Source organism: Mycobacterium novum, from assembly GCF_010726505.1.
Classification (GTDB): Bacteria; Actinomycetota; Actinomycetes; order Mycobacteriales; family Mycobacteriaceae; genus Mycobacterium; species Mycobacterium algericum.
The window spans coordinates 3,615,195-3,671,426 of sequence record NZ_AP022562.1; the positions used below are offsets into that span (position 1 = coordinate 3,615,195).

Sequence of the window (56,232 nt, forward strand, 5' to 3'; positions counted from 1 at the left end):
CGAGGTGAACTCGCTGAGCACCCGCATCACCGCGCTCACCGAGTCGCTGCACCGCGACGAGGTCGCCAAGGCGCAAGCCGCACTGCGCATCGAGCAACTCGAGCAGACGGTGCTCGAACAGTTCGGGATGAGCTCGCAGGATCTGATCGCCGAATACGGTCCCGATGTTCCGTTGCCGCCGACCGAACTCGAGATGGCCGAGTTCGAGCAGGCCCGCGAACGCGGCGAGCAGGTCACGGCCCCGGCCCCCATGCCCTTCGACCGGCCCACCCAGGAGCGCCGGGCCAAGCGTGCGGAGCGTGAACTGGCGGAACTGGGCCGGGTCAACCCGCTTGCGCTGGAGGAGTTCGCGGCACTCGAAGAGCGCTACAACTTCCTGTCCACCCAACTCGAAGACGTCAAGGCGGCTCGCAAAGACCTGCTCGACGTGGTCTCCGACGTGGACGCCCGCATCCTGCAGGTGTTCACCGACGCCTACGCCGACGTCGAGCGCGAATTCCGCGAGGTGTTCGCGGCGCTGTTCCCGGGCGGCGAGGGCCGGCTGTTGCTGACCGACCCGACCGACATGCTGACCACCGGCGTCGACGTCGAGGCTCGCCCGCCCGGCAAGAAGGTCAAGCGGCTGTCACTGCTGTCCGGCGGGGAGAAGTCGCTGACCGCGATCGCCATGTTGGTCGCGATCTTCCGGGCCCGCCCGTCGCCGTTCTACATCATGGACGAGGTCGAGGCCGCCCTGGATGACACCAACCTGCGTCGGCTGCTGGCGCTGTTCGAGATGCTGCGGGCCCGTTCGCAGCTGATCGTGATCACCCACCAGAAGCCGACCATGGAGGTCGCCGACGCGCTGTACGGCGTGACCATGCAGGGCGACGGGATCACCGCGGTGATCTCCCAGCGCATCCGCGGCGAAGAGCTTGTCTCCAGCCCGAGTTAGCCGGTCAGGTCGCCCAGGGTGAATTCCATGTCGACGGGCTCGCGCAGGTGAACTTGGTTCCCGTCGAGCGCCGAGACCTGCCGGTACACGTCGCCGTCGAGGCGGTAGGCCAGGAACCGTTCGTCGGACGGCGCGTCGGCGTCGACGATCCAATAGTGCTCGATGCCGGCCTTGGCGTACTCGTGCAACTTCATCACGTGGTCCATGCCGCGCGAACCGGGAGAAACGATCTCGACGACGAGCACCACGTCGGCTGCAAGCACCCGAGTGGCGTTCCGCTCGAACGCACCGTCATGAATCACCACGATGTCGGGGTCGCGCACGCTCGGCGGGTACGAGGAACTCGTTGTCACTTCGATCTCGGGAAGCACCCGCATCCCAGCGGGTAGGTGATCATCGAGGAGACGGGTCAGTCGTTTCGAAATCTCTTGATGTATCAGCTGTGGGCGCGGCGACATGATGAGCGTTCCCTCACTGAGCTCCCACCGTCGCGCGTGAGCGATCTCCAGCGCATCCCACTGCTCCAGGGTGATCAAGCCGTACGGCAGATCGGCCAGCTCAGTCACGATGCACCTCCTCTCGATGGCAGCTCAAGTAGTTGCAGATTACGCGTGTTGGCGTCTTGCTCGCAGTCTGCCGGGCAGCACCGACAAGCCCCGCCCGCCAGGGTCCTGAAACAATGGCGGGGTGTCTGAAGGTCTCTGGATCGCCATAGCGGTCGCCGCCGCACTCGTCGTCATCGCCGCACTGATCTTCGGCCTGGTGCGCCACCGCCGTCGGCGCATCAGCCTGTCCGCGCCGCAACGCGAGAGCCTGGACCGCTCGGGCGGCTACGCTGCTTCGTCGGGCATCACTTTCAGCCGGACCGAGGAGGCACCAGCCCCCGTCATCGGCGACGACGCGACCGTGCCGCGGGACGCCCCCCGGCGCACCATCACCGATGTCGACCTGCCCGAAGCGCCCCCCGAACCCCAAGCACCGCCCGCCGAAGCCGTCCAGCCGGCCGTCGAGCCGGTCGTCGAACCGGACATCGAGCCGGTTGAAGGCAGGATGCAGCGGCTGCGCGGCCGGTTGGCCAAGTCGCAGAATGCGCTGGGGCGCAGCATGCTCGGGCTGCTCGGCGGGGGCGACCTCGATGAGGACTCCTGGCAGGACGTCGAGGACACCCTGCTGGTGGCCGACCTGGGGCCGGTGGTCACTGAAGCGGTGGTCACCCAGCTGCGTGAAAAGCTGGCCGGCGGTCAGGTGCGCACCGAAGGCCAGGCTCGCACGGTGCTGCGGGAGGTGCTGATCGGCGAGCTGCAGCCCGCGCTGGACCGCTCCGTGAAGGCCTTGCCGCACGACGAGCACCCGTCGGTGCTGCTGGTGGTCGGCGTCAACGGAACCGGCAAGACCACCACCGTCGGCAAGCTGGCCCGGGTGCTGGTGGCCGACGGCCGGCGGGTGGTGCTGGGCGCGGCCGACACCTTCCGTGCCGCCGCCGCCGACCAACTGCAGACGTGGGCGGCGCGAGTGGGTGCCGAGGTGGTGCGCGGCGCCGAGGGTGCGGACCCGGCCTCGGTCGCGTTCGACGCCGTCGACAAGGGCGTTTCGTCCGGTGCCGACGTCGTGGTCGTCGACACCGCCGGCCGGCTGCACACCAAGACCGGATTGATGGACGAACTCGGCAAGGTCAAACGGGTGGTGGAACGCCGTGCGTCCGTTGACGAGGTGCTGCTGGTGCTCGACGCCACCATCGGGCAGAACGGCCTGGCGCAGGCCCGGGTGTTCGCCGACGTCGTCGACATCACCGGAGTGGTGCTGACCAAGCTGGACGGCACGGCCAAAGGCGGCATCGTGTTCCGGGTGCAGCAGGAGCTGGGTGTGCCGGTCAAGCTGGTGGGCCTGGGCGAGGGGCCGGATGACCTGGCGCCGTTCGAGCCCGTTGCCTTCGTCGACGCGCTGCTGGGCTGAGCCTCCCGCGCCGCGATCGTGACCGTCTTGTGACCTCGGGTCGGCCATAAGGTAATTTTTGGCTGTGCTCCCCTCAGCATTTGGCGCGGTCGCGCGCTGCCTCACACCCCTCCTTGCCGTTGCGGCCCTGGCCGGCGCGGGCGTTGCCCAGGCCGACGGGGACAACCCGCTGGGCGGCATGCCCTTCTATGTCGATCCCATCTCGAAGGCGATGCATGCCTCCAACGCGCAGCCGGACAGCGCCGAACTGGCCCGGGTCGCCAACACGCCGCAGGCGTACTGGCTCGACCAGGCGTTCGGCGTGGGATCTGTCGGCTCGACGGTGGCCCGGCACACCGGGGCGGCGGCTGCGGCCGGTGCCATGCCGGTGCTGGTGCTCTACGCCATCCCGCACCGCGACTGCGGCAGCTACGCCGCCGGCGGCTTCTCATCCGGTGCGTCCTACCGCGCCTGGATCGACGGCATCGCCGACGGCATCGGTGGTTCGCCGGCCGCGATCGTCCTGGAACCGGACGCGCTGGCCATGGCCGACTGCCTCTCCGGAGACCAGCGCCAGGAGCGCTTCGACCTGATCAGCTACGCCGTCGACACGCTGGGACGCAACCCGGCCACCGCCGTCTACGTCGACGCCGGGCACTCGCGCTGGGTCAACGCCGGTGAAATGGCCAACCGCCTCAACCAGGCCGGCGTGGCACGTGCGCGGGGCTTCGCGCTCAACTCCACGAACTACTTCACCACCGAAGAGCAGATCGGCTACGGCGAAGAGATCTCCGGCATGACGGGCGGCAAGCACTACGTGATCGACACCTCCCGCAACGGGGCCGGTCCCGCCGAAGGCGATCCGTACGGCTGGTGCAACCCGAGTGGACGCGCCCTCGGTACGCCGCCGACCACCGACACCGCCGGCGCGCACGCCGATGCCTACCTGTGGGTCAAGCGGGTCGGGGAGTCCGACGGCAGTTGCGGCGCCGGCGAACCCGCCGCCGGGCACTTCGTCAGCGAGTACGCCATCAACCTGGCGCGTAACGCCGGCTGACCGATCACGCCGTGAGCATCGGCTACGACGACGCGCTGCAGGACCTGATCCGGGCACGCCTGGTGGCGCACGACCGCCGGGTCGTGACGGACCCGTCGAAGCGGCATGCGGCCGTCGCGGTGGTGCTCGTGGACTCCGAGATCGGCGAAGACCGGGTCGACCCCGCGCCCGTGGACGACTGGATCGGTGGGCGGCCCATGCCGGAGGCGGGCCTCGACGGCCGCATGGTCGACGTGTCCGGGGGTGCTGCTTTCCTGTTGTGCCGCAGGACGTCTCGCCTCACTTCGCACGCCGCGCAGTGGGCGCTGCCGGGCGGCCGACTGGATCCCGGCGAGACCGCGGTCGACGCTGCGCTGCGGGAGTTGGACGAGGAGGTCGGCATCCGGCTGCCCGACTCGGCGGTGCTGGGGCTCCTCGACGATTACCCCACCCGCTCGGGGTACGTCATCAGCCCGGTCGTGGTCTGGGGTGGGGGTCGGCTCGATCCGCGGCCTGCGCCCGACGAGGTGGTGGCGGTCTACCGGGTCGGGCTGCACCAATTGCAGCGTGACGATTCCCCACGCTTCATCTCCATCCCGGAGAGTCCGCGTCCGGTGGTGCAGATCCCGTTGGGCAACGACCTCATCCATGCACCGACGGGTGCGGTGCTGCTGCAACTGCGGTGGTTGTGCCTGGAGGGCCGAGGAGACCCGGTCGATGAGCTGGAGCAACCCGTCTTCGCCTGGAAATAGCTGCGGGCGCCCGTAGCCCGCCCTAGGCTGCGGTCCATGGTGATGGACCGCGCCGCGCTGGTCGCCGGCAGCATTCGGCTGGCTTCGGGAGTCGCATTCCTGGTCGATCCCCTTCGGGCGAACCGGATCTGGGGGGAGCCGGACGACCCGGGGCCTTCGGCCCGACTGCTGCTGCGGTCGATGGGTTACCGCGACGCCCTGATCGGAGGCCTTTTGCTGTACGCCGGGGTGCGTGGCCGAGACACCCGCGGCTGGTTTCTGGCCTCGGGTGGTGCTGATGCGGCCGACCTGCTGGGCGGGATGAGCGTGCACGCCGACCTCAAACGCGGCCAGCAGCTCATCGGCCTCGGCGGTGCGATAGTCGGCATCGGCGTCGGCCTCTGGGGTGCCGCGCGACGGCCGGGGCGAGCGGGTCCGATACCGGCGGAGATCAGCTCGGCCGGTTGACGGTAGGGGAGTCCACCACCGTCAGCTCTTGGTCGCGATGTAGTAGTAGTTCGACGGGTCCTCGGCGATCTCGGTGAATTCGACGTCGGCGAAGCCGGCATCGACCAGCATCGACACGGCCAGCTGACGGCCCCACATGGTGCCCAGACCCGCGCCGTCCAACCCCAACGACACCGGCATGCAGTGCATCAAGGACACCGTGTACCGGTAGGTGTTCGTGACGACACCGACGTTGTCCTCCAAGTGACTCGACGCCTTGGCGTCGGCCATCAGCAGGATGCCGCCGGGACGCAGCGACCGATGGATGTTCTCCAGCACCCGCGCCGGCTGCGCCTGATCGTGGATGGCGTCGAACGCGGTGACGAGATCGTAGGCGCCGGACCGGTCGAACGTGCTCAGGTCATGGCTCTCGAACGTCGCATTCGTCAGGCCCCGTTGCTCGGCTTCCCGGCTCGCTCGCGCGATGCCCTCGGCCGAGAAGTCGATGCCGGTGAAGCGGCTGTTGCCGAATGCCTGCGCCATGACGTTGACGGCGTGGCCGCTGCCGCAGCCGAAATCTGCGACGTCCGCGCCGGCTCGCAGGCGTTGGGGCAATCCGTCGACGAGCGGCAACACCACCTCGACAAGTGCGGCGTCGAACACTTCGCCGCTCCGTTCGGCCATCACGGTGTGAAAGCGGGGATATTCGCTGTACGCCAGCCCGCCACCGTCACGGAAACAGGTCAACACCCGCTGCTCGACCTCGCCCAGCAGTGCGATGTATTGCGCGACGCGCGCCAGGTTGGCGGGCCCGGCGGCACGGGTCACCACCGCTGCGCGGTGCTCGGGCAATCGATAAGTTGCCGTCTCGGGGTGGTAGTCGATGACGCCGGCAACGGTCACGCCGCCCAGCCATTCCCGGACGTAGCGTTCGTTGAGGCCGGCGGCATCGGCGATCTGCGCACTGGTCGCCGGTGCTGACAGCCCGGCCATGGCATCGAACAGGCCGCTTTGATGCCCGAGGCTCAGCAGCAACGTGAGGCTGGCGGCATCGAGCGCATCGGTGATCCGATCGGCGAAGGCGCCGGCGTCCTCGGTGGATTCCGCCGGTTGGTGCCCGGCCGCTGGTGTCGTCACCGTGCTCCTCGAATTCACTGCGGCCGCAGACCGCACGTGGTCCCTGTCGAGTCCCACGGTAACGAACGGGGCCGCGGGCTGAGCTGACCGATGACCGACGGCGAAGGCCCCCGACGCAACGGGGGCCTTCTCGTTCAGCGGTGCGATTACTTCGGTGGCATCCGGATGCCACCGTCCACCCGGACGACCTCGGCGTTCATGTAGGAGTTGGTGAGCAGCTCGATCACCATCGACGCCAGCTCCTCGGGTTTGCCGAGCCGGTGCGGGAACAACACCGATTCGCCGAGCTTGGCCTTAAAGGCCTCCGAGGCTTCGCCCTCCCCGTAGATCGGGGTGTCGATCAGGCCGGGCGCGACGGTGTTGACGCGGATCCCGACGGCCGACAGGTCGCGAGCGACCGGGAGGGTCATCCCCACCACGCCGCCCTTGGACGACGAGTAGGCGGCCTGCCCGATCTGACCGTCGAATGCCGCGACACTGGTCATGTTGACGATCGCGCCCCGCTCGCCGGTGGTGGTGAGCTCGTTGCGGCTCATCGCGGTGGCCGCGATCCGAATGCAGTCGAAGGTGCCGATCAAGTTGATCGCCAGCACCTTCCGGTAGGCGTCCAGGTTGTGCGCCGACTCGAACTCGCCGTCCTTGCCGATGGTCCGCTGGGCCCAGCCGATGCCGGCGGAGTTCACCAGCGCCCGCAGCGGGCCGAGGTCGGCGGCGGTGTTGACCGCATCGATGATCTGCTCGGTATTGGTGACGTCGACGGACACGAACACGCCGCCGATCTCGTGGGCGAGCGCCTCCCCCTTGTCGGCCTGTAGGTCGGCGACGACGACCCGGGCACCCTTGTCGGCCAACTGGCGGGCAGTAGCCGCGCCGATTCCTGATGCGCCACCGGTGACGATCGCGCTTGCTCCAGTTATATCCACGCTGGACACTTTACGCGGACGATAGTCCTCCGAAGTTTCGGGCACGGCGAAATAGCGAAAATTATCATCACGTCCCAATAACGCAAGTTATGTCAGTTTGGCTGGCTTTCTGCGGTTCCCCTGACTAAAGCTGTTGTGCGTGATGTAATTTCGGTTGCAGTTCCGCATCGTGTTGGTGACATGTTCGAGGGCTTTCAGGGAGTTTCCATGGCTGATATCACAGCGATGTCGGGCTTGCGGGGCACAGGGTCGTCTCGCCACCTGCGTGCGGTCCTCGCTGCCATAAGCATTTTCGTGGTGCTCGGCGTTGTGGTCGGTGTCAGCGGCGCGACCTCGCCGTCGGCGGCGGCGTCATCGGCCGTTGCCGTGCCACCTCAGGTCCAGCTGACTGCCTCCGACGATGTCGCCGCGGCAGCCGGCGGAGGAACTGCATTCGTCATGGGCGGCAGCGGTATTCCGTTGCCGTCGGAGGGATACGTCAACGCCGCCGACATCATGTACCTGCGGCCGAACGGCTTCACCGGGACCGCAGAGTCGCTGTTCACCCCCCAGCTCTACTTCCCGGGCAACGTCTCGGAAGTCCAAGGGGCGCAGATCCTTGCCGCGGCGATCAACGAGCAAATCGCCAGCGGCCAAGCCGGCCCCGACAACCCGGTGTACGTGTTCGGCTACTCGCAGAGCGCGGCGATGTCGTCGATGACGATGGAGCAGCTCTACCACCAGGGTGTGCCGGCCGAGGACGTCCACTTCGTGCTGGTCGGAAACGCCGCCAACCCCAACGGCGGTATTGTCGAAATGCTCAACTTCTGGGGCGGGAACCTCAGCTTTTGGAACGGAATGACCCTTGGTCATCCGACTCCGGACTACTTCACCACCGACGTCTACACGATGGAATACGACGGCTACGCCGACTTTCCCCGGTACCCGCTGAACCTGCTGTCAACGCTCAATGCCATCGCCGGCATGTTCTTGACCCATATCGGATATTTCGGGCTGAGCGAGGATGACATCGCAAACGCGATCGCGTTGGAAACCACCGACCCCGACAGCCTGACCAACTACTACATGATCCCCGCCGAGACGCTGCCGCTATTGGATCTGTTGCGGCTGAACCCGGTCTGGGGCAGCCCGCTGGCCGCCCTGTTGGAACCCAGCATGCGCGTCCTGGTGAACCTGGGCTACGGCAGTCTCACCGAAGGCTGGAATCAGGGGCCGGCCAACGTACCGACCACCATCAGCTGGGACCTGCTGCCGAGCAACATCAGCTGGGCGGACATCAACGCCGCACTGGCCAACGCCTGGACTGAAGGAGTTCAGGACGCGATCAAGGAACTGCAGGATCCGACTACCTACTTCCCGGGCGGATTCATGGCGGAGGAGCCCTTCTCGACGGTGTGGAACGCCGCGCAACGCGTCTACTTCGACATCCAGGACCCCACTTCGCTGTTCGGCGGTTCGGCGATGGCCACCGATCCGGCGGGCACGTCGGACTTCACCGACTTCCTCGGTTCGCTGGTGGACGGCAATCCCGACCTGTCCTGGATCACCGACATCTTCGGCCTGGACATGATCAGCCCCGCCTGAGGTCGATTCGGCCCGTCACCACGCATTTGTCCGCACGGATTTGTCCCAGAAAGGTCTTCGGAAAATGAACCGTCGTCATGGCCGCGGAATCGGCAAGCGTGGGGTCACCGCAACCGGACGGTTGTGTCGGACGGTGGGTGGCGCCGCAGCGGCCCTGGCCCTTGCGCTGACACCGGTGGCGACCGCGCCCTCGGCGCAGGCGGATTTCGACTTCCTGGACCCCGGTAGCTGGTTCGATCCGTCGGTGTTCGATCCGGTCGACGTCGGCATGGCCAGCGCCGATCCGATCGACATCGGGCCGGCCGACTTCGACATGTTCTCGCCGGGTGACTGGACCGAGCTCTACCACGAGAGCTTCTATTTGCCGCTGCACAGTGCGATTCAGGTCTGGATGCACGACGCGGGCAACCAACTCACGATCGATCTGATCAACACCCCGTGGGTCCTGATGTTCGGCCGGAACCTGATCGGTGACGGCATAGATGGGTTCACCGGCATCAACACCTCGCTGTTCGGCTGGCTCGGGCTGGGCGACCTCGGCGACGGCGGATTCCTGTTCGGTGACGGCGGCACCGGTGTGGCGGGGGTGGCCGGGATCAACGACGGTATGGGCGGTGTGGGTGGCGACGCCGGAATGTTCGGTAACGGCGGCGCGGGCGGTCAGGGTGCGGCCGCCTTCCTCGGCGCCAACGGCACTGTCATCGAGGCCGGCGACGGTGGTCAAGGTGGCTCTGGTGGCTGGTGGCTCGGCGACGGCGGTGTCGGCGGCCGGGGCGGCACCGGCTTCTACGACACCTTCGACGGCAACGGGTTGGTGACGCACGACGGTGGCAACGGCGGCGAGGGCGGTGACGCGCTGGCCGCCTGGGGCTTCGGCGGGGCCGGTGGCGTCGGTGGGTCCGGTTGGGCCGGGGTCAACAACACCGTGATAACGGCGTTGAACGGCGGCAACGGCGGTAACGGCGGAGTCGGTGGGAGCGCCGGGTGGTTCCTGGGCAATAGCGGCGACGGCGGTGCCGGCGGTTCGGGCGGCACCGGTGCGGCAGGTGCCACCGGGACCGCGTCCCAGCCCAACGGCGGCCACGGCGGCGACGGCGGTGACGGCGGGCAGGCCGGGCGGGCGGGCGCCAGCAACGCCTGGATCGGCGTGGCCGGTCAGTCCGGGGATGACGGCGACGGTGGCGCAGGCGGCGCGGGCGGTGCCGGTCTGAACAATCCGATGGGCACCGGGGGCCTCGGCGGCAACGGTGGCTCGGGCGGGGCCGGCGGCATCGGCTCGACTGGTGGGAACGGTGGTGCCGGCGGAGTCGGCGGGGCCGGCGGCAGCGGGCGGTTCGGCGCCGACGGCGGAAACGGTGGAAGCGGCGGGGCAGCGGCCGACCAGGTGGACAGCTCCGGTGGGCGAGGCGGTGCCGGCGGGGCCGGCGGAAACGGTTCGGTCGGCACCGGCGGTGACGGCGGTGACGGCGGCAGCGGCGGCTCCACCGGCGGTGCGCCCGGCGCCCCGGGCCTCCCCGGTGAGCCCAACGACGGCGGGACCGGTGGCGCCGGCGGCGCGGGCGGCGCGGGCGGCACGCTGAACTAGTCGGGTCGCCGCGGCGGGTCTCGGTGCCCGGCCAACATGGTGCGCACGTTGTCGGCGAACGCGGCGGTGCTGAAACAGACCGGTTCGGCGAACTCCTCGAGCGCCATCGCCTCGTGCCAGCTGGCATCGGCCGCCGCGCGCAGCAGCGGTTTGGCCATCGCTGTGGCGTGGGCGGGCATTGCCGCCACCCGTGAGCACCAGTCGTCGGCCGCGGTCAGCAACTGATCGTGAGCGACGACCTCGTGCACCAAACCCAGCCGTTGCGCAGTGTGAGCGTCAATGGGCTCGCCACGCAGGTAGTAGGCCAACGCGCCCTGGTAGCCGAGCCGGCGGGTCAGCGCCCAACTGGTCCCCACCTCCGGCAGCAACCCGAGCCGACCGAACGCGGGCACGATCACCGCCCGGTCGCCGGCGATGGCCAGATCGCAGGTCAGCGCCCACGCCAGGCCGACACCCGCGGCGGCGCCATTGAGCGCGGCGATGAAGATCGTGTCCGAGGTGGCGATGAGCCGGGCGACACCACCGAATTCACGGCGAATCCAGCGCCATACGTCGGCGACTCCCTCCGGGGCCGGATCAGCTCGCCGTTCGGTGATGGCGGACATCATCTTCAGGTCGCCCCCGGCGCTGAAGCCGGGATCCGCGCCTGTCACCACCACGGCGCGTACCTGCGGGTCGTCGTCGAGTGTGGTCAGCGCGCGCCGCAACTGTCGCACCAGCGGCGCGGACAGCACGTTGAGCCGGTCGGGCTCGTGCAGCGTCACCACCGCCCGGTCGCCGCGGTGTTCGACGCGGACCCGCTCGGGCGCCTCCGGATCATCTCCTTCAGCGACCAAACGTTGGTACAGCGATTCGGTCATCCTTCCTCCTCACACTCAGTGCCCTTGGCGCGTAACGCTGCCCACGCCGCATCGGCGAAGGTTTTGATGGCACCGCGCGGCATCTTCGCGGCTCCGCCGGCGAGCCAGTAACGGCTGAACTCCTGGGCCGGCCCGAACCACAATGCGGCCGTGATCGGCGTCTGGATGGGCCGTAGTGCGCCGTAGCCCTGATGTGGGCGCCACCAATCGTGAACAGCGGTGAAGAACAGCGCATTGGACTGCCGCAGCGACGGGCTGTCGAGTCGATCGCCCAACAACAGCGCCGCTTCGCCGCGATGCGCCGCCACCCATCGCAGGTGGTGGTCGACGCCCCCGCGAATGCCGCCCTCGGCGGTCGCGTGCCCGCGCAGCATGGTGACGAAACCGTCCTGGTACTCCGTCATCACCTGGGCGTACACCGCAGCCGCCAGCGCGGCCTTATCGGCGAAGTGGTGATACATCGCGCCGACGCTGACACCGGCCTCCCGCCGGACTTCCTCCAGCGTGGCGGCCAGTGTCCCGGTTGCGGCGAACCGCCGCCGCGCCGCCGCCAGCAGCTTGCCCCGCGCATCCGACGCCGTCACGAGAAATATTCTAGTTAAACCGAGGAATCCTCGGAAGTCCTCGACGGCCGTCGTTCCTGTTCTCCGGCGCACGCCGCTGGGTACGCTCCGGAGACCATGTCCGCACCCTGGTTGGCCACCGTGATGAAGTCGGCGGCCTCGGCGTGAGCACGGCAGTAGTGGTGGGCGGCGGACCCAACGGACTGGCCGCCGCCGTCACCCTGGCGCAGCACGGCGTAGCGGTCACCGTCGTGGAAGCCGCCGACGAGATCGGCGGGGGCACCCGCAGCGGCGAGGCGATTATGCCGGGCCTGCTGCACGACCATTGTTCGGCGATCCACCCGATGGCGGTCGGATCCCCGTTTCTGTCCGGGTTGGACGCGGCCCGATACGGCTTGGAGTGGCGCTGGCCGCAGATCGACTGCGCGCATCCGCTCGACGACGGCAGCGCCGGAGTGCTGTACCGCTCGGTCGAGCAGACCGCGGCCGGCCTGGGCCGAGACGGCGGCCGCTGGCGACGTCTGTTCGACGGTCCGGTCGCCCGGTTCGATGCGCTCAACGAGGACATCATGGGCCCGCTGCTGCGGCTGCCGCACCACCCGCTGACCCTGGCCCGCTTCGGTGCCCCCACGGCACTGCCCGCCTCGGCGCTGGCCCGCTGGTTTCGTACCCCGCAGGCGCGGGCGTTGTTCATCGGTGTTGCCGCGCACGCGTTTCGGCCGCTGCACTACCCGATGACCTCGGCGATCGGGCTGGGCATCCTCACCGCGGGCCACCGGCACGGCTGGGCCGTGGCCGCGGGGGGATCGCAGGCGATCGCCGATGCGATGGCCGCCGCGCTGACCGACCTGGGCGGCATCATCGAAACCGGGGTTCCGGTCGAGTCGGCATCGCAACTGCCGCCCGCCGACGTGACGCTGTTCGATCTGGCCCCCGAGGCGGTGGCCCACATCCTCGGCGATCGGTTGCCAGGGCGGGTGGCTCGCGCCTACCGGCGGTTCCGGCGGGGTCCCGGTGCCTTCAAAGTCGATTTCGCCGTCGAGGGCGGGGTGCCCTGGACCAACGCCGATGCCCGGCTGGCCGGCACCGTGCACCTGGTCGGCACGCACCGCGAGCTGGCCGCCACCGAACGCGACGTCCACGCCGGACGCATGCCCGAGCGGCCGTTCGTGCTGGTCGGTCAGCAGTACCTGGCCGACCCGCAACGATCTGTCGGCAATGTGCACCCGGTGTGGACCTACGCCCACGTGCCCAACGGCTACAGCGGGGACGCCACCGCGGCGATCATCGCCCAGATCGAGCGGTTCGCCCCGGGTTTCCGTGACCGCGTCGTCGGTCAGGCCGTGCGCAGCACCAGCGAGATGGCGGTCTACAACCCGAATTTCGCCGGCGGCGACATCATGACCGGCGCAAAAGACGTTCGCCAGTTGGCCTTTGGCCCGCGCGTCACACTCTCGCCGTACAGCACCGGAATACCCGGCACCTATATCTGCTCGGCGGCGACTCCACCGGGGCCAGGCGCGCACGGCATGTGCGGCGCCAACGCGGCGCGCCTGGCCCTGCGCCACCTGCAGCAGGAGTGACAGAAGGACTCAAGCCCGGCCAGCTAGGCTGGCTGCGTGTTCGAATCACTGTCCGACCGGTTGACCGGTGCTCTTCAGGGGCTGCGCAGCAAGGGTCGTCTCACCGACGCCGACATCGACGCCACCGCCCGGGAGATCCGGCTGGCACTGCTGGAAGCCGACGTATCGCTGCCGGTGGTGCGGGAGTTCATCGGCCGGATCAAGGACCGGGCCAAGGGCGCGGAGGTCTCCGGTGCCCTCAACCCGGCCCAGCAGGTCGTCAAGATCGTCAACGAGGAGCTCATCGGCATCCTCGGCGGGCAGACCCGCACGCTCACCTTCGCCAAGACCCCGCCGACGGTCATCATGCTGGCCGGTCTGCAGGGTGCGGGTAAGACCACCCTGGCCGGCAAGCTGGCGACCTGGTTGCGGGGCCAGGGCCACACCCCGCTGCTGGTGGCCTGCGATCTGCAGCGTCCGGGGGCGGTCAACCAGCTGCAGGTAGTCGGCGAACGCGCCGGGGTCGCCGTGTTCGCGCCGCATCCCGGTACCTCCGCCCATGCGCACGAGGCACAGATCGGCCCGGGTGACCCGGTCTCCGTCGCCGCCGCGGGCCTGGCCGAAGCCAAGGCCAAGCACTTCGACGTCGTCGTCGTCGACACCGCCGGTCGCCTCGGCATCGACGAGGAGATGATGGCCCAGGCCGCCGCCATCCGCGATGCCGTGCAGCCCGACGAAGTGCTGTTCGTGCTGGACGCGATGATCGGCCAGGACGCCGTCACCACCGCCGACGCCTTCCGCGAGGGTGTCGGTTTCACCGGTGTGGTGCTGACCAAGCTCGACGGTGACGCCCGGGGTGGTGCGGCGCTGTCGGTGCGTGAAGTCACCGGCGCGCCGATCCTGTTCGCTTCCACCGGGGAGAAGCTGGAGGACTTCGACGTCTTCCACCCTGACCGGATGGCCAGCCGCATTCTGGGCATGGGCGACGTGCTGAGCCTGATCGAGCAGGCCGAGCAGGTCTTCGACGCCCAGAAGGCCGAGGAGGCCGCCGCCAAGATCGGGACCGGCGAGCTCACCTTGGAGGACTTCCTCGAGCAGATGCTGGCGATCCGCAAGATGGGCCCGATCGGCAACCTGCTGGGCATGCTGCCGGGCGCGGGCCAGATGAAGGACGCGCTGGCCGCCGTCGACGACAGCCAACTGGACCGGCTGCAGGCGATCATCCGCGGCATGACCCCCGCCGAGCGCGCCGACCCGAAGATCATCAACGCCTCCCGGCGACTGCGCATCGCCAACGGCTCCGGCGTGAGCGTCTCGGAGGTCAACCAGCTCGTCGACCGGTTCTTCGAGGCCCGCAAGATGATGTCATCGATGATGGGCGGCATGGGCCTGCCCGGGCTGGGGCGCAAGAGCGCCACCCGTAAAGCGAAGGGCAGCAAGAACAAAGCCGGCAAGAAGGGCAAGAGGCGGGGCCCGACCCCACCGAAGGCGCCGGGTCTTTTCGGTCCCGGCGGGCCCGGTGGCATGCCGGCCGGGTTCCCCGACCTGTCGCAACTGCCCGAGGGGCTCAACGAGTTGCCGCCCGGACTGGCCGATTTCGACCTTTCCAAGCTCAACTTCCCGGGGCAGAAGTAATTGGTCCACCACGTTCGCGGCCGCGGGCTGCCCGATGAACAACCGGTCGAGTACTGGATCGTCGATGGCCGCGTCAGCCTCGAGCCGATCGACGGGGCCGAAACCGTGTTCTCCGACGGTTGGATCATTCCCGGCCTGGTCGATGCGCACTGTCACCTGGGTATCGGAACCGGTGGACCGGTCGGGCTCGACGAGGCGATCGACTACGCCGAGACCGAGCGCCGCGCCGGGGTGCTGCTGCTGCGTGATCCCGGGGTTCCGATCGACACCCGCAGCCTCGACGACCGCGACGACCTGCCGCGCATCATCCGTGCCGGGCGGCACCTGGCGAAATCCAAGCGCTACATCCCCGGCCTGGCAATCGATGTGGACGATGAGGCCGGGCTGCCTGAGGCGGTGGCCGAGCAGGCCCGCGCCGGCGATGGCTGGGTGAAACTGATCGGGGACTGGATCGACCGGTCGGTGGGGGATCTGGCGCCGCTGTGGTCCGACGACGTGCTCGCCGAGGCGATCGCGGCCGCGCACACCCACGGCGCCCGGGTCACCGCCCACGTGTTCGGTGAGGACGCGCTGCCCGGCCTGATCAACGCCGGCATCGACTGCATCGAGCACGGCACCGGCATCACCGACGACATCATCACGTTGATGCTGGCCCACGGCACCGCCCTGGTGCCCACCCTGATCAACATCGACAATTTCCCCGGCATCGCCGATTCAGCGGCCAAGTACCCGACCTACGCGGCGCACATGCGCGCGCTGCACGCCTCCTCCCGCAAGCGGCTCAGCGCCGCCCGGGAAGCCGGAATCCCGATTTACGCCGGCAGCGATGCGGGCGGCATGATCGCCCACGGCCGCATCAGCGACGAGGTGAACGCCCTGACCGGGATCGGGTTGAGCCCCACCGAGGCGCTGGGGTCGGCCTGCTGGGACGCCCGGCGCTGGCTGGGTGCGCCGCTACTGGAGCATGGCGCCCCAGCCGACCTGCTGTGCTTCGCCCGGGACCCGCGCACCGGTCCGGAGGTGCTGGGCAGCCCGGACTTGGTGATGCTCGGCGGCCGGGTGTATTAAGCGTGGCACTACGGTGCGCGACCGGGGGTTGAAAGCCGGGAGACCCGCCATGCGGATCTGCCGCAATACTCCGACGGGTTCAGAGGCTGCCGACGCCCGACATCGGGCCCTGCGCGAAGCCCCAATCCAGCAGCGCGCCGGCTTGATCCCAGTAGGTCGGGCCGCCTTCGCGGATCAGCCCGTACATCATCGCCACCACCAGCCGTCGGCCGTCGCGGGCGGCCGCGCCGACGTAGGTCTTGCGGGCGGCGTCGGTGAATCCGGTCTTGCCTCCGAACGCCCCGGGATAGCGGGTCAGCAATTCGTTCATGTTGACGATCGGGCGCTCGCCGGACTCGGTGGGGAACATCGCCGCGTGCTGCGCGGTGATCTCGGCGAACACCGGGTTGGCCATCGCCGCCCGGAAGATGACCGCCAGGTCGTGCGGAGTGGTCGCGCCGGAACCGCCGGGGCCGTCCAGCCCGGACGGCGTGGTGGCGTGGGTGGCGGCGGCTCCGACCGCGGCGGCCTTGGCGTTCATCTTCGCCACCGCCGCCTCCGGCCCGCCGAGCATGTCCGCGAGTGCGTTGGCGGCGTCGTTGCCCGATACCAGCAGCAGGCCTTCGAGGAGCTGACGCGCGGTGTAGCTGCGCCCGGGTTTGATGCCCAGGCAGTTGCACTCGACTGCGGTGTCGGCCGGGGTGGCGACCACGGTGTCGTCGAGGTTCAGCTCGTCGAGGGCCACCAGCGCGAGCAGCACCTTGATCGTGCTGGCCGGCGGGGTGGCGGCGTAGCCGTTCTGCTCGGCGAGCACCTCCCCGGAGTCCAGGTCGGCGATCAGCCAGTTCGGCGCCGGGCCGGCCGGAATCGGTGCGGAGCCCAGCGGCTGGGCGACATCGGCGGAGGCGGGCGCCGCGGTGGTCGCGAGCAGGGCCAGCACGGTCGCGGCCATGGCCCAGCAGGCCAGAATTTTCCGCATGGCCGGTTACCTTACCGCCCGCCATCGCAGCAGTGTTGAATCGAGGAATGCTGAGCCAGGCCGAAATATCGGACCGGTGGCAGATCCAGCAGCTGCTGGTCGACTACTCCACCGCCATCGACACCCGCAACTTCGATGACCTCGACGCGGTATTCACCGACGACGCCTACATCGACTACCGCGCGATGGGCGGGATCGACGGGAACTACCCGCAGGTGAAGGCCTGGCTGGCGGAGGTGTTGCCGAATTTCGCCGGCTACGCACACATGTTGGGGCTGCCGTCGATCCGGGTCGACGGTGACACGGCCACCGCGCGCACCTTCTGCTTCAACCCGATGGTCTTCGGCGGCGAAACACCGGCCACCATGCTGCTGGGGTTGTGGTACCACGACGAGTTCATCCGCAGCCCCGACGGTTGGCGGATGACCCGCCGGGTCGAGACCAAGTGCTTCGAGAAGCTGCCCTGAGGCGATTTCTGCTGACCGGGCCGGTTCTGGCACAATGGGCGGCTGTCCGGCGCGCGACTGTGCCCCGAGAGGGGCGTGCGGTCACGCGGCGCACACGCGAGGCAAAACCGGATGGGGGCAAGTCCGCCCCCGTCGCTGAATTGCAGCGTGCTACCAAGGAGTTATCTCATGGCTGTCAAGATCAAGCTCACCCGGCTCGGCAAGATCCGCAATCCGCAGTACCGCATCTCGGTCGCCGACGCGCGGACTCGCCGGGACGGCCGTTCCATCGAGGTCATCGGCCGCTACCACCCCAAGGAAGAGCCGAGCCTGATCGAGATCGACTCGGAGCGTGCCCAGTACTGGCTGTCGGTCGGCGCTCAGCCCACCGAGCCGGTGCTCAAGCTGCTGAAGATCACCGGTGACTGGCAGAAGTTCAAGGGGCTGCCCGGCGCCGAGGGCAAGCTGAAGGTCAAGCCGGCTAAGCCGTCCAAGCTGGAGCTGTTCAACGCCGCGCTGGCCGAGGCCGAGGGCGGCCCGACCACCGAGGCGACCACCGCCAAGAAGAAGAAGGCTCCCAAAGCGGCAGAGGGCAAGAAGGCCAAGGACGACGCCGGCGAGGCCAAGGACGACGCCAAGGCCGAGACCCCGGCGGAGGACACCACTGCCGAGGCCGCCGCTGCTGAGGCCGCCGAGCCGGCCACCGAGAGCTGAGCGCGACGATGAGTGCAGTGGTGGCTGATGCCGTCGAGCACTTGGTGCGTGGCATCGTCGACAACCCCGACGACGTTCGGGTGGACATGGTGACCAACCGGCGCGGCCGAACCGTCGAGGTTCACGTTCACCCCGACGACCTGGGCAAGGTGATCGGTCGCGGCGGTCGCACCGCCACTGCGTTGCGCACCCTCGTCGCCGGTATCGGCGGACGCGGCATCCGCGTGGACGTGGTCGACACCGACCGATAGCCGACCGGCTCATGGAGCTGACGGTCGGCCGCGTCGTCAAGGCCCACGGCATCACCGGCGAGGTCGTGGTCGATGTCCGTACCGACGACCCGGACGAGCGATTCACTCCCGGCGCCGTGCTGTGCGCCAGGAAGCGTGGTGAGCAGCCGCGCGATGTGGTGGTCGACGCGGTGCGCCCGCACGGCTCGCGGCTGCTGGTGCGGCTGGCCGGGGTGTCGGACCGCGATGCGGCCGACGCGCTGCGGGGCAGCCTGCTGGTGATCGACTCGGCGGATCTGCCGCCGATCGATGAGGACGACACCTACTACGACCATCAGCTCGAAGGTCTGCGGGTGCGTACCGAGGCGGGAGAAGATATCGGCACGGTGACCGAGGTGCTGCACACCGGGGCCGGAGAGCTGCTGGCGGTCCGCCGCACCGACGGCGCAGAGCTGTTGGTGCCGTTCGTCTCGGCGATCGTCACCTCGGTGTCGCTGGCCGAGCAGCTGGTGTGGATCGATCCGCCCGACGGGCTGCTGGAGCTGTCGTCGTGAGGGTCGACGTCGTCACGATCTTCCCGGCCTACCTGGACCCGATCCGGCAATCGTTGCCGGGCAAGGCGATCGAGTCCGGAATGGTCGAGTTGGCCGTTCACGATCTGCGGCGCTGGACCCACGATGTGCACCGTTCGGTCGACGACACCCCGTATGGCGGGGGGCCGGGGATGGTGATGAAGGCCCCGGTCTGGGGAGATGCGCTCGACGAGATCTGTTCGGAGCAAACGGTTCTCGTCATACCGACGCCGGCCGGGACACTGTTCGACCAGGCCACCGCGCAGCGGTGGAGCCGGGAACAGCATCTGGTGTTCGCCTGCGGGCGCTACGAGGGCATCGACCAGCGGGTCGTCGACGACGCCGCTCGGCGGATGCGGGTCGAAGAGGTCTCGATCGGCGACTATGTGCTGGCCGGCGGCGAGTCGGCGGTGCTGGTGATGCTCGAGGCGGTGCTGCGGCTGATGCCCGGCGTGTTGGGGAATCCCGCTTCGCAGCATGATGATTCGCATTCGCCGGATCGCGATGGACTCTTGGAGGGGCCCAGCTACACCCGGCCGCCGGACTGGCGTGGCCTGCAGGTGCCCGAGGTGCTGCTCTCGGGCGATCACGCGCGCATCGAGGCCTGGCGGCATGAGGCCGCGCTGCAGCGCACCAGGGAACGCCGGCCCGACCTGCTCGACTAGATCCGGCCGCCGGGGAAGATGGTCTTGACGGCCTGGGTGATGGTGTCCCGCGCCGTGGCGTCGTCGCTGGGCTGCAGCGACTCGATCACCACCACGTAGCGCCGGTCCGCGCCGACCACGCCGGTTGACAGGTGCATCCAGTTATTGCCGATGCAGCACATCCAGCCCTGCTTGACCGCCACCGGTTCGTTGTACAGGCCCTCGGGGATCCCGAACCGTTGCGGATAGCCGTCGATGCCGGTCGGGGTGGACTGTGCCAGCTCGCTGATGATCATGTTGGCCCGGTCGGCGGGCAGGCCGCCAGATCCGTTGAGCAGCATGTCGTAGTAGCGGGCCAGGTCCGGTGCGGTGCTGATGGTGTTCCACCAGGCGCCGTTGGACGGCGGTCCGGTACCGGCCAGGCCGTAGCGGCCGGCCACCCGGGTGACGATCGCGTTGCCGCCGCGCCGGTTCCAGAACGTCTCGGCGGCGCCGTCGTCGGAGGACCGCAGCATGACGTCGAGGGCGGCCTGATCGTCCGCCGACAACGCGCCGTCCGCGTCGTGGAGCAGATCGTCGGCGATGAACAGCTTGGCCACCGACGCGGTGGCGATGGAGTGGGTGTTGCCGTTGGTGACCAGTTGATGTGAGATCCGGTCCAGCACGGCCACCGAGATGTTGGCACCGGCCTTGGCCGCTTCCTCCGTCGCATCCTGCATGCGGGCCGCCAGGCCGTCGACCACGGCGACCGGCGGGATCGCGGGGGCTCGGGGTGCTTCGATCGCGGTGGCCACCGGTGCCACTTCAGGCGCTCGGTACTGCGGGGGACGTGTCGCGGCGGCGCCGTAGACCTTCTCGTCGCAGCCGAATACCACCGTCGAGATCACCATGACGACAGTCAGCAGAAGCATCGATGGCCGCACGGCGGGTTGGCCTCCTCAACAGGTATCAGTCGGGTAACCGACATCTACGGGCTCGCCACACTGCTGCCATCGGCCCGCCGGATAGATTACCGCGTGCGCAACGAGATCGTGCAGTCCACCTCTCACCAGACTTATCACGCGTCCGGTGGCCCCCGCGGTAACTACCAGCGGCGATTTGCGCGATTTCGCTGGTTGCGCCGCGTCTGGCACAATTGAGCAGTTGTCGCCCGGCAGTTGATTCTGCAGTGGGGCCCGGCGTCCCGGTCACCCACGATGCGACAACAGGCCCGAACCCATCGGCTCGGTTACCGTCTGCACGCGCACCGTGCGCGCAGACCGGTCGGCAGCCGCGACCCGCGAGGAAGTGTTTCCGCAATGAACACGCTGGACATCGTCGACAAGGCGTCGCTGCGCGACGACATCCCGGCCTTCGGCCCCGGCGACACGGTCAACGTGCACGTGAAGGTGATCGAGGGCACCAAGGAGCGCATCCAGGTGTTCAAGGGCGTGGTGCTGCGGCGGCAGGGTGGCGGCATCCGCGAGACGTTCACCGTCCGCAAGGAGAGCTACGGCGTCGGCGTCGAGCGCACCTTCCCGGTGCACTCGCCCAACGTCGACCACATCGACGTCGTGGTCCGCGGTGACGTCCGGCGGGCCAAGCTGTACTACCTGCGTGAACTGCGCGGCAAGAAGGCCAAGATCAAGGAGAAGCGCTGACCCGCGCGTCCGTGCCGGTGCCTCCGGTCGGGCTACCGCCTGCGGTCGGTCTCCGGCACTGCTGACGCGGTCACTACCCTGATCTCGTGACCGAAACCGCGGGCTCGTCACCCGAGAACACTCCCGAGGCCGACCAGCCCGAGGCCGACCACGTCGAGGCCGACGCGGCAGAGGCAGCGGCACCCGACGACCGCAAGCGCACCACGCTGCGCGAATCGGCCGTCCTGGTGGCGACCGCGCTGGTGCTGTACTACCTCGTATTGACGTTCGTGGCGCGTCCCTACCTCATCCCGTCGGAGTCGATGGAGCCGACGCTGCACGGCTGCCACGGCTGCGTCGGCGATCGGATCATGGTCGACAAGGTCACCTACCGGTTCAGCGCCCCGCGCCCGGGCGACGTCGTCGTCTTCAAGGGGCCGCCGTCGTGGAATGTGGGATACAAGTCGATCCGGTCGGACAACACCGCGATCCGCTGGGTGCAGAACGCGCTGTCGTTCATCGGATTCGTCCCGCCGGACGAGAATGATCTGGTCAAGCGGGTCATTGCGGTGGGTGGTCAGACGGTGCAGTGCCGCAACGACACCGGCCTGACCGTCGACGGCAAGGCGCTCGACGAGCCCTACCTGAATCCGGCCACCCTCATGGTCGACCCGATGGTCTACCCCTGCCTGGGCAATGAGTTCGGTCCGGTGACCGTGCCGGACGGCCGACTGTGGGTGATGGGCGACAACCGCACCCACTCGTCGGACTCGCGGTCGCACTGCGACACCGTGGCGGTCCAGCCCGATCTGCGGCACCGGGTTCTGTGCACCGGCGAGGACCTCGACGCGGGCACCGTGCCGGTGAGCAACGTGATCGGCAAGACCCGGTTCATCGCCTGGCCGCCGTCGCGGTGGGGGCCGGTGAAAGCGATCAACCCGCAGCAGGGCCCGTAGCGATGGCCCCGGCCTGGCCGCCGCGCACCGTGATCCGCCGCTCACCGGGATTGCGCACCCTGGAGTCGGCGCTGTACCGCAGTGGGCTGGGGCCGGTGGCCGGCGTCGACGAAGTGGGCCGCGGTGCCTGTGCCGGACCACTGGTGGTGGCCGCATGTGTGCTCGGGCCGGGCAGACCCGCCGCGCTGGCGGCGCTCGACGATTCCAAGAGGCTCACCGCCAACGCCCGCGAGCAGTTGTTCCCGCTGATCCGCCGGCACGCACTGGCCTACCACGTGGTGTTCATCCCGCCGGCCGACGTGGACGCGCGCGGTGTGCACGTGGCCAATATCGAGGGCATGCGGCGCGCGGTGGCCGGGCTGGCCCTGCGGCCCGGTTACGTGCTCTCCGACGGGTTCCGGGTGCCGGGGCTGCCGATGCCGTCGCTGCCGGTGATCGGCGGTGACGGGGCGGCCGCCTGCATCGCCGCGGCGAGCGTGCTGGCCAAGGTCAGCCGCGACCGCTACATGGCGACGCTGGACGATCCCGGCTACGGCTTCGCCGACCACAAGGGGTACTCCACCGCTGCGCACACTGCGGCACTGGCGGCCCTGGGGCCCTGTGGCCAGCACCGCTACTCGTTCATCAACGTGCGCAACGTGGCGGCGCTCGCCGCCGCGACAGGGACAATGGGGACGAACCGAGCAGAAGGACGACTGAGCAGATGAGTGCCCGATGAGTGCGGAAGATCTCGAGAAGTACGAAACCGAGATGGAACTCTCGCTGTACCGCGAATACAAGGACATCGTGGGCCAGTTCAGTTACGTCGTGGAGACCGAGCGGCGGTTCTACCTGGCCAACAGCGTCGAGATGGTGCCGCGCAACGCCGACGGCGAGGTGTATTTCGAGCTGCGGCTGGCCGACGCCTGGGTGTGGGACATGTACCGGCCGGCGCGGTTCGTCAAGCAGGTACGCGTGGTCACCTTCAAAGACGTCAACATCGAAGAGGTTGAGAAACCCGAGCTGCGGCTGCCCGAATAGCATCGCCGGGGTCATGCGGCGGCCCCGGCTTCGGTCTAGGCTGACACCATGACCGCTGTCGATCGTGCCGTCTCCCGCCGGGAGATCACCGATGCCCTGCTCAAAGCCATGGAACGGCGCCATGAGGTGCTCGACGTGATCGTCGACTCGGACGACCGCGCGTCTGCGGTGCAGGCGATCGCGAACCTGCTCGGCACCTCACCGGCGGGCTGCGAAGCGGTGATCGGGATGTCGTTGGATCAGCTGACCAAGGACTCCCGGAACCGGATCGCCGCCGAACTCGACGATCTCAACAACGAGCTGACCTTCACCCTCGGCGACCGCCCGGCCAGCTCCGGGGAGACACTGCTGCTCCGCCCGTTCGCCGGCGAACCGGATCGTGACATTTTCGAGCTGCGGACCACCGACGTCGGCGCCAGCGGCGACGGGTCCGGCGCGCCGGCCGGCGGGCTCGACGACGAGATCCGCTCCGCGCTGTCCCGGGTGGATGATGAGGATGCCGCGTTGTTCGTCGCCATCGACGGTGCGCAGAAGGTCGGCATGGTCTTCGGCGACCTCAACCGCGGCGAGGTGAACGTGCGGATCTGGATCCAGCCCGAACATCGCAAGAAGGGCTACGGCACCGCCGCGCTGCGCCGTGCGCGTACCGAGATGGCCGCGTACTTCCCCGGCGTACCGCTGGTGGTGCGGGCGCCGGGCGCACAATCCGGCTAATCCGCTCTCCGGTGGCTGTGGATGAAGACGCCGCTGGGGATAACTGACCGGGCCGCAGCCGTTTTCGACGCGGCGCGGCTCGACGCTGTCGGTGCGATGACCGAATCTGACCGGCATGACAACCATGACGCGCGCCGAGCTCGGGGCGCTTGGGGAACAGCTGGCCGTTGACCACCTGCTCGGGCAGGGGTGGACGATCCTGGCCCGCAACTGGCGGTGCCGGTACGGCGAACTGGACGTAATAGCTGACGATCCGGCCGCAGGCGCCGTGGTGTTCGTCGAGGTGAAAACCCGCACCGGTGACGGGTTCGGCGGGCTGGCGTATGCGGTACCCCCGGAGAAAGTCCGCCGGGTGCGCCGGCTGGCCGGATTGTGGCTCGCCGGCCAGCAATCGCACTGGGTTGAAGTCCGGGTGGATGTGATCGGGGTCCGGATCGGGCGGTGCCGCACACCGGAGATCACCCACTTGCGGGGAGTGGTCTGATGACGCTGGGGCGGGCGTTCTCGGTCGCGGTCCGCGGCCTCGACGGCCTGATCGTGGAGATCGAGGCCGACATCACCTCGGGGCTGCCCGGCGTGCATCTGGTGGGCCTGCCCGACGCAGCCTTACAGGAGTCGCGGGATCGGGTGCGGGCGGCGATCACCAACAGCGAACAGAACTGGCCGAAATCCCGTCTGACGCTGGCACTGTCGCCGGCGACGCTGCCGAAGATGGGGTCGGTCTACGACCTGGCGCTGGCCGCCGCGGTGCTTTCGGCAGATCGTGGCACGCCCTGGCCCCGGCTGGAGAAGACGGTGCTGCTGGGCGAGCTGGCGCTGGACGGGCGGGTGCGACCGGTGCACGGGGTGCTGCCGGCGGTGCTGGCCGCCAAGAACGAGGGCTGGGCGCGCGCGGTGGTCCCGGTGGACAATCTCGCCGAAGCCAGCCTGGTGGACGGCATCGAGGTCCTCGGGGTGGCGACGCTGCGCCGACTGCACGGCTGGCTGGAGGGCTCGGCACGGCTGCAGGAACGGATCACCACCGTAGCTCCGGTAGCCGAGCCGGCCGCGGACCTGGCCGAGGTGGTCGGCCAGGCCCAAGCCCGGTTCGCTGTCGAGGTGGCTGCGGCTGGATCTCACCATCTGATCCTGACCGGTCCGCCCGGCGTTGGCAAAACCATGTTGGCGCAACGTCTTCCGGGCCTGTTGCCGCCGCTGACCGAAAGTGAATCGCTGGAGGTCACCGCGATCCACTCGGTCGCGGGACTGTTATCCGGTTGCGCGCCGTTGATCACCCGGCCACCGTTCATCGCACCGCACCACAGCTCCAGCGTGGCGGCACTGGTCGGCGGCGGCTCCGGAATGGCCCGGCCGGGCGCGGTGAGCCGCGCGCACCGCGGAGTGCTGTTCCTCGACGAGTGCGCCGAGATCCGGGTCAGCGCCCTGGAAGCGTTACGCACACCGTTGGAGGACGGCGAGATCCGGCTGGCCCGCCGTGACGGGGTGGCCTGCTACCCGGCCCGCTTCCAGCTGGTCATGGCGGCCAACCCCTGCCCGTGTGCACCGGCCGACCCGCGCGACTGCACTTGCAAGTCGATGGAGAAGCGGCGCTACCTCGGCCGGCTGTCCGGGCCGCTGTTGGACCGGGTGGACCTACGGGTGGAGATGCATCCGGTGCGCGCCGGCGCGTTCTCCGCCGCCGACGGCGAATCGACGGCCGCGGTGCGTGCACGGGTGGCAGGCGCGCGTGCCGCGGCGGCGACACGCTGGGGGCCGCACGGCTTTCACACCAACGCCGAGGTCAGCGGCGCGTTGCTACGCCGCAAGTTTCGGCTCTCCGGCGCGGCGATGGCCCCGCTGCGCACCGCGCTGGACCGCGGCCTGCTCTCGATCCGCGGCGCCAACCGCACGTTGCGGGTGGCCTGGACGTTGAGTGACCTGGCGGGCCGGAACTCGCCCGGCCTCGACGAGGTCGCCGCGGCCCTGAGCTTTCGTCAGCCGGGGGCGGCCCGGTGAGCGCCGATGAGGCCACCCTGCGGGCCTGGGCGTATCTGTCCCGAGTCGCCGAACCGCCGCGCCCGGAGCTGGCCGCATTGGTCGCGCGGGCCGGCCCGGTCGAGGCGGCGAAACGCATCCGGTGCGGCGACGTCGAACCGGAACTGGCCAAGTATACCGAGGCTAGGCGCGAGATCGACTCTGCCGCTGAGGATCTGGAGTTAGTGGCACGCCGCGGTGGCCGGCTGGTCACACCTGATGACGACGAATGGCCGCTGCTGGCGTTCGCCGCGTTCGGCGGCGCCGCGGCCGCGCGAAAGCCGGATTGCCGCGCACCGCTGGTGTTGTGGGCGGTGGGTCCGGCGCGTCTGGATGAGATCGCCGAACGCGCCACCGCGATCGTCGGCACCCGGGCCGCGACCGCCTACGGCGAGCTGGTGGCCGCGGACTTGGCCGCCGGGCTGGTCGAACGTGACATGGCGGTGGTCTCCGGCGGCGCCTACGGGATCGACGGTGCGGCTCACCGCGCCACGCTCGCCGCAGACGGCACCACGGTGGCGGTGTTGGCCGGCGGCATAGACATCAGTTATCCGGCAGGCCATTCCGCGCTGCTGCACCGCATCGGCGGCAACGGACTGCTGGTCACCGAGTATCCGCCCGGGGTCCGTCCGGTTCGGCACCGGTTTCTGACCCGCAACCGGTTGGTGGCGGCGCTGGCCGGTGCCACCGTCGTGGTCGAGGCCGGAGTTCGCAGCGGCGCGGCCAACACCGCGGCGTGGGCGCGGCTGCTGGGCCGCCCGGTGGCCGCGGTACCCGGGCCGATCACCAGTGCGGCGTCGGCTGGCTGTCATGTCTTGCTGCGCGCCGGCGCCGAACTGGTCACCCGACCCGACGAGGTGGTCGAATTGGCCGGGCGGGTGGGGGAGCTGGCCGACGTCCCGCCACATCCGGTGACTCCCCTGGACGGACTCAGCGCCGCCGGACGTCAGGTCTACGAAGCCCTGCCGGGCCGCGGTGTGGCGACCGTCGATCAGGTCGCGATCGCATCCGGGCTGGCCCCTGCGCAGGTGTTCGGGCCGTTGGCGATGCTGGAGGTGGCGGGTCTGGTCGAGCGTCGCGACGGCAGTTGGGCAATAGTGCGGCGCAGCCGGTAGCTCGTATAGTCGGCGGGAACAGCCGAAACGGGGAGGCAACGTGGCGGGACGACCGGTTCACACCTTCGCGGTGGTCCGCACCGAACAGCTCTCGGAGCACATGACGCGGGTGGTCTTGGGTGGTACCGGATACGACACGTTCCGCCCGAGCGAATTCACCGACTCCTACGTCAAGGTCGTCTTTGTGCGCTACGACCTCGACGTCGCCGCACTACCGCAGCCGTTGACACTGGACAGTTTCGACGCCCTGCCGGAAGAGGATCGGCCGGTGATCCGCACCCTGACGGTGCGGCGCGCCGATCCGGTCGCCCGCGAGATCACCATCGATGTCTCGGTGCACGGCGATCACGGCGTCGTCGGTCCGTGGGCCACCGCCGCGCAGCCCGGTCAGCCGGTCTATCTGATGGGGCCCAACGGCGCCTATGCGCCCGACCCTGCGGCCGACTGGCACCTGTTGGCCGGTGACGAGAGCGCGCTGCCGGCGATCTCGGCGGCCCTGGAGGCGCTGCCGGCCGACGCGGTCGGCAAGGCTTTCATCGAGGTCGCCGGCCCGGAGGACGAAATGGCACTCGCCGCGCCGTCAGGTGTGCAGCTGAATTGGCTGCACCGCGGTGGCCGCGCCGATCTGGTCGGCCAGGACCGAGCGGGCGACAAGGCCCCGTTGGTCGAGGCTGTCACCACCACGCTATGGCTGCCGGGCCAGGTTCAGGTGTTCATCCACGGCGAGGCCCAGGCCGTCATGCACAACCTGCGGCCCTACATCAGAAAAGAGCGCGGTGTGGCGGCCAAGTGGGCGTCGATCTCGGGCTACTGGCGGCGTGGGCGCACCGAAGAGACGTTCCGGCAGTGGAAGAAAGAGCTCGCACGTAAAGAGGCGGCCGAGGCTGCGGCAGACTAGCGGCATGGCATTCGGCGACTACCAGTTCGAGATCTACCTGCAGGGTCTGGCCGGGGTGGTGCCCGCGCTGCCGATGACCTACAGCGAGTTGGAGGCCAAAGCGGCGGCCGCGCTTTCGCCGTCGGTGTGGTCCTATGTGGCCGGCGGTGCCGGCGACGAACGTACCCAGCGGGCCAATGTCACGGCCTTCGACGGTTGGGGGCTCATCCCGCGGATGTTCGTCGGCGCCACCGAACGTGACCTGTCGATCGAGCTGTTCGGGTTGCGGCTGCCCTCGCCGGTCTTCATGGCCCCCATTGGCGTCATCGGGATCTGCGCCCAAGACGGCCACGGCGACCTGGCGAGCGCCCGGGCCGCGGCAGCCACCGGCGTCCCGCTGATGGTGTCCACCCTCACCGCCGACCCCCTGGAGGACGTCGCCGCCGAGTTCGGTGACACGCCGGGGTTCTTCCAGCTCTACACCCCCAAGAACCGGGAACTGGCCGCCAGCCTGGTGCGCCGTGCGGAGGCGGCCGGCTACCGGGCGATCGTCGTCACGCTGGACACCTGGGTTCCGGGCTGGCGTCCCCGAGACCTGGCGACGTCGAACTTCCCCCAGCTGCGTGGGCACTGCCTGTCCAACTACTTCTCCGACCCCGTGTTCCGGGCCGGGCTGGCCCAGCCGCCCGAGGAGAATCCGCAGGCCGCAGTGCTGTCCTGGGTGCAAACCTTTGGTAATCCGCTGACCTGGGACGACCTGGGCTGGCTGCGGTCGCTGACCGACCTGCCGCTGATCGTCAAGGGGATCTGTCATCCCGACGACGTCCGGCGCGCCAAAGACGGCGGGGTCGACGGCATCTATTGCTCCACCCACGGCGGGCGCCAGGCCAACGGCGGGTTGCCGGCGCTGGACTGCCTGCCCGATGTGGTGGCGGCCGCCGACGGGCTTCCGGTGCTGTTCGACTCGGGCGTCCGTACCGGCGCCGACATCATCAAGGCCCTGGCGCTGGGCGCGACCGCGGTGGGAATCGGCCGGCCATATGCCTACGGGCTGGCGCTGGGCGGAGTCGACGGGATCGTGCACGTCCTGCGTTCGCTGCTGGCCGAAGCCGACCTGATCATGGCGGTCGACGGCTATCCATCACGGCTTGATCTCACCCCGGACACGCTGCGGCGCGTCACCTGAGCCGATGACCGGCCTCTGCGACCGTAAGCCGGTGGACGCGATTCTCGAGGAGTTCGACGAGCATCTGGCGCTGGAACGAGGGCGGTCCGAACACACCCGGCGGGCGTATCTGGGCGACCTGCGGTCGCTGTTCGCGTTTCTCGCCGAGCGGGGGCACAGCGGCATCGACGGCCTGAGCCTGCCGCTGTTGCGCAGCTGGCTGGCCGAACAGGCCAGCGCCGGCGCGGCCCGCAGCACGTTGGCACGGCGCACCTCGACGGTCAAGACCTTCACTGCCTGGGCGGCTCGCCGCGGCCTGCTGGCATCGGACCCCGGGGCGCGTCTCGCCCTGCCCAAGGCCCGCCGGACACTGCCCGCGGTGCTGCGTGAAGACCAGGCGCACGACGTCATGCTCGCCGCGAAATCCGGTGCAGAGCAAAATGATCCGATTGCGTTGCGGGATCGGCTGATCGCCGAGATGCTTTACGCCACCGCGGTGCGGGTCAGCGAACTATGTGGGCTCGACGTCGACGACGTGGACGTCTCTCGGCGGCTGCTGCGGGTACTCGGCAAGGGCAACAAGCAGCGGACGGTGCCCTTCGGCGAGCCGGCCGCCGAGGCGTTGCAGACCTGGCTGGTCCAGGGGCGCCCACTGCTGGCGACGGCGGAGTCCGGCCCGGCCTTGCTGCTCGGAGCCCGCGGTGGTCGGCTGGACCCGCGGCAGGCCCGCACCGTGGTGCACCAGACCGTCGCGGCGGTCGGTGGCGCCCCCGACATGGGGCCGCACGGGCTGCGCCACACCGCGGCCACCCATCTGTTGGAGGGCGGCGCGGATCTGCGCATCGTGCAGGAACTGCTCGGCCACTCCAGCCTGGCCACCACGCAGCTCTACACCCACGTCACGGTCGCCCGGCTGCGCGCGGTGCACGATCTGGCCCATCCGCGGGCGTGACGGTGCGAGCGACCCTCGAACTGCCGTCGGGACCGGTCTCCTACCTCGACTTTCGTCCCGACGACGCGGTTCGAGCCGTGGTGCTGCTGCACGGCGGCGGGGTGGACAGCGCCACGTTGTCCTGGGGCGAGATCGGCCCCCGGCTGGCCGCCGCCGGCAACCGGGTCATCGCACCGGATCATCCCGGTTTCGGGCACAGCCCGCCCGCGCCGTGGCCGCTGACCCAGCAACGGCTGGTCAGCTACGTCGGGCGGTTCGTCGACGCGCTGGCCCTCGACCGTTATGTCATCGGGGGGCTTTCGCTGGGCGGTGGGATGGCCCTCGGCCATGTCCTGCAACGGCCTGAACGGACGGCGGGGGTGATGCTGCTGGGCAGCTACGGCCTGATGCCGCGAGCCTCGGACGGGGCCCTGGCCGGCCTACGGCAGGCGGTGACCTGGGCGATGCTGCGCAGCGGAGCGCTCGCTCTGGTGGGCCGTTGGACGGCCCGCAGCCCCGCCCTGCTGGCCTGGAGTGTCAAGACCGCGCTGATCCGCGACCCCGCCCGCCGCACCCCCGAACTGATGGCGGAGATCACCGCGGCGGTCGAGCAGGACTCCGGCGTGTTCGAACAATGGCAGCGCGACGAGGTGCGGTGGAACCGACTCAAAACCGACTACACCGCGAGACTGCCGTCGCTGCGGTGCCCGGCCCTGATCATTCACGGCGACAAGGACACCGGGGTCCCGGTGGCCCGCGCCCGCGCCGCCGCCCAGCTGATCCCGGACGCCTCGCTGTCGGTCCTGGCGGGTGCAGGCCACTGGGTGCAGCGAGAGCGCCCCGCCGAGGTGCTGGCCGCGATGACACAGTTCCTGTCCCGCATGTGAGCTCAGCCCGGCCGCACCGGTTTGAGCCGGATCGGCGTGCCCACCAGCAGCCCCAGCGGATCGACATAGTCGGCTCGCGACGCCGGACCCCACATCGCACCCCAGTGCAGGCACGCCGGCGCCGGACACCCCGGATGCCCCGGCTCCAGCGTGCCGATCACCGAACCCGCGGCCACCTGCTGCCCGGCGCGCACCGTCGCGGCCACCGGTTCGTAGCTGGTCCGCAGACCACCGGGATGCGCCAGCGATACCACCGGGACCCCGCCGGCCCGCCCGGCGAAGATCACCGTCGCCACTCCCGCCGCATACACCGGCCGGCCCCCGGCACCGGCCAGATCCACCCCCCGATGCCCGCGCTGCCAATCGGGGCGCGGCGCGTCGAATCCGCGCACCACAGCCGGGCGCGGGCGCAGCGGCCAGTCCAGCCGGAACCTCTCGGCGTGCGCCGGAGCGGCCGCCAGCACGCTCGCGACCAGGAACAACGCCGTGAACCGCACCGGGCCAGTTCACCCTGGCGGAGCCGAAACCGACCAGTCACCGCTGTGGACAAAGCACCTGTTGGGAGCGTGTAAACTCATTTGCGCAGTTCGCGTATGCGAGCTGACTTCGCGTGTCTGCGGCACAACCGGATGTCGACGGTCCCCGAGCGGGGTTCGGCATCTCAGCAGGCACCAGGGCCCGGCCTCACCCGACGCCGGGCGGCAACCGACAAAAAAGGATATGGCCAACCATGGCTGTTGTAACCATGAAGCAGCTGCTCGACAGCGGCACCCACTTCGGGCATCAGACCCGTCGCTGGAACCCCAAGATGAAGCGGTTCATCTTCACCGACCGCAACGGCATCTACATCATCGACCTGCAGCAGACGCTGACCTTCATCGACAAGGCGTACGAGTTCGTCAAGGAGACCGTCGCCCACGGCGGTTCCATCATGTTCGTCGGAACCAAGAAGCAGGCGCAGGAGTCGGTCGCGGCCGAGGCCACCCGGGTCGGGATGCCGTATGTCAACCAGCGCTGGCTAGGCGGCATGCTCACCAACTTCTCCACCGTGCACAAGCGACTGCAGCGCCTCAAGGAGCTCGAGGCCATGGAGCAGACCGGCGGCTTCGAGGGACGCACCAAGAAGGAAATCTTGATGCTGACCCGCGAGAAGAACAAGCTGGAGCGCAGCCTCGGCGGTATCCGCGACATGGCCAAGGTGCCGTCGGCCGTCTGGGTCGTCGACACCAACAAGGAGCACATCGCCGTCGGCGAGGCCCGCAAGCTGGGCATCCCGGTCATCGCGATCCTGGACACCAACTGCGACCCCGACCTGGTCGACTACCCGATCCCGGGCAATGACGACGCGATCCGCTCGGCGGCGCTGCTGACCAAGGTGATCGCCTCCGCGGTGGCCGAGGGCTTGCAGGCCCGTGCCGGTCAGGGTAACGGCGAGGGCAAGGCGGAAGCCGAAGCGGTCGAGCCGCTGGCCGAGTGGGAGCAGGAGTTGCTGGCTTCGGCGACAACGACGGCCACCACCTCGGCCCCCGAGGCGCCCGCCGCTACCGACACCACCACCACCGACGCATCGTAGGAAAGGCACACAACAGTGGCGAACTACACCGCTGCCGACGTCAAGCGGCTTCGGGAACTCACCGGCGCAGGCATGATGGACTGCAAGAACGCGCTGGCCGAGAGTGACGGCGACTTCGACAAGTCCGTCGAGTTGCTGCGGATCAAGGGCGCCAAGGACGTCGGCAAGCGCGCCGAGCGCGCCACCGCCGAAGGGCTGGTCGCCGCCAAGGGCGGCGCGCTGATCGAGCTGAACTCCGAGACCGACTTCGTCGCCAAGAACGACGAGTTCAAGGCGCTCGCCGACGAGGTCGTCACCGCCGCCGCGGCGGCCAAGACCTCCGACGTCGAGGAGCTCAAGGGCGCCAAGATCGGAGACCGCACCGTCGGGGAGGCCGTCGAGGCGCTGTCCGCCAAGATCGGCGAGAAGCTGGAGCTGCGCCGGGTCGCCTACTTCGACGGCACCGTGGAGACCTACCTGCACAAGCGGGCCTCCGACCTGCCGCCGGCCGTGGGTGTCCTGGTGGAGTACGAGTCCGGTACGGACGCGAATGGCGCAGACGCGGCCCACGCGGTGGCGCTGCAGATCGCCGCGCTCAAGGCCAAGTACCTGAGCCGCGACGATGTGCCCGCCGAGCTGGTGGCCAACGAGCGGCGCATCGCCGAGGAGACCGCCAAGGAGGAGGGCAAGCCCGAGGCCGCCCTGCCCAAGATCGTCGAGGGCCGGGTCACCGGTTTCTTCAAGGACGTCGTGCTGTTGGAGCAGTCGTCGGTGTCGGATTCGAAGAAGACCGTGAAGGCGCTGCTCGACGAGGCGGGCGTGACCGTGACCCGGTTCGCGCGGTTCGAGGTCGGCCAAGCCTAGGGCGGTTGCGGCGGGGCCGTCGGCGGCGACCCGCCGCGCCCGGCTCCGCCGCGCTTGCGATCGCCGCGCTTGCTAGCGTCTTTACATGCAACACGTCCATGCTTTCGGCGACGACGCGCTCGGCGACTGTGACGCGGTCGGTCTGGTTGAGCGGATCCGATCGGGCGACGTGTCGCCCGCCGAGCTCGTCGACGCCGCCATCGCGCGCACCGAGGCGGTCAACCCGCAGCTGAACGCGCTGGCCTACCAGGCGTTCGACCGCGCCCGGGCCGAGTCGACGGCACCCCGCGGGGGCTACTTCGCGGGTGTCCCGACGTTCGTCAAGGACAACGTCGACGTCGCCGGGATGCCGACGATGCAGGGCACCGACGCATGGCAGCCGCGCGCCGCGACCGCCGACGGCGATTTCGCCCGGCTGTACCTGGCCACCGGCCTCATCGCGCTGGGCAAGACCCAGCTGTCCGAGTTCGGGTTCAGCGCGGCCGCCGAGCATCCGCGGCTGGGTGCGGTACGCAACCCGTGGAACACCGATCACACCGCGGCGGCGTCGTCGTCGGGCTCGGCGGCGTTCGTCGCCGCGGGGGTCGTGCCGATCGCGCACGCCAACGACGGCGGCGGCTCCATCCGGATCCCGGCGGCGTGCAACGGGCTGATCGGCCTCAAACCATCGCGGGGCCGGTTGCCGCTGGACCGGGATATGCGCGCCATGCCGCTGCGCATCGTCTACAACGGGGTGGTCACCCGCTCGGTGCGTGATACGGCGGCCTTCTACGCCGAAGCCGAACGGATCTGGCGCAACCGCAAGCTCCCACCGGTCGGTGACGTCAAGTCGCCGGGCGCCGAGCGGCTCAGGATCGCGGTCATCACTCAGTCGATCGCGCGCGAGACCTCCACCGAGATGCGTGAGCTGACGTGCAAGACCGCCGCATTGCTCGAGGAACTCGGCCATCACGTCGACTACCTCGACCGGCCGCCGGTGCCGGCACACTTCGCCGACGACTTCCTGCTCTACTGGGCCTTTTTGGCGACGGCGTTGGTGCGCGGCGGGCGGCGGATGTTCGGGCCGAGCTTCGATCGCAGCCGGCTGGACAGCCTGACGCTGGGGCTGGATCGCCACGCCACCCGGCGCCTGCACAGATTGCCGCTGGCGATCGCCCGGTTGGCGAGCGTGCGTCGCCACACCGCGCGGATGTTCCGCGACTACGACGTCGCGCTCACCCCGACACTGGCCCACGAGACGCCGCGTGTCGGCCACCTGGACCCCACCGCCGGCTACGAGCAGGTCATCGACCGGCTGATGGACTGGGTGGCGTTCACCCCACTGCAGAACGTCACCGGTGATCCGGCAATCTCGTTGCCGCTGGCCGAATCCGCGGCCGGACTGCCGGTGGGCATGATGTTCAGCGCCCACCTCGGCCAGGACGCCCGGTTGCTGGAATTGGCCTACGAACTGGAGGCGGCGCAGCCCTGGCCCACCATCACCGGCCGGGGATAGCGGCGATCGCGAGCGCGGCGAAGCCGGGCGAAGCGGGTCGCCGCCATCAACCTAGCGTCACTCCGCGCCGATGCGCTCCAGCATCTGCCTGAACCGCTGTTGTTCGGTCGGGCTCAGCGCGGCCAGCACCCGGCCGTCGGCGACCCGCACCGCGTCCTCGGCCCGGGTCAGCAACTCCCGGCCGGCGTCGGTCAGTGTCGCGGGCAGCGCCCGCCCGGACGGCACCGATTGCGGCCGGCTCACCGCGCCCCGGTTCTGCAGCCGGTGCAGCACGGTGTTCATGGCTTGTGGTGTGACGCTGGTATGACGAGCCAATTCGGCGCTGGAGAGTCCCGGCCGCACGGAAAGTACTCGCATGCAGACGAATTCGGGCAACGTCAGCCCCAACGGTCCGAGCACCGCGGACACCTGGGGCCGCAGCGCCGAGCTGACCCGGTAGAGCAGATAACCCAGCGGAGCCTCGTTCACGTCACCCATATCAAACATATTGACATATATCGGGTCCGCGCCGAGCCGCTATAAGTCGTTTCCCGCGTAGGACAGGTTGAAGCTTTTATTCGTCAGCGGGAAGTCCGGGACGATGGTGTCGGTCATGGCGAGCGGCAGTGCGGGCCAGTTGAACCAGGACGGGTCGACGATCTTGGCGCGGGTGATGGTTCCGTCGGCGCCGGTCTCCACCCGGTGCACGATGCTGCCGCGCCACCCCTCGACGATCCCGACCCCGTTGCCGGCCCCAGCCGGCCCGGGAAGCTGCGCCCGAACATCGATCGGCCCGTGGTGACCGTCGATCAGGGTGCGGCACAACGCCACCGAGGCGGCGAATTCGTCGCGGCGGACGGTGTAACGCGCCAGCACGTCGCCGGCTGTCGCCGTCACCTCCGTCACCGGCAGGTCGGTAATCGGATGGTCGAGGCGGGCATCGGTGACCAGCCCGCTGGCCCGCGCCACATACCCCAGCGTGCCGAGCGCCTCCGCATCCGTGCGGTTCAACACCGAGGTACCGGCGAACCGGTCGTAGATCACCGAGTGGCCCAGGGTCAGCTCCGCGATCTCGGCGACGTCGTCGGCCAGCGCCTGCAGTCGATTCGGGTCAGGCAGTGCTTGCAGCACCACGCCTCCCGGCCGGATCGCCTTACGCAGCAGCCGATCTCCGGTCGTTTGCGCGTTGATGCGCAGCAGCTGCTCACGGGCGCGTTGGGCGTGGGCGTTGGCCAGCCCGAAACCGACGTCGTTGGCCAAGGCACCCAGGTCGGCGACATGGTTGTAGAGCCGCTCGAGCTCGACGAGCAAGGCGCGCAGCCGGTGTGCCGGATCGGGCAGTTCGACGCCGAGGGCCTCCTCGACGGCGAGGCTGTGCGCCAGCGCGTGACCGGCGGAGGTGTCACCGCTGATCCGCTCGGCCAGCTCGACCGCGCCGACCGCGGACCGGCCGGCAAACAGTCGCTCGATTCCGCGGTGCACGAACCACAGCCTGGCTTTGAGCCGCAACACCGATTCGCCGACCACCGAGAACCGGAAATGGCCCGGTTCGATCAGGCCGGCGTGCACCGGGCCGACCGGAATCTCATAGACACCGGCCCCTTCGACGTTGAGGAACGGAAAACGGCCCGCCGCAACGAAGTCCGGCGCCGGACCGGCGTCGTTGCGCATCGGGTGCCAATCCTGCGGCCAGTGCGCGTGCCGGATCAGCCGGCGTGGTTGCGGATGGTCGAGCGGGGTGATCCCGTACAGGTCCTGCATCTCGCGTTCGAAGCGGCCGGCCTGAAACGACAACCGGGCCAGCGAGGGAATCGACGGCCGCTGCGCCGGAATGGTCAGGGTCAGCTCGCAACGACGGTCGGGTCGGCCCGCCAGGAACAGATACACCACCCGCAAGCTGTCGTCGTCGTCGTGGGCCGCCACCAGCGCGAGCCGGAAGCCGTCGGCCAGCAGGGCCGCGGCCGCATCGGGCAGCTCCGCATCGGAGACCGGTCGACAGTGGTTGATCGGAGCCATCACAGCGCCCCGAGTTGGGTTGCCGCAGCGGTGAACAACCCTGTCAGCGGACCGGCTGTCACGCCCAGTGCGAGGGAGACCAGCACGCCTGTCACCAGTGCGGCAGCGACGGTGGCCGGCACCAGGATCGTCGGGCCGTCGGCACTCGGTGTGCCCAGCAGGATGCGGCCGGACTTGGCCATCAGCGCGGCGAACGCCACCAGCAGCGCCACCAGCGCCAGCCCCAACGCCCACGCCAGCCGGGCGTCGGCCAGTGCCGTCGCGATCGCCAGCTCGCTGGCGAACATCGCGAACGGGGGCAGGCCGAGCAGCACCACCATCCCCACCGCGAACGCACCGCCGACCAGCCGTGACCTGCCGAGCACCCCGGTGATCTCGCTGATCGCGGTGGTGCCGTGGGCGGCCTGCAACTGACCGCCGGCCAAGAACAGCACCGTCTTGCCGACACCGTGCGCCAGCACGTGCAACAGCAGCGCCGCGACCGCCAGCCGGGTGCCCGCGGCTGCGGCCACGGCCATCAGGCCCATCGTCTCCATCGACGAATAGGCGAGCAGCCGTTTGAGATCGGTGGTGACGGTCAGCAGCAGTGCGGCGATGAGCAACGTCGCCAGGCCGGTGGCCAGCAGCGCGGCCCGCAGGAAAGCGGGGCCGGTCGCGGCGTCGATGATCGGCTTGAGGCGGATCAGCACCGAGAACGCGACCGACAGCAGCACCCCGCTCATCAACGCCGAGACCGGTGCCGGGGCCTGGCTGTGCGCGTCGGCCAGCCAGGTGTGAAACGGTGCCAGGCCCATCTTGGCCCCGTAGCCGATCAGCAGCAGCGCGCCGGCCAGCCGGGTCACCGCCGGGTCCAGTGCCGCCGCGTGGGCCGCCAGCACATCGAGGTGCAGCGCGTCGTCGCCGGCGCCGGCGTGGCGCGCGGCGAAGTGCAGTAACACGGTGCCCAGGAACGCGACGGTGATCCCCACGGAACACACCATGACGTATTTCCAGGTGGCCTCCAGCGCGGCACGGCTGCGGTGATGCCCGACCAGAAACGCGGTCACCACCGTGGTGGCCTCGACGGCGACCCACACCACGCCGATGTTGTTGGCCGACACCGCCAGAACCATTGCCGCGAGAAACGCCGGGGTGAGGACGCCGTATATGCGTGCCCCACGCCGATCGGTCACCCCGCGGGCCAACTCGGCGTCGACGTAGCCGATGCTCGCCCAGGTGGCCAGGCTGGCGACGACCCCGATCACGATCAGCATGGTCGCCGACAGCGCGTCGGCGCGCAGCAGGCCGTTGAGTGCCAGGTGGGCCCGGTCGTCCACCCGGAAGCCCAGCGCCACACCACATCCCAGAATCGTCAGTGCCGACCCCAGGGTCGCCACAGCGCTGAGCCGGCGCCAGCCCACGGCGACCGAGAGCAGTGACGCCAGGACGGGAGTCAGCAGCGGTAGCAGCATCAGCGGTGTCATCAGTCGCGCAGCTCCCGTAGCAGGTCCAGATCCACTCCGCCGAAGGTGTTGCGCAGTCGTCCGGTCAGCACGCCGAGCACGATCAGCACGAACAACACGTCCAGTGACGCGCCGAGTTCGACGATCAGCGGGACGCCGGCCGTGAGCAGGAAGGCGGTGGCGGCGATCCCGTTGTCCAGCATCAACAGCCCGGCTGCCTGCGAGATGGCATGGCGGCGAGTCGCCATCATGAACAGCGCGATCAGCACGGTGGCGATGGCCGCCGCGGCCGCGGTGGTCGCCGAATTGCGCTGCAGGTCGATGACGGGCTGGGCGATCACGAACGCCACTACCACCAGGACGGTCACCACCAGCAGTGACGCGGCGGTGCCGACCAGGGGAGTGGCCTCGCGGCGTTCGCGTCGTTCGGCGCCGAGCGCGCGGGCCAGCAGCCACGGCAGCGCGACGGCGCGCACCGCCAATACCGCGATCGCCACCGCGATCAGCGCCCGGTCATGGTCGTGCACCCCGCGAATCAGCGGGATGGCGGCCAGCGCGGCGCCCTGGGCGACGAGCAACCGTTGCACGGTCACCGACAGGTCCCGGCGCCAGACCGCCAGCACCGCGGCCAACAGCACCCCGCCGGCCGCCAGGTCCAGCATGTTGTTGTAGCTCATCCGCCGACTCCGCTGAAGAAGTTCGCCGCGGTCACCGCAAGCAACGCCAGCAGAAACGACCCGGCCAGCAGTTCGGGCACCCGGAACAGCCGCAACCTGGCGATGAACACCTCGACGGCTGCCAGGGCGGTCGCGAGCAGCGCCACCTTGATCGCGATCGCGCCGACGCCCACCACCACGTCGAGCAGGCTCGGGTGCGCCCCGGCGATGCCCCACGGGAAGAACAGGTTCGCCAGCAGCGCCAGCAGCACCGTCAGCCGCATGCCGCTCGCCCACTCGACCAGAGCCAACTTGGGTCCGGCGTACTCCAGGACCATGGCCTCGTGCACCATCGTCAGCTCCAGATGGGTGGCCGGGTTGTCCACCGGCAGCCGACCGGTCTCGGCCACGATGACGATCACCAGCGCGACGAAAGCCAGCGCGCTGGCCAACGACACCACCTGACCCGGGTGGTCGACGGTGTTACCGACGATGGCGCTCAGATTGGCCGACCCCGCCGGAATCGACAGCGCGAACACCGCCAGCAGGATCGTCGGTTCGACCAACGCGGCGATGGTGATCTCCCGGCTGGCGCCCATACCGCCGAACGCCGTCGCGGTGTCGATGCCGGCGAGCGCGAGCGCCACGGTACCCAGGAACAACAGGCCGACAACGGTGATCAGGTCGGCGACCGGGTCCAGCGGCGAACCCGTCGCCACCAGCGGTGCGGCGGCGACGATGACCAGTGTGGTGGCGGCCAGCGCTACCGGGGCCGCGGCGAACGCCCAGGTGGTTCCCCGCGGATTGAGCAGCTGCTTACCCAGCAGCTTGCGCATATCCCGCCAGGGCTGCCGGATCCCCGCGCCGGTGCGGCCCTCCGCCCGCGCCCGGACCTGGCGCATCAGTCCGATCACCAGCGGGGCCCCGGCGATGACACCGGCGACCTGTAGGAAACCGGCCAGATAGGTCATCGTGTTCATCGCGCCACCAGCAGGGCGATCAGCACGCCGATGGCGCCGTAGGCCAGATACAGGTGCACGCTGCCGGTGTGGGCGCGCCGCACCAGCTGCGCGGCGGCGCCGACAGCCCGCGTCACCGGTGTGTACCACCGGTCTTCGATGACGTCGGCGATGCGCGCCCGGTAAGCGATCCGGTCGACCACATAGGTCGACGGCGCCTGCCCGCTCACCTCGACGCCGGTGTCGAACCGCAGCACGTCGTCGAACACCTGCTGCAGCGGTTGGGCGAACGACGTCGCGGTGTACTGCATGCGCGGGGTCAGCTCGTCGGCGCCACAGGCCCACAGCGGCACCGTGGCCGGCGCGGGCCGCCGCCGCGAACGCCACCGGGAGCCGATCGCCACCAGCAGGACGGCGGCGGCCAGCGCGGCGGCCAGCAGGCCCGGGGCCATGGACGCATCCAGGCCGGGCAGGCGCACGAAGACCCCGAGCGCCGGGGAGTCACCGAAGACCGGCACTGTGGCGATCACGCGGTTGAGCATCGGGGCCACTGCGCCGGGGACGACGGCCAGCACCACGCACGCCGCAGCGGGCAACGCCATCGCGGCGATCATCGTTTCGGGCGATTCCCGCGCCGCCGCAGCGGCATCCGAGCGTGGGCGGGCCAGGAAGCCGAACCCGAACGCCTTGACCATCGCGGCCACCCCAAGCCCGGCGGTCAGCGCGACCGCGGCCACCGCCAGTGGTGTCACCAGCGCGATCGTGACGTCGTCCCCGGGACGGGCGTTGATCAGCGACTGGATCAGCAGCCACTCACTGACGAAGCCCGCCCCCAGCGGCAACCCGGCGGCGCCGAGCGCGGCCACCCCGAACAGCGCTGTGGTGAGCGGCATTCGGCGGACCAAGCCGCCGAGCCGGTCCAGATCGCGCAGGCCGGTCGCGGCCAGCACCGATCCGGCCGCGAAGAACCCGAGGCTCTTGAACGCGCTGTGGGCGATCAGGTGCAGCAGCGCCGCGGTGAGCGCCACCGCGGCGGCCGGCTGCGAGCCGGCGCCCGCCAACAACATCGCGGCGCCCAGCCCCAGGGTGATCAGGCCGATGTTCTCCGTCGTCGAATAAGCAAGCAGCCGTTTGAGATCGGTCGCGACCGAGGCCTGCAACACCCCGTACACCGCTGACACGCCGCCGACGGCCAACAGCGTCAACGCCCACCATCGCGGTCCGGGGCCCAACAGTTGCATGTCGATGCGGATGATGCCGTAGACGCCGAGATTGACCATGGCGGCACTGAGCAGTGCCGACACCGGACTCGGTGCTTCGGGATGCGCCCGGGGCAGCCACGCGTGTAACGGCAGCAGGCCGGCCTTGGAGCCGAAACCGATGAGGGTCAACACGAAGACCGTGTTGCGCACGCCGTCGGGTACCGCGCCGATCCGGGCGAAGACGTCATCGGTGGTCGCGGCCAGTATCACCATCCCCAGCAACAACGTCAGGAAGCCCAACTGCGTCATCACCGCGTAGATCAAGGCGGCCGAACGCACTTCGCTGCGCTGTTGATCGGTGAGCACCAGCACCAGCGAGGTCAGCGCCATCAGCTCCCAGGCGAACAGGAAGGTCGTCACCGACCCCGCCGCTGGAACGGCCAGCAGCGTGACGACGAACACCGGCAACGCCGTCAGCGGGACGGCGCCGAAGCCCTCGTGTCGGCTGTAGCCGATCCAATACAGGCCGGCGGCCACCGCCACCGCGCCGGTCAGAACCATGAAGAAGCCGCCGAGCGGCTCGACCCGCAGCTGTACGCCCAGCAGCGGCAGCAGCCAGCCGATCCGGACCGTGGGCAGGGCACCGAACATGCCGGCCACTCCGGCGCCGAGCCCCCCGGCGCCCAGACCGACCGTCGCCGCACCGCTGATCAGCGGCCCGAAGGCAGCGCGGGGCAACAACTGCGGAGCAGCGGTGCTCACCTTTCGGTCACCGACCGTAGCGCGGTGACGATCTGGTCCGGGGTAGGCGGGCAGCCGGGGATCTCGACGTCGACCGGCACGACTTCGCCCACGGCGCCCACGGTTCCGTAGGCCTGCGCGAAGACGCCACGATTGAGCGCGCAGTCGCCGCACGCGATGACCCGGCGCGGCCGCGGGGTCGCCTCGACGGTATTGCGCAGTGGCTCGGCCATGTTGCGGGTGACCACCCCGGTGACCAACAGGGCATCGGCGTGCCGAGGTGAGGCGACGAGCCGCGCGCCGAACCGTTCGGCGTCGTACACCGGACCGAAGGCGCCGGCTATCTCGATCTCGCAGCCGTTGCAGGATCCGGCGTCGACATGGCGGACCTGCACCGAGCCGGCCAGCCCGCTGGATCGGTCGGAGGTCTGCGGCGGGCGGTCGCCGGCCGGTTCGGCGATGCGGCCGAGCGCAAGGATCCTGCTGAGCCAGCTCATCGACGGGCTCGCAGATCGTCGAGGATCGCGACCTGGTCGCTGAGCAGTCCGGTCAATGCCTTGCGGGCCACCGCGAGCAGTTCAGTGATCACCGGCGAGGCGATCGAGTAGACCACCGTGTTGCCCTCCTTGGTCGCCGTCACGACTCCGGCGCGCCGAAGCACCCCTAGCTGCTGGGAGAGGTTCGACGCCTCCAGGCCGATCTCGGGCAGCAGTTCGCCGACCGTTCGGTCGCGTTCGGCCAACAGTTCCAGTACCCGGATCCGAGCCGGATGTCCGAGCGTCTTGAAGAACTCGGCCTTCACCTGGTGCAACGAGTTCGGCACGGCCCCGACCATAGCAGCGAAATCATCAATTGAAAATATTTTCACCTGTTGTGACGTTTGATCGCCTGCGTTCGTACCCCCGGGCACCGTCTGACCGGCCCGGTAGGGCAGGATGGCAACTGCCGTCGCGGACGCGTCTCCGCGATGGCGCTGTCATGCGCGCCAGCCCCCGAGGAGCCTGATGACGGAGCCGACGAGTACCGATCGCGTCTCACCGACCGGCCGCCCCCATTACTCCCGGGTGTTACTCAAACTCGGCGGAGAGATGTTCGGCGGCGGCCAGGTCGGGCTCGACCCCGACGTCGTCGCCCAGGTCGCCCGCCAGATCGCCGAAGTGGTCCGTGACGGTGTGCAGGTCGCGGTCGTGATCGGCGGCGGCAACTTCTTCCGCGGTGCGCAGCTGCAGCAGCGCGGCATGGAACGGATGCGTTCGGACTACATGGGCATGCTCGGCACCGTGATGAACAGCCTTGCGCTACAAGACTTTCTGGAAAAGGAAGGTATCGACACCCGGGTTCAGACGGCGATCACCATGGGTCAGGTCGCCGAGCCGTACATCCCACTGCGCGCCCAGCGGCACCTGGAGAAGGGCCGGGTGGTGATCTTCGGCGCCGGTATGGGGCTGCCGTATTTCTCCACCGACACCACAGCCGCGCAGCGCGCGCTGGAGATCGGTGCCGAGGTGGTGCTGATGGCCAAGGCCGTCGACGGGGTGTTCACCGAGGACCCGCGGGTCAACCCCGACGCCGAACTGCTCACCGCGATAAGTCACCGCGAAGTCATCGACCGCGGGCTGCGGGTGGCCGACGCCACCGCGTTCAGCCTGTGCATGGACAATGGCATGCCGATCCTGGTGTTCAACCTGCTGGTGGACGGAAACATCGCGCGGGCGGTCGCAGGTGAGAAGATCGGAACACTGGTCACCACCTGAGAGTTCGGTGGGGCACCACCCGCCTTGCGGGGGAGAGGAACGGCAAAGATGATCGACGAGGCTCTCTTCGATGCCGAAGAGAAAATGGAGAAGGCCGTGGCGGTGGCCCGCGAGGATCTGGCGACCGTTCGCACCGGCCGGGCCAACCCGGGCATGTTCTCCCGGATCGTCATCGACTACTACGGGTCGCCCACCCCGATCACCCAGCTGTGCAGCATCAACGTGCCCGAGGCACGGCTGGTGGTCATCAAGCCCTACGAGGCCTCCCAGCTCGGCGCCATCGAGACGGCGATCCGCAATTCGGATCTGGGCCTGAACCCCAGCAATGACGGGTCGCTGATTCGGGTGGCGGTGCCCCAGCTCACCGAGGAGCGACGTAAGGAACTGGTCAAGCAGGCCAAGTCCAAGGGTGAAGACGCCAAGGTCTCGGTGCGCAACATCCGTCGCAAGGCGATGGAGGAGCTGCACCGTATCCGCAAGGACGGTGAGGCCGGCGAGGACGAGGTCGGCCGTGCGGAGAAAGACCTCGACCGCTCCACCCAGCAGTATGTGAGCCAGATCGACGAGCTGGTCAAACACAAAGAAGGCGAGTTGCTGGAGGTCTAGCGACCTCGGCAACCAATCCCCGTGGCAGACAACGACACCGGTGCAGACACCGGTAAGAGGCAGTCGCGGGCGGGGCGCAATCTCCCCGCCGCGATCGTGGTGGGGGCGATCCTCGCCGGGATGCTGGTCTACACGTTGTTGTTCGCCCCGCGGTTCTGGGTGCTGATCCTGGCGGTGGCCACCCCGGTCGCCACCCACGAGATCACCAGGCGGCTGCGGGAGGTCGGCTACGACGTCCCGTTCATCCCGCTGGCGCTCGGCGGCCAGGCGATGCTCTGGCTGTCGCTGCCGTTCGGGGCCAGGGGGGTGCTGGGCGCGTTCGGCGCCACCGTGGTCATCTCGATGATGTGGCGGCTGGTACACCGCGGGCTGCACACCGCCCCGGTCAACTACCTGCGGGACATGTCCGCGATGGTGCTGATCGCGGTCTGGGTTCCGCTGTGCATGAGCTTCGCGGCGCTGCTGGTCTTTCGCGACGACGGGCCCGGCCGGGTGCTGTGTCTGCTGTTCCCGGTGGTCTTCTCCGACATCGGCGGGTACGCCGTCGGGGTGCTGTTCGGCAAGCACCCGATGGCGCCGGCGATCAGCCCGAAGAAGTCCTGGGAGGGTTTCGTCGGATCGCTGGTGCTCGGTATCGCCGCGGCGGTCTTCGCGGTGACGGTGTTCCTCGACCGGCCGTGGTGGGTGGGCCTGCCGCTGGGGCTGCTGCTCGTATTCACCGGGGTCTTCGGCGACCTCATCGAGTCGCAGGTCAAACGCGATCTGGGGATCAAGGACATGGGCCGGCTGCTTCCCGGACACGGCGGGATCATGGACCGGCTCGACGCGCTGCTGCCGGCGGCCGTGATGACGTGGGTCGTGTTGACCGTTCTGCCGTGAGTCGCGGGCATACTGGTACCGATCGTGACGCAACAGTTGGTGTTCAGCGCACCGCGACGGGCCCTTCCGCCGCGGCACTTGGCCGATCTCGACGCCGCCGGTCGTGCCGCCGCCGTTGCTGAACTGGGGTTGCCCGCGTTCCGGGCCAACCAGCTGGCCCACCAGTACTACGGCCGGCTGGTCGCCGATCCGCAGCAGATGACGGACCTGCCGGCCACGGTGCGGGCCTCGGTGGCCGAGGCACTGTTCCCCGCCCTGCTGACCGCCGCCAGCGAGATCGAATGCGACGCCGGTGAGACCCGCAAAACCCTGTGGCGGGCGCACGACAACACCAAGTTCGAGTCGGTGCTGATGCGCTACCCCCGGCGCAACACGGTATGCATCTCCTCGCAGGCCGGTTGCGGTATGGCCTGCCCGTTCTGCGCGACCGGCCAGGCCGGGCTCACCCGCAACCTGTCCACCGCCGAGATCCTCGAGCAGGTGCGTGCGGCGGCGGTGACACTACGAGATCGCGACGGTGCCCGATCTTCTGGGGTGCGGCTGTCCAACATCGTGTTCATGGGCATGGGGGAGCCGCTGGCCAACTACGCCCGGGTGGTGGCCGCCGTTCGGCGGATCACCGAGCCGCCACCCAACGGGTTCGGCATCTCGGCCCGGTCGGTGACGGTGTCGACGGTCGGACTTGCGCCGGCGATCCGCAAGCTCGCCGATGAGGGGCTGGGGGTGACGCTGGCGCTGTCGCTGCACACCCCCGACGACGAACTACGCGACACGCTGGTACCGGTCAACAACCGCTGGAAGGTCGACGAGGCTCTCGATGCCGCGCGCTACTACGCCGACGTGACCGGCCGGCGGGTGTCGATCGAGTACGCGTTGATCCGCGACGTCAATGACCAGCCGTGGCGGGCCGATCTGCTGGGCCGCAAGCTGCACCGGGCGTTGGGACAGTTGGTGCATGTCAACGTGATTCCGCTCAATCCGACGCCGGGCAGCGACTGGGATGCCAGCCCGAAGCCGGTGGAGCGGGAGTTCGTCCGCCGGGTCCGGGCCCAGGGCGTGGAGTGCACGGTGCGGGACACCCGCGGGCGTGAGATCGCCGCCGCGTGTGGTCAACTCGCGGCCGAAAACGCCTGAGCCCTACTTCATCGAAACCGACGGCTCGGCGCTCAGTGCAGGCGTGCGAGACGCTGTCAGCGCAGCCAGCCGCGTTTGCGGCCGATCATGTCGCGCAGAATGACGAACAGTGACAGCGCGGCGAATCCCAGCAGGAAGTAGTCCTCGACGTGACCGATGTGGTTGCCGCGCAGCATCAGCAGCAGGAACCCCACGATCACCAGGCCGAAGATGTGCCAGGTGCGGTAGTTGATCGCGCTCCAGCCCCAGGCCGCCGAGGGCACCTCGGCGGTGTCGACACTTCGGCGCTCCACCTCGGTACTGGCCACTTCGACTCCTTCAGTTCGGTCACCTGCGCAACATTCTGGCATACCGGGGTTTAGCCGCCGATCTCGAACGTCCGATAGGCGGCGCGGCCGACGACCTCGGCCAGGCCCTCCGGTGTCCACTCCCGGTCACCGTCGAGCAGCATCCGAGCGGCGGCTTCGCAGATGGCCAGGAACACCTCGGTGAGCGCCGCCAGGGTGCGCTCGGACTGGGCTCGTTGCTCCAGCAGCGGCCGCATCACCGTCGCGACCCGATCGGTGAGCCGGGCGCGGCCCGAGACGACTGCGGCGGCCAGCACGGGATCCTGGTCGGCGGTGAAGATGATCCGCCATGACGCCGGACGCTCACGCACGGTGGACAAGAACGCGCCGAACCCGGCGACGAACCGGTCCTCGACACTGCCGGTCCGCTGCGGCGGCAATGCGGCGAGCAGACTGGCGAGCATCAACTCGGTCTCCCGGTCGAGCAGTGCAGCGAGGACCTCGCCGCGGCCGTCGTAGCAGGCGTAGACCACCGGCCGGGTCACGCCGATCCGCTCGGCGATGGCCGCCATGGTCACCCCGGCGACACCATGGTCGGCGGCGATCTGCAAGGCCGCGTCGAGCACCTGCGGGCGACGGCGTTGCGGCCCGAGATGCTCGGCGCGGGACCGGTTGGGGGCTGGGTCCGGCACCGGCTCAGCGTAGTTGGATGTCGGCAATGATCAGTACCGGCCAGGCGACGATTTCGCCGAGTACGGAGAACACCTTGTCCACGCCGCGGACCTCGGCCAGGTGCTGATAATGACTGCCGGCCCAGAATAATCCGATCGTCAGGTAGGCGCCCAGCACCACCGAACCCATGACGGCGAGATAGACCAGCTGGCGGATGCTCAGCCGGCGGTCGAGTAGCTGCGCCACGCCGTCCAGCCTCATCCGATGCTCCCCAGGATCGGCTGGGACTCGACAAGCGCCTCGTCGCTCGGGGCGCGGCCCTCACCGAAAACACGGTTCGCCTGTTTCTCCCGGAACTCGAGGTGCGCCTGCGCCGGTACGGCGTAACCGAAACGCCGCTGGGCCTCGCGCGGCGTCGTCGTCACGGGGTTGACCGGCCGGATCGACCGCAGCACCCGGGTGCCGATCGGCAACGTCATGGGTGAGATAAGCCGCAGCAGCATCAACTGCACGCGAGTGCTCAGGCTCAGCACGGTGAATGTCGCATTGAGCGGCGGCACGATCAGCGCGTCGAGCACGCGGGAGGTGTCAGTGGCTTTCAGGCCGCCCAGCTTGCGCATCCACCGGGGCATGGTCGCCAAGGTGCCGCGGCGCAGGAAAGCGGTGATGACCAGCGTGGCCGGCCACAGCACCCGCGGCAGCGACGGCGGCATGATGACCTCGGCGTGCAACAGGTGTGCCATCGCGCGCCGGGCGATGTCGGAGTCAACCAAGTCCGGGCGCATCTGCTCGAAGTAGGCGCGGACGCCCGCTCGGGTGCGCGGCACGTCCGCCGGGTCGAGGGTCTGCAACTCAGCCGCCTTGGCGCAATCGGCCCAGTACGACGCCTCTTCGTCGGCCGACAGCGGCCCGGGCCCGAACTTCTCGTAGGCGTACAGGATGGAATGCCATGCCGTCAGGTGGATCCACCGCTGGGCGGCCGGGTCGTTGGCGTCGTAATTGTTACCGGTGACCGGGTCGACACCGATGGCCTTGGAGTGGATCCGCACCAGGATGTCGGCGGCCTCGGCGGTGGTGCGGCTCTCGCCGAACGCCACCATCGCGAAGTAGCGCAGCGTGCGGTCGTACCGGGTCCGCGGCCGGTCGTAAATCGCCTGGGTGGCATCGACGGAGGCGACCAGCCCCGGGTCGAGTTCCTCGATGACCACAGCCCGCTGGAATCCGATCGACAGCGAGGTCGGGTAGCTCCACACCTTCCAAGTCACTGAGTCGGGGCCGAAGAACCCGTAGTCCTCGGCGGGCTCGGCGTCGGGCAGCGACAGCCATCCGCGCAGCGTGTTCAAGTTCGTCCCCTTTCACAGTTCCTACACACCGTAGGAATTCCTGCGGTGCGTAGGATTCTGCACCGGGCAGCGACGGCCGTCAAGGGTCTACCGTGGGCGCCATGGCCTCCCAAGCCGACCAAGATCCGCGGATCTCGGAGTTCGTCGTGGCGCCGCCACACAGCGCGCCCGGTGTGACGTCGATGGTGGGCTACCGCGTGCGGGAGATCCCCGGCACCGTTCATCGGGGGATGCCGTCGTCGACGCTGGTATTCATCGTCAGCCTCGACGACGGGGTGCAGGCAGCCGCCACCGCCGAGGCGTTGCCGGCCGCAAAACCGAGTCCGGTCATCTTGGGCGGACTGCACACGCAGGCCAGCCAGGTACGGCAGCGCCGCGGGCAGGCCGGAGTGCAGTTGGCCGTGCACCCGCTGGCGTCACGTGCCCTGTTCGGGGTTCCCGCCGCTGAACTCAGCGTGACCGACTTCGATGCGGCACCGGTGCTGGGGCGTGCAGCGGCCGAACTTCATGAACGGGCCGCCGAAGCGCGCGGGTGGCCCGACGCCTTCGCGCTGGTTGCGCATCACCTGCTGGATGCGCACCGTCGCCGTGAGGGCGTCACCGTGCGCCCCGAAGTGGCGTACGCCTGGCACCAGCTGGAGCGCAGCCGCGGTACAGCGCCGGTTGGCGTGCTCGCCGAGCAGGTCGGGGTGAGCACGCGGCACCTGATCACGCTTTTTCGCCGCGAAGTGGGCCGAACACCCAAGACGGTGGCCATGCTGATGCGGTTCGAGTATGCGACCGCCCGGATCGCCGACGTTGCGCGCCGGTACCACCGCGTCGATCTCGCCGCCGTCGCCGCCGAAGCCGGATACGCCGATCAGGCCCACCTGACCCGCGACTTCGTCCGGTTCGCCGGTGTCCCGCCGGGAATCTGGCTGGCCGAAGAGTTCCAAAACATTCAAGACGGCGGGCACGGCATCAGATCACAGTGGTGCTATGACCACTTCCAAGACCACTTCCAATCCGACCGTCTGGGTGACCCTGCAAGCGCATAACCCGATCAAACTCATCGACTACTACGTCGACACCTTCGGCTTCGTCGAGACAGCCCGCTGCGGCGTGGACGGCGACACCATCGCGCACGCCGAACTGATCTGGCCGGAAGGCTGCGGCGGCATCATGCTGGGCAGCCACAAGCCCGGCAATGAATGGTGCCGCGAGCCCGGCACGACCGGCGCCTACGTCGTCACCGCCGATCCCGACGGCCTCTACCAGCGCGTCGTGAGCCGTGATGCCGATGTCGTGCGCCCGCTGGCCGGCACCGACTACGGGGCCCGCGAGTTCGTCGTCCGCGACCCGGAGGGCAACCTGTGGAGCTTCGGCGACTACACCGGGGAACCACGCGACTGATCTCGGGCACAATGAGCAGGTGAGTGTGTCTGCGGCGGGCCGGACCAGAGTTCTGCTGCTGGGCTCGACCGGCTCGATCGGAACCCAGGCGCTGCAGGTCATCGCCGCCAACCCGGATCGCTTCGAGGTGGTCGGGCTGGCGGCCGGCGGCGGCAACCCGAAGCTGCTGGCCGCTCAGCGCGCCCAGACCGGCGTCACCAACATCGCCGTGGCCGACGCGCAGGTCGGTGACGCGCTGGACGCCACCCACCTCGGGCCCAACGGCGTCACCCGTCTGGTCGAGGAAACCGAGGCCGATGTGGTGCTCAACGCCCTGGTCGGCGCATTGGGGCTGCGACCCACGCTGGCCGCGCTGCAAACCGGGGCCCGGCTGGCGCTGGCCAACAAGGAATCACTGATCGCCGGCGGGCCGCTGGTGCTGCAAGCCGCTGCGCCCGGCCAGATCGTGCCGGTGGATTCCGAGCATTCGGCGATCGCTCAGTGCCTGCGCTCCGGCACCGCCGACGAGGTCGCCAAGATCGTGCTCACCGCCTCGGGCGGCCCGTTCCGCGGCTACCGCGCCGCCGAGCTGGAGCACGTCACACCCGAGCAGGCGGGCGCGCATCCGACCTGGTCGATGGGCCCGATGAACACGCTGAACTCGGCATCGCTGGTGAACAAGGGGCTCGAGCTGATCGAGACCCACCTGCTGTTCGGCGTCGCCTACGAGCACATCGACGTCGTGGTGCACCCGCAGTCGATCGTGCACTCCATGGTCACCTTCACCGACGGCTCGACGATCGCCCAGGCCAGCCCGCCGGACATGAGGCTGCCGATCGCGTTGGCCTTGGGCTGGCCCGCCCGGGTGCCCGGCGCGGCGGCGGCATGCGACTTCACCAGCGCCTCCAGCTGGGAGTTCGAGCCGCTGGACGACGCGGTGTTCCCGGCGGTGCAGCTGGCGCGGCACGCCGGTCAGACCGGTGGCTGCATGACCGCGGTCTACAACGCCGCCAACGAAGAGGCAGCCGAAGCGTTCCTGGCGGGCCGGATCGGTTTCCCCGCGATCGTCGACACCATCGCCGAGGTGCTGGGCGCCGCCGACCAGTGGGCCGCGCAACCCGCTACCGTGGATGAGGTACTCGATGCGCAACGCTGGGCCCGCCAACGGGCGGCTCGCGCCGTCGAGGCGCTAGCTATGAGAAAGGTCGGAAGCACCCGATGATGTTCGCGGTCGGCATCGCGCTGTTCGCGCTGGCCATCCTGGTATCGGTGGCGCTGCACGAATGCGGCCACATGTGGGTGGCCCGGGCCACCGGGATGAAGGTGCGCCGCTACTTCGTCGGCTTCGGCACCACATTGTGGTCGACGCGCCGCGGCGACACCGAATACGGCCTCAAAGCGATCCCGGCCGGCGGCTTCTGCGACATCGCCGGCATGACGGCGGTGGAGGAACTGGCGCCCGACGAAGTCGAGCGCGCCATGTACAAGCAGCAGACCTGGAAGCGGGTGGCGGTGCTGTTCGCCGGCCCCGGCATGAACTTCGTCATCGGCCTGGTGCTGGTGTATGCCATCGCCACCATCTGGGGCCTGCCCAACCTGCACGCGCCCACCAGCGCGGTGATCGGCGAAACAGCTTGCGTGGCACCGGAAGTCGTCAAGGGGGAACTGGGTACGTGCTCGGGTCCCGGTCCGGCGGCGCTGGCGGGCGTGCGGGCCGGCGACGTGGTGGTCAAAGTCGGTGACACACCCGTGTCGACCTTCGAGGAGATGGCCGCCGCCGTGCGCAAACAGCACGGCACCGTCCCGATCGTCGTCGAACGCGACGGCCACGAGTTGACCAAGTACGTCGATGTGACGCCCACGCAGCGTTGGATCGCCGACGGGCGTGACAGCGAGGCGGTTCCCAGCACCGTGGGAGCCATCGGGGTGGGGGCCGCCCAGTTCGGGCCCACCCAGTACAACCCGATCACCGCGGTGCCGGCCACGTTCACCTTCAGCGGTGACCTGGCGGTGCTGCTGGGCAAGTCGCTGGCCAACATCCCGTCGAAAGTCGGCGCGCTGATGCACGCCATCGGCAACCCGAACGGGGAGCGTGACCCGGAGACTCCGATCAGCGTGGTGGGCGCCTCGATCATCGGCGGTGACACCGTCGACCACGGGCTGTGGGTGGCGTTCTGGTTCTTCCTGGCGCAGCTGAACTTCATCCTGGGCGTGCTCAACCTGGTGCCGTTGCTGCCGTTCGACGGCGGGCACATCGCGATCGCGCTGTACGAAAAGCTCCGCAACATGGTTCGTTCGGCACGCGGGAAGGTCGCGGCCGCGCCGGTGAACTATCTCAAGCTGATGCCGGCCACTTACGTAGTGTTGATCGTGGTGGTCGGTTACATGTTGCTTACCGTGACCGCCGACTTGGTCAACCCGATCAGGCTGTTTTGACAGGAGACCCCGCATGTCCGTCGGCCTAGGTATGCCGGCGGTGCCGGCGCCGACACTGGCGCCGCGCCGTAAGACCCGCCAGTTGATGGTCGGTGGCGTCGGGGTGGGCAGCGACCACCCGATCTCGGTGCAGTCGATGTGCACCACCAAGACCCACGACGTCGACGCGACACTGCAGCAGATCGCCGCGCTGACCACGGCCGGCTGCGACATCGTGCGGGTGGCCTGCCCGCGCCAGGAGGACGCCGATGCGCTGGCGACCATCGCGCGCAAGAGCAAGATCCCGGTGATCGCCGACATCCACTTCCAGCCGAAGTACATCTTCGCCGCGATCGACGCCGGCTGTGCTGCGGTGCGGGTGAACCCGGGCAACATCAAGGAGTTCGACGGCCGGGTGGCCGATGTCGCCAAGGCTGCCGGCGCGGCCGGTGTGCCGATCCGGATCGGCGTCAACGCCGGCTCGCTGGACAAGCGGTTTTTGACCAAGTACGGCAAGGCCACCCCCGAGGCGCTGGTCGAGTCGGCGCTGTGGGAGGCGTCGCTGTTCGAGGAGCACGGCTTCGGCGACGTCAAGATCAGCGTCAAGCACAATGACCCGGTCGTGATGGTGGCCGCCTACGAGCAACTGGCCGAGCAGTGCGACTACCCGCTGCACCTGGGCGTCACCGAGGCCGGACCGGCGTTCCAGGGCACCATCAAGTCCGCCGTGGCGTTCGGCGCGCTGCTGTCCCGCGGCATCGGCGACACCATCCGGGTGTCGCTGTCCGCGCCGCCGGTCGAAGAGGTCAAGGTCGGCAACCAGATCCTGGAATCGCTCAACCTGCGTCCGCGGGGGCTGGAGATCGTCTCGTGCCCGTCGTGCGGTCGCGCGCAGGTCGACGTCTACAAGCTGGCCAACGAGGTCACCGCCGGGCTGGAGGGGCTCGACATCCCGCTGCGGGTCGCGGTGATGGGATGCGTGGTCAACGGACCCGGTGAGGCTCGCGAGGCGGATCTGGGTGTGGCCTCCGGCAACGGCAAGGGCCAGATCTTCGTCAAGGGCCAGGTGATCAAGACCGTCCCCGAGGCGCAGATCGTCGAGACCCTGATCGAGGAGGCGTTGCGCCTGGCTTCGGAGATGGGGGCGGTGGGAGCCGACGCCGGGGACGGAACTCCCGGCGGCGCGCCCACCGTCACCGTAAGCTGAACCCGGCGGTTCAGCGAGCCTCGACGGAGGAGCGGCGAAGCTGGGACCGCCGCATAAACCAGCCGATCCGCCGACCGCGCGCGGCACGTCAGTTCGCAAGAAAGAGTCACTATGTCGGCTCCGCCGGATTTCCGCCTCGATCAGCGACGGGTGTCCGTCGCGCGCGACGTCGGCGCGGTGTGGCGAGTGCTCGACGCGGATCCGGTCGGCTCCTGCATGGTTGCTGCCCGCGTCGCCGACCACGGTGTCGATCCCCGTTCCATCGGCGGCGAACTGTGGACGCGCGGCGGCGTGGACGAATCGCTGTGCTACGCCGGGGCGAACCTGATACCGCTGCGCGGGACGCCGGCCGACCTGACGGCCTTCGCCGACAAGGCGGTGAGCGCCATCCGGCGGTGTTCATCGCTGGTCGGCCGTGCCGAGTTGGTGTTGCCGATGTGGCAGCGCCTGGTAGATGTCTGGGGTCCCGCCCGCGACGTGCGCGAGAGCCAGCCGCTGATGGCGTTGCGCACCATGCCCGACTGCGCGATGGACCCGGAGGTTCGTCAGGTGCGCCCGGACGAACTCGACGCCTACCTGGTGGCGGCCGTCGACATGTTCATCGGCGAGGTCGGGGTGGATCCGCGGCTCGGTGACGGTGGCCGCGCCTACCGCCGCCGGGTGGCCAACCTGATCGCGGCCGGCCGGGCGTGGGCTCGGTTCGAACGTGGCGAGGTGGTGTTCAAGGCCGAGGTGGGCTCGCAGTCGCCGGCGGTGGGGCAGATCCAGGGCGTCTGGGTGCACCCCGAACGACGGGGACAAGGGCTGGGCTCCGGGGGCACCGCGATGCTGGCCGCGGTGATCGTCGGCACCGGCCGTGTCGCCAGCTTGTACGTCAACGATTTCAATGAGGTGGCTCGGGCCACCTACGAGCGGGTCGGGTTCACCCAGACCGGCACCTTTGCGACCGTGTTGCTGGACTGATCGGATGTGTGCCTGCCGCGAGCTTCTCGCCGAAGCTGGAGTTGGCGCGGACAAGTTCGAGTACCGGACACGCTAACTCTCCCCCGCAAGCGGCAGGTGCCCGCTGTCTCGGTGCGCCTCCGCGCCTCGGCCGTTTCCATTTCGTAACATCTGCCTCAATGACAACTGCAAGCTCATTAGCCACACGAGTCACAGGCATGTTCGCGGTGCTGCTCACCGTGGCCGGCCTGGCGGCGTGCACGCCCCGCCCGGACGGTCCCGCGCCGGTGGCCGAGCGATTCTTCGCCGCGCTGGCCACCGGTGACACCGCGACCGCCGCCGAGCTCAGCGACGACCCGGCCACCGCCCGCAGCGCCCTCAACGCCGCCTGGGCAGGATTGCAGGCCGAGCACCTCGACGCCCAGGTCATCGGCACGCGCTACAACGACGACACCGGCACGGTGTCCTACCGCTACACCTGGCAGCTGCCGAAGAACCGCGCCTGGTCCTATGACGGCCAGCTCAAGATGGTGCGCAACGAAGGGCACTGGGCGGTCCGCTGGACGGCGACCGGCCTGCACCCCAAGCTCGGGGAACACCAGACCTTCGCGCTGCGGGCCGACCCGCCGCGCCGCGCCTCGGTCAACGAGGCCGGCGGTACCGACGTGTTGGTGCCCGGCTACGTCTACCACTACGAACTCGACGCCGGCCGGGCCGGGCGGAATCTGATGCGCACCGCGGGCGCGGTGATCGAGGTGCTGCGGCCGTTCGACGACACTCTGGGCGACCCGCAACGGCTCGCCGAGCAGGCCAGTTCCTCGGTCACTCCGCTGGACCTGATCACGCTGCGCAAGAACGACCACGACCGCGTCGAGGCGGCGATCGGCGCGCTGCCCGGGGTGGTGATCACCCCGCGTCCGGAGCTGCTGCCCACCGACGACCGGTTCGCGCCGGTGCTCGTCGGTGAGGTGAAGAAAGCCGTTGCGGACCGACTCGACGGCGAGGCGGGCTGGCGCGTCGTGAGCGTCAACCAGAACGGTGTCGACGTGGCGGTGCTGCACGAGGTCGACCCGTCACCGGCGCCGTCGCTGACGATCAGCCTGGACCGATCGGTTCAGCGTGCCGCCCAGAACGCGGTCAACACCCGTGGCAACAAGGCGATGATGGTGGTGATCAAACCGTCGACCGGCGAGCTGCTCGCGGTCGCGCAGAACGCCGCCGCCGACGCCGACGGACTGGTCGCGACCACCGGTCTGTACCCGCCCGGCTCGACGTTCAAGATGGTCACCGCCGGCGCGGCGATCGAACGGGACATGGTCTCCCCGAATTCGATGGTGGGCTGTCCCGGCAGCCTCGACATCGGCCAGCGCACCATCCCCAACTACGGCGGGTTCGACCTGGGGATGGTGTCGATGTCGCGGGCCTTCGCCAACTCGTGCAACACCACGTTCGCCGAACTGGCCAGCCGGATGCCGCCGCGGGCGCTCTCCCAGGCGGCCAGCCGGTATGGGATCGGGGTCGACTACCTGGTGGACGGCATCACCACCGTCACCGGTTCGGTGCCGCCGACGGTGGATCTGGCCGAACTGACCGAGGACGGATTCGGCCAGGGCAAGGTGCTGGCCAGCCCGTTCGGCGTCGCGTTGGCCGCGGCGACGGTGGCCGCCGGCAAGACTCCGGTGCCCCGGCTGATCGAGGGCCGGCCGACCACCGTCAACGGCCCGGTGGGCCCGCCGGTGAGCGACGAGATGCTCGACGGCCTGCGTCAGATGATGCGGCTGGTGGTCACCGACGGCACCGCCCGGGCCCTGGCCGGGTGCGGACCGGTGTTCGGCAAGACCGGCGAAGCCGAGTTCGC

The 56,232-nt window shown here is 69.3% G+C and carries 61 protein-coding genes (2 of these 61 running past the window's edge); 41 read left to right on the forward strand and 20 right to left on the reverse strand.

The window, feature by feature from the left end:
• A protein-coding gene (gene smc / locus G6N19_RS16905; RefSeq protein WP_013829578.1) for a chromosome segregation protein SMC crosses the window boundary here: on the forward strand, positions 1-934 show its final stretch. Its footprint begins 2,660 nt before the window's first position; only the last 934 of its 3,594 coding nucleotides appear in the window; the start codon falls outside the window, past its left edge; it ends in the stop codon at positions 932-934.
• Here smc and G6N19_RS16910 read toward each other — a convergent pair.
• Complete coding sequence (locus G6N19_RS16910; protein WP_193465336.1) at positions 931-1,500, reverse strand: Uma2 family endonuclease; 570 nt, start codon at positions 1,498-1,500, stop codon at positions 931-933. The genes smc and G6N19_RS16910 overlap by 4 nt on opposite strands.
• Positions 1,501-1,621: 121 nt before the next feature.
• On the opposite strand from G6N19_RS16910, the gene ftsY reads away from it, so the two are divergent.
• From ftsY to G6N19_RS16930, 4 genes are all read left to right on the forward strand, one after another.
• Entirely contained in the window at positions 1,622-2,887 is a 1,266-nt protein-coding gene (ftsY, locus tag G6N19_RS16915) for a signal recognition particle-docking protein FtsY (RefSeq protein WP_193465337.1), read from the forward strand.
• 64 nt (positions 2,888-2,951) lie between these two features.
• Complete coding sequence (locus tag G6N19_RS16920) at positions 2,952-3,923, forward strand: glycoside hydrolase family 6 protein (protein WP_193465338.1); 972 nt, start codon at positions 2,952-2,954, stop codon at positions 3,921-3,923.
• Between the two features lie 11 nt (positions 3,924-3,934).
• Complete coding sequence (locus tag G6N19_RS16925; protein WP_193465339.1) at positions 3,935-4,654, forward strand: NUDIX hydrolase; 720 nt, start codon at positions 3,935-3,937, stop codon at positions 4,652-4,654.
• 36 nt (positions 4,655-4,690) lie between these two features.
• Positions 4,691-5,101 carry a DUF4267 domain-containing protein gene (locus G6N19_RS16930; RefSeq protein ID WP_193465340.1) on the forward strand — a complete coding sequence of 137 codons (411 nt, stop codon included), beginning with the start codon at positions 4,691-4,693 and terminating at the stop codon, positions 5,099-5,101.
• Between the two features lie 21 nt (positions 5,102-5,122).
• On the opposite strand, the gene G6N19_RS16935 is transcribed toward G6N19_RS16930, so the two are convergent.
• Together G6N19_RS16935 and G6N19_RS16940 are read right to left on the reverse strand one after the other, a co-directional pair.
• Positions 5,123-6,217 carry a class I SAM-dependent methyltransferase gene (locus G6N19_RS16935; protein WP_193465341.1) on the reverse strand — a complete coding sequence of 365 codons (1,095 nt, stop codon included), beginning with the start codon at positions 6,215-6,217 and terminating at the stop codon, positions 5,123-5,125.
• Between the two features lie 146 nt (positions 6,218-6,363).
• On the reverse strand, positions 6,364-7,140 hold the full coding sequence (locus G6N19_RS16940) for an SDR family NAD(P)-dependent oxidoreductase (protein WP_041318263.1): 777 nt from the start codon (positions 7,138-7,140) through the stop codon (positions 6,364-6,366).
• Positions 7,141-7,347: 207 nt separating this feature from the next.
• Here G6N19_RS16940 and G6N19_RS16945 point away from each other — a divergent pair, with 207 nt between their 5' ends.
• Together G6N19_RS16945 and G6N19_RS16950 are read left to right on the forward strand one after the other, a co-directional pair.
• Positions 7,348-8,724, forward strand: coding sequence for a PE-PPE domain-containing protein (locus G6N19_RS16945; protein ID WP_232062416.1), 1,377 nt, complete (start codon positions 7,348-7,350; stop codon positions 8,722-8,724).
• A 64-nt stretch (positions 8,725-8,788) separates the two neighbouring features.
• Positions 8,789-10,309, forward strand: coding sequence for a hypothetical protein (locus G6N19_RS16950; protein ID WP_193465342.1), 1,521 nt, complete (start codon positions 8,789-8,791; stop codon positions 10,307-10,309).
• On the opposite strand, the gene G6N19_RS16955 is transcribed toward G6N19_RS16950, so the two are convergent.
• Both G6N19_RS16955 and G6N19_RS16960 read right to left on the reverse strand, forming a co-directional pair.
• Complete coding sequence (locus G6N19_RS16955) at positions 10,306-11,169, reverse strand: enoyl-CoA hydratase/isomerase family protein (protein WP_083040060.1); 864 nt, start codon at positions 11,167-11,169, stop codon at positions 10,306-10,308. The genes G6N19_RS16950 and G6N19_RS16955 overlap by 4 nt on opposite strands.
• Positions 11,166-11,753, reverse strand: coding sequence for a TetR/AcrR family transcriptional regulator (locus G6N19_RS16960; RefSeq protein WP_083040059.1), 588 nt, complete (start codon positions 11,751-11,753; stop codon positions 11,166-11,168). The genes G6N19_RS16955 and G6N19_RS16960 overlap by 4 nt, the downstream gene beginning before the upstream one ends.
• Positions 11,754-11,896: 143 nt before the next feature.
• On the opposite strand from G6N19_RS16960, the gene G6N19_RS16965 reads away from it, so the two are divergent.
• The 3 genes from G6N19_RS16965 to G6N19_RS16975 are packed head-to-tail and all read left to right on the forward strand — an operon-like array spanning position 11,897 to position 15,997.
• A complete protein-coding gene (locus tag G6N19_RS16965; protein WP_193465343.1) occupies positions 11,897-13,315 on the forward strand; it encodes a phytoene desaturase family protein in 1,419 nt (472 codons plus the stop codon).
• A gap of 36 nt (positions 13,316-13,351) precedes the next feature.
• Positions 13,352-14,929 carry a signal recognition particle protein gene (gene ffh / locus G6N19_RS16970; protein WP_193465344.1) on the forward strand — a complete coding sequence of 526 codons (1,578 nt, stop codon included), beginning with the start codon at positions 13,352-13,354 and terminating at the stop codon, positions 14,927-14,929.
• Complete coding sequence (locus G6N19_RS16975) at positions 14,930-15,997, forward strand: amidohydrolase family protein (RefSeq protein WP_013829563.1); 1,068 nt, start codon at positions 14,930-14,932, stop codon at positions 15,995-15,997.
• 79 nt (positions 15,998-16,076) lie between these two features.
• On the opposite strand, the gene G6N19_RS16980 is transcribed toward G6N19_RS16975, so the two are convergent.
• A complete protein-coding gene (locus G6N19_RS16980) occupies positions 16,077-16,955 on the reverse strand; it encodes a D-alanyl-D-alanine carboxypeptidase family protein (RefSeq protein ID WP_013829562.1) in 879 nt (292 codons plus the stop codon).
• Positions 16,956-17,002: 47 nt separating this feature from the next.
• On the opposite strand from G6N19_RS16980, the gene G6N19_RS16985 reads away from it, so the two are divergent.
• From G6N19_RS16985 to trmD, 5 genes are all read left to right on the forward strand, one after another.
• Positions 17,003-17,422, forward strand: a complete 420-nt coding sequence (locus tag G6N19_RS16985; RefSeq protein WP_013829561.1) for a nuclear transport factor 2 family protein — start codon at positions 17,003-17,005, stop codon at positions 17,420-17,422.
• 168 nt (positions 17,423-17,590) lie between these two features.
• A complete protein-coding gene (gene rpsP / locus G6N19_RS16990; RefSeq protein WP_083040051.1) occupies positions 17,591-18,115 on the forward strand; it encodes a 30S ribosomal protein S16 in 525 nt (174 codons plus the stop codon).
• 8 nt (positions 18,116-18,123) lie between these two features.
• A complete protein-coding gene (locus G6N19_RS16995) occupies positions 18,124-18,366 on the forward strand; it encodes an RNA-binding protein (protein ID WP_019736217.1) in 243 nt (80 codons plus the stop codon).
• 11 nt (positions 18,367-18,377) lie between these two features.
• Positions 18,378-18,899 carry a ribosome maturation factor RimM gene (gene rimM / locus G6N19_RS17000; protein ID WP_013829558.1) on the forward strand — a complete coding sequence of 174 codons (522 nt, stop codon included), beginning with the start codon at positions 18,378-18,380 and terminating at the stop codon, positions 18,897-18,899.
• Entirely contained in the window at positions 18,896-19,582 is a 687-nt protein-coding gene (gene trmD / locus G6N19_RS17005; protein ID WP_013829557.1) for a tRNA (guanosine(37)-N1)-methyltransferase TrmD, read from the forward strand. Before rimM ends, trmD begins: the two co-directional genes overlap by 4 nt.
• On the opposite strand, the gene G6N19_RS17010 is transcribed toward trmD, so the two are convergent.
• Positions 19,579-20,472 carry a serine hydrolase gene (locus G6N19_RS17010; protein ID WP_041319979.1) on the reverse strand — a complete coding sequence of 298 codons (894 nt, stop codon included), beginning with the start codon at positions 20,470-20,472 and terminating at the stop codon, positions 19,579-19,581. The genes trmD and G6N19_RS17010 overlap by 4 nt on opposite strands.
• 387 nt (positions 20,473-20,859) lie before the next feature.
• On the opposite strand from G6N19_RS17010, the gene rplS reads away from it, so the two are divergent.
• The 12 genes from rplS (at position 20,860) to G6N19_RS17070 (ending at position 30,858) form a co-directional block, all read left to right on the forward strand.
• Complete coding sequence (gene rplS / locus G6N19_RS17015) at positions 20,860-21,201, forward strand: 50S ribosomal protein L19 (RefSeq protein ID WP_013829555.1); 342 nt, start codon at positions 20,860-20,862, stop codon at positions 21,199-21,201.
• An 86-nt stretch (positions 21,202-21,287) separates the two neighbouring features.
• The gene (gene lepB / locus G6N19_RS17020; protein ID WP_013829554.1) at positions 21,288-22,136 is read left to right on the forward strand and encodes a signal peptidase I; all 849 of its coding nucleotides are present in this window, start codon (positions 21,288-21,290) and stop codon (positions 22,134-22,136) included.
• Between the two features lie 2 nt (positions 22,137-22,138).
• Positions 22,139-22,843 (forward strand): ribonuclease HII, encoded by a 705-nt coding sequence (locus tag G6N19_RS17025; protein ID WP_013829553.1) that lies wholly within the window; start codon positions 22,139-22,141, stop codon positions 22,841-22,843.
• A 7-nt stretch (positions 22,844-22,850) separates the two neighbouring features.
• Positions 22,851-23,156 carry a DUF2469 domain-containing protein gene (locus G6N19_RS17030; protein WP_012393608.1) on the forward strand — a complete coding sequence of 102 codons (306 nt, stop codon included), beginning with the start codon at positions 22,851-22,853 and terminating at the stop codon, positions 23,154-23,156.
• Between the two features lie 48 nt (positions 23,157-23,204).
• Positions 23,205-23,870, forward strand: a complete 666-nt coding sequence (locus G6N19_RS17035; protein WP_193465345.1) for a GNAT family N-acetyltransferase — start codon at positions 23,205-23,207, stop codon at positions 23,868-23,870.
• A 115-nt stretch (positions 23,871-23,985) separates the two neighbouring features.
• Positions 23,986-24,354: a YraN family protein gene (locus tag G6N19_RS17040; RefSeq protein ID WP_013829549.1), complete on the forward strand. Its 369-nt coding sequence runs from the start codon at positions 23,986-23,988 to the stop codon at positions 24,352-24,354.
• On the forward strand, positions 24,354-25,865 hold the full coding sequence (locus tag G6N19_RS17045) for a YifB family Mg chelatase-like AAA ATPase (protein ID WP_013829548.1): 1,512 nt from the start codon (positions 24,354-24,356) through the stop codon (positions 25,863-25,865). The genes G6N19_RS17040 and G6N19_RS17045 overlap by 1 nt, the downstream gene beginning before the upstream one ends.
• Positions 25,862-26,998, forward strand: coding sequence for a DNA-processing protein DprA (gene dprA / locus G6N19_RS17050; protein ID WP_013829547.1), 1,137 nt, complete (start codon positions 25,862-25,864; stop codon positions 26,996-26,998). The genes G6N19_RS17045 and dprA overlap by 4 nt, the downstream gene beginning before the upstream one ends.
• A gap of 40 nt (positions 26,999-27,038) precedes the next feature.
• Complete coding sequence (locus G6N19_RS17055) at positions 27,039-27,896, forward strand: siderophore-interacting protein (RefSeq protein WP_013829546.1); 858 nt, start codon at positions 27,039-27,041, stop codon at positions 27,894-27,896.
• A gap of 4 nt (positions 27,897-27,900) precedes the next feature.
• A complete protein-coding gene (locus tag G6N19_RS17060; RefSeq protein ID WP_013829545.1) occupies positions 27,901-29,061 on the forward strand; it encodes an alpha-hydroxy-acid oxidizing protein in 1,161 nt (386 codons plus the stop codon).
• Between the two features lie 31 nt (positions 29,062-29,092).
• Positions 29,093-29,992 carry a tyrosine recombinase XerC gene (locus tag G6N19_RS17065; protein WP_013829544.1) on the forward strand — a complete coding sequence of 300 codons (900 nt, stop codon included), beginning with the start codon at positions 29,093-29,095 and terminating at the stop codon, positions 29,990-29,992.
• On the forward strand, positions 29,989-30,858 hold the full coding sequence (locus G6N19_RS17070; RefSeq protein ID WP_013829543.1) for an alpha/beta fold hydrolase: 870 nt from the start codon (positions 29,989-29,991) through the stop codon (positions 30,856-30,858). Before G6N19_RS17065 ends, G6N19_RS17070 begins: the two co-directional genes overlap by 4 nt.
• Positions 30,859-30,860: 2 nt before the next feature.
• On the opposite strand, the gene G6N19_RS17075 is transcribed toward G6N19_RS17070, so the two are convergent.
• Complete coding sequence (locus G6N19_RS17075) at positions 30,861-31,355, reverse strand: M23 family metallopeptidase (protein ID WP_013829542.1); 495 nt, start codon at positions 31,353-31,355, stop codon at positions 30,861-30,863.
• A 233-nt stretch (positions 31,356-31,588) separates the two neighbouring features.
• Between G6N19_RS17075 and rpsB the strand changes: the two genes are divergently transcribed.
• The 3 genes from rpsB to G6N19_RS17090 all read left to right on the forward strand — a co-directional run bounded on the left by rpsB (position 31,589) and on the right by G6N19_RS17090 (position 34,769).
• Positions 31,589-32,431 (forward strand): 30S ribosomal protein S2, encoded by an 843-nt coding sequence (rpsB, locus tag G6N19_RS17080; RefSeq protein WP_013829541.1) that lies wholly within the window; start codon positions 31,589-31,591, stop codon positions 32,429-32,431.
• Between the two features lie 15 nt (positions 32,432-32,446).
• Entirely contained in the window at positions 32,447-33,274 is an 828-nt protein-coding gene (gene tsf / locus G6N19_RS17085) for a translation elongation factor Ts (RefSeq protein ID WP_083039969.1), read from the forward strand.
• A gap of 85 nt (positions 33,275-33,359) precedes the next feature.
• Positions 33,360-34,769: an amidase gene (locus G6N19_RS17090; protein WP_193465346.1), complete on the forward strand. Its 1,410-nt coding sequence runs from the start codon at positions 33,360-33,362 to the stop codon at positions 34,767-34,769.
• 57 nt (positions 34,770-34,826) lie between these two features.
• Here G6N19_RS17090 and G6N19_RS17095 read toward each other — a convergent pair whose 3' ends face one another.
• The 8 genes from G6N19_RS17095 to G6N19_RS17130 are packed head-to-tail and all read right to left on the reverse strand — an operon-like array spanning position 34,827 to position 42,587.
• On the reverse strand, positions 34,827-35,246 hold the full coding sequence (locus tag G6N19_RS17095; protein WP_013829538.1) for a MarR family winged helix-turn-helix transcriptional regulator: 420 nt from the start codon (positions 35,244-35,246) through the stop codon (positions 34,827-34,829).
• A 39-nt stretch (positions 35,247-35,285) separates the two neighbouring features.
• On the reverse strand, positions 35,286-36,764 hold the full coding sequence (locus G6N19_RS17100) for a hydrogenase large subunit (RefSeq protein WP_041318250.1): 1,479 nt from the start codon (positions 36,762-36,764) through the stop codon (positions 35,286-35,288).
• On the reverse strand, positions 36,764-38,227 hold the full coding sequence (locus G6N19_RS17105; RefSeq protein ID WP_013829536.1) for a proton-conducting transporter transmembrane domain-containing protein: 1,464 nt from the start codon (positions 38,225-38,227) through the stop codon (positions 36,764-36,766). The genes G6N19_RS17100 and G6N19_RS17105 overlap by 1 nt, the downstream gene beginning before the upstream one ends.
• The gene (locus G6N19_RS17110) at positions 38,227-38,883 is read right to left on the reverse strand and encodes a hypothetical protein (RefSeq protein ID WP_013829535.1); all 657 of its coding nucleotides are present in this window, start codon (positions 38,881-38,883) and stop codon (positions 38,227-38,229) included. Before G6N19_RS17110 ends, G6N19_RS17105 begins: the two co-directional genes overlap by 1 nt.
• Entirely contained in the window at positions 38,880-39,833 is a 954-nt protein-coding gene (locus tag G6N19_RS17115) for a respiratory chain complex I subunit 1 family protein (protein ID WP_193466428.1), read from the reverse strand. Before G6N19_RS17115 ends, G6N19_RS17110 begins: the two co-directional genes overlap by 4 nt.
• Before the next feature lie 5 nt (positions 39,834-39,838).
• Positions 39,839-41,785 carry a proton-conducting transporter transmembrane domain-containing protein gene (locus G6N19_RS17120; protein ID WP_013829533.1) on the reverse strand — a complete coding sequence of 649 codons (1,947 nt, stop codon included), beginning with the start codon at positions 41,783-41,785 and terminating at the stop codon, positions 39,839-39,841.
• Positions 41,782-42,261 (reverse strand): NADH-quinone oxidoreductase subunit B family protein, encoded by a 480-nt coding sequence (locus G6N19_RS17125; protein ID WP_013829532.1) that lies wholly within the window; start codon positions 42,259-42,261, stop codon positions 41,782-41,784. Before G6N19_RS17125 ends, G6N19_RS17120 begins: the two co-directional genes overlap by 4 nt.
• Positions 42,258-42,587 carry an ArsR/SmtB family transcription factor gene (locus G6N19_RS17130; protein WP_085975774.1) on the reverse strand — a complete coding sequence of 110 codons (330 nt, stop codon included), beginning with the start codon at positions 42,585-42,587 and terminating at the stop codon, positions 42,258-42,260. Before G6N19_RS17130 ends, G6N19_RS17125 begins: the two co-directional genes overlap by 4 nt.
• 181 nt (positions 42,588-42,768) lie before the next feature.
• On the opposite strand from G6N19_RS17130, the gene pyrH reads away from it, so the two are divergent.
• The 4 genes from pyrH to rlmN are packed head-to-tail and all read left to right on the forward strand — an operon-like array spanning position 42,769 to position 46,137.
• Positions 42,769-43,518, forward strand: coding sequence for a UMP kinase (pyrH, locus tag G6N19_RS17135; protein ID WP_041318244.1), 750 nt, complete (start codon positions 42,769-42,771; stop codon positions 43,516-43,518).
• 48 nt (positions 43,519-43,566) lie between these two features.
• Positions 43,567-44,124: a ribosome recycling factor gene (frr, locus tag G6N19_RS17140; protein ID WP_013829529.1), complete on the forward strand. Its 558-nt coding sequence runs from the start codon at positions 43,567-43,569 to the stop codon at positions 44,122-44,124.
• Positions 44,125-44,145: 21 nt separating this feature from the next.
• Positions 44,146-45,003 (forward strand): phosphatidate cytidylyltransferase, encoded by an 858-nt coding sequence (locus G6N19_RS17145; RefSeq protein WP_041318240.1) that lies wholly within the window; start codon positions 44,146-44,148, stop codon positions 45,001-45,003.
• A gap of 24 nt (positions 45,004-45,027) precedes the next feature.
• Complete coding sequence (gene rlmN / locus G6N19_RS17150; RefSeq protein ID WP_013829527.1) at positions 45,028-46,137, forward strand: 23S rRNA (adenine(2503)-C(2))-methyltransferase RlmN; 1,110 nt, start codon at positions 45,028-45,030, stop codon at positions 46,135-46,137.
• Positions 46,138-46,193: 56 nt separating this feature from the next.
• Here rlmN and G6N19_RS17155 read toward each other — a convergent pair whose 3' ends face one another.
• The 4 genes from G6N19_RS17155 to G6N19_RS17170 are packed head-to-tail and all read right to left on the reverse strand — an operon-like array spanning position 46,194 to position 48,439.
• Entirely contained in the window at positions 46,194-46,445 is a 252-nt protein-coding gene (locus G6N19_RS17155; RefSeq protein WP_013829526.1) for a DUF2631 domain-containing protein, read from the reverse strand.
• Between the two features lie 50 nt (positions 46,446-46,495).
• Positions 46,496-47,116 (reverse strand): TetR/AcrR family transcriptional regulator, encoded by a 621-nt coding sequence (locus G6N19_RS17160; protein ID WP_013829525.1) that lies wholly within the window; start codon positions 47,114-47,116, stop codon positions 46,496-46,498.
• A gap of 4 nt (positions 47,117-47,120) precedes the next feature.
• Complete coding sequence (locus G6N19_RS17165) at positions 47,121-47,357, reverse strand: hypothetical protein (RefSeq protein ID WP_041318237.1); 237 nt, start codon at positions 47,355-47,357, stop codon at positions 47,121-47,123.
• Positions 47,354-48,439, reverse strand: coding sequence for an oxygenase MpaB family protein (locus G6N19_RS17170; RefSeq protein ID WP_013829523.1), 1,086 nt, complete (start codon positions 48,437-48,439; stop codon positions 47,354-47,356). The genes G6N19_RS17165 and G6N19_RS17170 overlap by 4 nt, the downstream gene beginning before the upstream one ends.
• Positions 48,440-48,621: 182 nt before the next feature.
• Between G6N19_RS17170 and G6N19_RS17175 the strand changes: the two genes are divergently transcribed.
• From G6N19_RS17175 to G6N19_RS17205, 7 genes are all read left to right on the forward strand, one after another.
• Entirely contained in the window at positions 48,622-49,476 is an 855-nt protein-coding gene (locus tag G6N19_RS17175) for a helix-turn-helix transcriptional regulator (protein WP_083039996.1), read from the forward strand.
• A complete protein-coding gene (locus tag G6N19_RS17180) occupies positions 49,418-49,831 on the forward strand; it encodes a VOC family protein (RefSeq protein WP_049792892.1) in 414 nt (137 codons plus the stop codon). Before G6N19_RS17175 ends, G6N19_RS17180 begins: the two co-directional genes overlap by 59 nt.
• Positions 49,832-49,850: 19 nt before the next feature.
• Entirely contained in the window at positions 49,851-51,032 is a 1,182-nt protein-coding gene (gene dxr, locus G6N19_RS17185) for a 1-deoxy-D-xylulose-5-phosphate reductoisomerase (RefSeq protein WP_232062417.1), read from the forward strand.
• Complete coding sequence (locus G6N19_RS17190; protein WP_041318233.1) at positions 51,029-52,246, forward strand: M50 family metallopeptidase; 1,218 nt, start codon at positions 51,029-51,031, stop codon at positions 52,244-52,246. The genes dxr and G6N19_RS17190 overlap by 4 nt, the downstream gene beginning before the upstream one ends.
• Positions 52,247-52,259: 13 nt before the next feature.
• Positions 52,260-53,432 carry a flavodoxin-dependent (E)-4-hydroxy-3-methylbut-2-enyl-diphosphate synthase gene (gene ispG, locus G6N19_RS17195; RefSeq protein WP_013829518.1) on the forward strand — a complete coding sequence of 391 codons (1,173 nt, stop codon included), beginning with the start codon at positions 52,260-52,262 and terminating at the stop codon, positions 53,430-53,432.
• Positions 53,433-53,543: 111 nt separating this feature from the next.
• A complete protein-coding gene (locus G6N19_RS17200; protein WP_013829517.1) occupies positions 53,544-54,395 on the forward strand; it encodes a GNAT family N-acetyltransferase in 852 nt (283 codons plus the stop codon).
• Between the two features lie 158 nt (positions 54,396-54,553).
• A protein-coding gene (locus G6N19_RS17205; RefSeq protein ID WP_041318229.1) for a penicillin-binding transpeptidase domain-containing protein crosses the window boundary here: on the forward strand, positions 54,554-56,232 show its 5' portion. The gene runs 142 nt beyond the window's last position; 1,679 of the gene's 1,821 nt are visible here — the first part of the coding sequence; the start codon lies at positions 54,554-54,556; its stop codon lies off the right edge, out of view.

Coding starts and splice junctions, on each gene's coding strand:
- G6N19_RS17115 (WP_193466428.1), bottom strand. CDS start 39,833: ATGACCTATCTGGCCGGTTTCCTACAGGTCGCCGGTGTCATCGCCGGG.
- pyrH (WP_041318244.1), top strand. CDS start 42,769: ATGACGGAGCCGACGAGTACCGATCGCGTCTCACCGACCGGCCGCCCC.
- G6N19_RS17110 (WP_013829535.1), bottom strand. CDS start 38,883: ATGAGCTACAACAACATGCTGGACCTGGCGGCCGGCGGGGTGCTGTTG.
- G6N19_RS17035 (WP_193465345.1), top strand. CDS start 23,205: ATGACCGCTGTCGATCGTGCCGTCTCCCGCCGGGAGATCACCGATGCC.
- rpsP (WP_083040051.1), top strand. CDS start 17,591: ATGGCTGTCAAGATCAAGCTCACCCGGCTCGGCAAGATCCGCAATCCG.
- G6N19_RS17010 (WP_041319979.1), bottom strand. CDS start 20,472: ATGCTTCTGCTGACTGTCGTCATGGTGATCTCGACGGTGGTATTCGGC.
- rpsB (WP_013829541.1), top strand. CDS start 31,589: ATGGCTGTTGTAACCATGAAGCAGCTGCTCGACAGCGGCACCCACTTC.
- G6N19_RS17175 (WP_083039996.1), top strand. CDS start 48,622: ATGGTGGGCTACCGCGTGCGGGAGATCCCCGGCACCGTTCATCGGGGG.
- G6N19_RS16945 (WP_232062416.1), top strand. CDS start 7,348: ATGGCTGATATCACAGCGATGTCGGGCTTGCGGGGCACAGGGTCGTCT.
- G6N19_RS17165 (WP_041318237.1), bottom strand. CDS start 47,357: ATGAGGCTGGACGGCGTGGCGCAGCTACTCGACCGCCGGCTGAGCATC.
- G6N19_RS17060 (WP_013829545.1), top strand. CDS start 27,901: ATGGCATTCGGCGACTACCAGTTCGAGATCTACCTGCAGGGTCTGGCC.
- G6N19_RS16980 (WP_013829562.1), bottom strand. CDS start 16,955: ATGCGGAAAATTCTGGCCTGCTGGGCCATGGCCGCGACCGTGCTGGCC.
- rimM (WP_013829558.1), top strand. CDS start 18,378: ATGGAGCTGACGGTCGGCCGCGTCGTCAAGGCCCACGGCATCACCGGC.
- G6N19_RS17040 (WP_013829549.1), top strand. CDS start 23,986: ATGACAACCATGACGCGCGCCGAGCTCGGGGCGCTTGGGGAACAGCTG.
- G6N19_RS16995 (WP_019736217.1), top strand. CDS start 18,124: ATGAGTGCAGTGGTGGCTGATGCCGTCGAGCACTTGGTGCGTGGCATC.
- rplS (WP_013829555.1), top strand. CDS start 20,860: ATGAACACGCTGGACATCGTCGACAAGGCGTCGCTGCGCGACGACATC.
- G6N19_RS16950 (WP_193465342.1), top strand. CDS start 8,789: ATGAACCGTCGTCATGGCCGCGGAATCGGCAAGCGTGGGGTCACCGCA.
- G6N19_RS17105 (WP_013829536.1), bottom strand. CDS start 38,227: ATGACACCGCTGATGCTGCTACCGCTGCTGACTCCCGTCCTGGCGTCA.
- G6N19_RS16955 (WP_083040060.1), bottom strand. CDS start 11,169: ATGACCGAATCGCTGTACCAACGTTTGGTCGCTGAAGGAGATGATCCG.
- G6N19_RS17025 (WP_013829553.1), top strand. CDS start 22,139: ATGGCCCCGGCCTGGCCGCCGCGCACCGTGATCCGCCGCTCACCGGGA.
- G6N19_RS17190 (WP_041318233.1), top strand. CDS start 51,029: ATGATGTTCGCGGTCGGCATCGCGCTGTTCGCGCTGGCCATCCTGGTA.
- G6N19_RS17090 (WP_193465346.1), top strand. CDS start 33,360: ATGCAACACGTCCATGCTTTCGGCGACGACGCGCTCGGCGACTGTGAC.
- G6N19_RS17045 (WP_013829548.1), top strand. CDS start 24,354: ATGACGCTGGGGCGGGCGTTCTCGGTCGCGGTCCGCGGCCTCGACGGC.
- G6N19_RS17180 (WP_049792892.1), top strand. CDS start 49,418: ATGACCACTTCCAAGACCACTTCCAATCCGACCGTCTGGGTGACCCTG.
- frr (WP_013829529.1), top strand. CDS start 43,567: ATGATCGACGAGGCTCTCTTCGATGCCGAAGAGAAAATGGAGAAGGCC.
- G6N19_RS17100 (WP_041318250.1), bottom strand. CDS start 36,764: ATGGCTCCGATCAACCACTGTCGACCGGTCTCCGATGCGGAGCTGCCC.
- G6N19_RS16930 (WP_193465340.1), top strand. CDS start 4,691: ATGGTGATGGACCGCGCCGCGCTGGTCGCCGGCAGCATTCGGCTGGCT.
- G6N19_RS17200 (WP_013829517.1), top strand. CDS start 53,544: ATGTCGGCTCCGCCGGATTTCCGCCTCGATCAGCGACGGGTGTCCGTC.
- G6N19_RS16985 (WP_013829561.1), top strand. CDS start 17,003: ATGCTGAGCCAGGCCGAAATATCGGACCGGTGGCAGATCCAGCAGCTG.
- G6N19_RS17095 (WP_013829538.1), bottom strand. CDS start 35,246: ATGGGTGACGTGAACGAGGCTCCGCTGGGTTATCTGCTCTACCGGGTC.
- G6N19_RS17125 (WP_013829532.1), bottom strand. CDS start 42,261: ATGAGCTGGCTCAGCAGGATCCTTGCGCTCGGCCGCATCGCCGAACCG.
- ispG (WP_013829518.1), top strand. CDS start 52,260: ATGTCCGTCGGCCTAGGTATGCCGGCGGTGCCGGCGCCGACACTGGCG.
- G6N19_RS17030 (WP_012393608.1), top strand. CDS start 22,851: ATGAGTGCGGAAGATCTCGAGAAGTACGAAACCGAGATGGAACTCTCG.